This is a genomic window from Pararhizobium sp. IMCC3301 (assembly GCF_030758315.1).
Taxonomy (GTDB): domain Bacteria; phylum Pseudomonadota; class Alphaproteobacteria; order Rhizobiales.
In genome coordinates this window covers 2,075,001-2,132,671 of record NZ_CP132336.1, presented here as the reverse complement: position 1 = coordinate 2,132,671, position 57,671 = coordinate 2,075,001, and the positions used below count along the sequence as shown (strand labels likewise).

Sequence of the window (57,671 nt, the reverse complement as noted above, 5' to 3'; positions counted from 1 at the left end):
ACACCGGGCCTTCGACGATCTGACAGATTTCCTTGGTGACTTCCAGGATATCGCGCCCGGATTTCATGATCAGGGACGGGTTGGTCGTGACCCCATCGAGCAGACCGGTATCGTTCATCTCGGTGATTTCTTTGATATCTGCCGTATCAACAAAAAATTTCATGGCGGATCCTTCCGTATTTCTAGAGGCTGTATCTTGGTATGGCGTTCAATCGCATATTCTGAATTGCAGCGCTATGGAAGATTTGGCGTAGCTACTATTGTTTAGCAATCAACAGCGCAACTTTCATATTTCCTGTGAAATGTTCTGGCTCTACCGGCCCAAATTCTGGTTTTGCAACCTGTCCGGAATTTTGAAGAGAAAATGATCGGACAGCGCGTATTGCGCTCACCATCAAACGCCTGAACTCCCCTGTTCGGGGGATAGCCCGGCAGGCCCGTTCCATTCACTTTGCAACGATGGGTAGGCGTGTTTTTGGCTTGTCCGATCCAATGGGGAATTTGTCATGTCAGTAAGCGTACCCAAATGGCTCCGAGTAGCCGCATTAGTGAGCGGCGTAAGCCTGATTTCCCACGGCGCGTCCGGCCAGGGCATAGATGTATTTGCGGAACCTGGCCGGGCGGGCGGTATTTCAGCCGACGGGACGGTCTTCGTCGGATCGGACAGTACGTTGTCGTATGATCCTCATGGCTTTGTATGGACCGAGGCCACAGGTGTGCAGAATGTCGGCGGAGTGGCGAACACCCTCGGATTCCAGCTTGATGCGGTTGATGTCTCCGATGACGGGGCGGTCATCGTGGGTACGGCAACGCATGGCGTGCTGGGATCACCGAGTACCGGCAACAGAGCCTATCGCTGGACCCAGACAGGTGGATTTCAGGATCTGGGACATCTGGGGAACAATAATTCCATTGCCCATGGCGTCTCCGGGGACGGGAATGTCATCGTTGGCTGGGCTTTCGATACATCGGCGTCCCGGACTGCGGCATTCCGCTGGACTGACGGTGCGGGAATGCAAAGTCTGGCGCGTATGGATGATCGCGAAACAACTGCGACCGCCTGGGGCGCATCTTTTGACGGGTCGGTCGTTGTCGGAACGTCTTCATATCTAGATTCCTTCACGAAAACGCGTGCCTTTGTCTGGCACCAGGATACCAACACCACAAGCCCACTGCCTTATCTGGCCGGCGAAGAGTATTCGGCGGCTTATGACGTGTCGAATGACGGGACGGTGATTGTCGGTACAGCCTCAGACGGTGCCAGCGGACAAACAGGTGTTTTGTGGCGTGGTGGTGAAGTTATCAAACTTGGCAGCTACAATAATGAAGAGCGGCGCTCAGTTGCCTATGGTGTCTCCGGCAATGGTCTGGTTGTGGTTGGCAGCGCAGACAGCCCTGGTGTTCCGGCCGGGTTCCGCTGGACTGAAGCCACTGGAATGCAGACCATTGAGCAATGGCTTCGCGACAGCGGGGCCACCAGCGTCCTCGACGGAACCACTTACAATGCGCGGGCGGCGAATGAGGATGGCAGCGTCATCATTGGTGAAACCTTTCCCTGGTCGGGCAAGGAGTATCTTTTCATTGCACGGGGAACCGGTGAAACTGCCAGCGGGTCAGGTGGCGGCGGAGGTACAGGTGGCGGAGATACGGGCGGCGGAGGTACAGGCGGTGGAGATACGGGCGGTGGAGATACGGGCGGTGGCGGCGGCGGTGGCAGTGGCGGCGGTACTGGCCTGATCATGCTGAATGATTTGCGAAACAGTCTGGCCAATGCCGCTTCGGCCAACAATTCTGTAGTCGGCGGACTGGGGCTGCTGCTCAACGGAGCAGGCAGCCGTCCGCTTGACCGGCGTACGCCGGTGGGGAAATCGATCGTCTGGCTTGGAGGTGATCTGGGACGGACGGACCGCGGCAGAACGGATAGTAATGTGGCGCTTGGCGAAATTGGATACGGCCATAATTTCGGTGTGTTCCAGCTCAACGGGGCGCTGGGTATTACCGGTACGACAGAAGATACGCTGCTGGGCGGAAAAACCGAGGTTCTGAGCACCTATGCCAAATTTGAAGCGCTGCATAAGCTTCATTCGACGGAAAATGGTGGCCTGTGGGCACTGATCGGCGGTACAGGACTTCTGGGTAAGGCGGATATTTCACGAAATTATCTGATCAATGGCGGGCTGGTTGACAGCTCCGATGGCCGCACGGATGTCTATGGGTTCGGTCTCCGGGCGCGCCTGCAGTGGGAAAATCTGCTGCCATACACCTCGCCCTATGCGGAATTATCCCATGTATCGGCATGTCTGGATGGATATACTGAAACAGGCGGAGCGTTTCCGGCGCGGTTCGACAGACGGTGTGAGCGGTCCAATGAATTGCGGGTCGGCGTGGATGGCAAGGTTCCTGTCAGCGAGACAATCAGTTTGACCGGCACTGTTGAAGCTGTGCACCGGCTGGAGGATGAGGGCAGCGCCGTTTCCGGGCAGGTGATCGGTCTTGGAAGCTTTGATTTTGCGTCCGGGTCGCGCAAGCAGAACTGGCTGCGGGCGGGACTTGGCGTTGAAGCGCAGTTCGGGGAAACGACCTTTTCCATTACGGGAAATGTAACGAGCGAAGGCGGCGCGCCGCAGCATTGGATCGCGTCCAAACTGAGTTTGCAATTCTAGACCGCTTCACACTGGCTTGGAAACAATCCAGGGCGGGTTCACGACTTCATTCAAATCCGTCTTGCAGGGCCGCCCGGTCTGGCTCTAAGACAATGATATGGATGCCAGCAAAACCCGCCTGAACAAGCAACCGGATTTTCCGGACAATATCAGCAATACGATTGTCGATGTGCTGGTTCCTGTCGCGATTGACCGGCCTTACAGCTATCTGGTTCCTGATGGCATGGTTCTGCAGCCAGGTGCGCTTGTCGTGGTGCCGCTGGGGCCGCGCGAGGTGACCGGCGTTGTCTGGCCGTCCCAGCGTAACGACGCGGATGTGCCTTCGGCAAAACTGAAACCGGTTCTGGCGCAACATGATGTGCCGCCGCTGCGCGATGATCTGCTGGATTTTATCGCCTGGCTGGCAGGTTACACATTGGCGCCGCTGGGTATGGTGCTGCGCATGGTGCTGCGAGCGCCTGCCGCCCTGGAGCCGGCAAAGCCGCTGCCCGGCTTTCGGCTGGGCCTGGTTGTGCCTGAGCGGCTGACACCGGCACGCAGACGTGTGCTGGACCAGTTGCAGGAAGGCTTTGCCTGGACCAAACGCGGCCTTGCCGAAGCGGCGGGCGTTGGCACCAGCGTCATAGACGGTCTTGAGAAGCTGGGTGCGGTGGATAAAGTGATGCTGCCGCCGCAGCATGCGTTGCTGCCGCCGGATACATCCTACGGTGTTCCGCAATTGAGCGACGCGCAGCAAGGCGCGGCGGACGTACTGGTGGCGGCAGTCGATGCGGGTGGATTTCAACCGATTCTGCTGGAAGGCATTACCGGATCGGGCAAGACGGAAGTCTATTTTGAAGCAGTTGCCAGAGCGCTTGATCTTGGCAAACAGGTGCTGCTGCTGCTGCCGGAAATCTCTCTGACCAGCGGGTTTCTCGACCGGTTTACCGACCGCTTCGGCACGCGCCCGGCTGAATGGCATTCAGATGTGCCGCCCAAACGCCGGGCGCAGGTCTGGCGCGGGGTGGCCGATGGATCGGTGCGGGCCGTCGCCGGCGCGCGGTCCGGGCTGTTTCTGCCATTTCGTGAATTGGGCCTGGCGATTGTCGATGAAGAACATGAACCAGCTTACAAGCAGGAAGAGGGTGCCATCTATCATGCCCGCGACATGGCGGTGGTGCGGGCGCACAGGGCCGGTTTTCCGGTCATTCTGTCTTCGGCGACACCTTCTGTGGAGAGCCTCAACAACGCCCGCACCGGGCGCTACAAACATGTGGAACTGAGCGAGCGTTACGCCGAGGCGGAACTGCCCGCGCTTGCCACCATCGACATGCGCATTGACGGGCCGGAGCGCGGCCACTGGCTGGCCCCGAAGCTGATTGCGGCCCTGGGTGACACACTGGCTGCCGGCCAGCAAAGCCTGCTGTTTTTGAACCGGCGCGGCTATGCGCCTCTGACTCTGTGCCGGAAATGCGGCCACCGCTTTCAATGCGAGAATTGCTCTGCTTGGCTGGTTGAACACCGGTTTCGCGGCACCCTTGCGTGCCACCATTGCGGCCACACCCAGAAGAAGCCGGAGGCCTGCCCGGAATGCCACAGTACGGACAGTCTGGTGCCTTGCGGTCCGGGGGTGGAACGCATTGCCGAAGAAGTCGAACTGCTGTTTCCGCAGGCCCGGACCCTGATGTTGTCATCGGATTTGCAGGGCGGCGTGCGCCGGATGCGGCTGGAACTGGAAGCGGTCACCAGGGGCGATGTGGATATTGTCGTCGGCACCCAGCTTGTTGCCAAAGGCCATCATTTCCCGCTGATGCGGCTGGTCGGGGTTCTCGATGCGGATCTGGCCCTTGGCCAAGGTGACCCGCGGGCGGCCGAGCGCTGCTTTCAGTTGCTGGCGCAGGTGACGGGAAGGGCTGGGCGGGCCGGTGGCAGCAGCGTCGGGCTGATTCAATCCTACCAGCCGGACCATCCGGTGATCGATGCGCTGGTCAAGGGCGAACCGCATTTGTTTTATGAGCGCGAACTGGCTGAACGCAAGGCAGGCGGGCTGCCGCCTTTCGGCAGGCTGGCAGCACTGATCGTTTCCGGTGAAGACAAGGCAGCGACAGCGTCTCACGCGGCGGCGCTGTCCCGGGCGGCACCACGCACTGAGGGTGTGCGGGTGCTGGGACCGGCTGAAGCACCGATGTCTCTGGTTCGCGGCCGGCACCGCTTCAGAATGCTGGCGCGGGCCTCGCGGGGTTTCGATTTATCGCGCTATGTGCGCGAATGGCTCGGCGCGGCTCCCAAGGCGCGCGGCAGCGTGCGCGTTTCAGTGGATATGGATCCGGTGAGTTTTTTCTAGTCTGGCCTGCCTGCAGCTTCGTAACAACAGCGACACAAAAAGGGTTTTCCCGATGTTTTATCTTGCCGGTCTGTCTGCCCTCATTACCGTTGGTTTCGGTCTCACCTGTCTTATAGCGCCGCGCTATTCCCTGAAACTGATCCATCTTCAAACCATAGCCAGCCGCCCGGAAGCGGTGGCAGAAGGGCGCGGAACTCTTGCGGGCTTTTATCTGGGGGTCGGTTTGCTGTGTCTGTTGGCCCCCTCTGCCGGAGCCTATTGGGCGCTGGCGCTGGGCTGGCTGTTCACCGGTTCCGGACGCGGGATTTCGATGGTGCTGGATAATGGCCGGACACGGTTCAATACCGGCTCCATCCTGTTCGAGTTTGGCCTCGGGGTGGCAGCACTGCCCGCGGCTTTGGTATTGTCGTAACCCGCTGAAACTGAATTTTCATCACGAATCCAGCGGCGAGACCGCCGAAAGACACCCACAGCCATATTGCACCGCGCTGAACCATATGATAGGTCAAGCGCGATTTCACCGGCTACGTTTTTGTGAAGATATCTCCGCCTTTTGCCAAGGCGTTGAAAAAACACAGGATTACTTGTCGGAAACCCGTTGCGGCGGGCGGTGAAAAAGATTCTTGATCCTGAGGAGACGGGGCAAAGGTGACCGAGACTGTTTCTCAAGAAAAATCTGCTGCGCGGACAGATACAGTGTTGTCCGGCGTCGCGACGCGTTATGCAACTGCGCTGTTTGATCTTGGTCTGGAGGAAAATTCGCTTGACCGGATTGAGTCCGATCTGAAATCTTTTTCGGACCTGATAGCGGACAGCAAAGACCTGCAACGTCTGGTGAAAAGCCCGGTTTTTTCCGCAGATGAACAACTGGCCGTCCTCAGCAAGATCTTTGAAAAAGCCGGTTTTTCCGGGTCCGCTGCTAATCTCATCAAGGTTGCCGCGAAGAACCGAAGACTGTTTGCTGTTCCCGGAATGATTACCGCTTTCCACCGGCTTGCCGCCAAACATCGCGGCGAAGTGTCCGCCGATGTGGTTGCGGCGCAGAAACTGGACAAAACACAACTTGACGATCTGAAAAAGGCTCTGAAAAAGAGTCTTGGCAAGGACGTCGCTCTCAATGTGCGTGTGGACCCGTCGATTTTGGGAGGGTTGACCGTCAAGGTTGGCTCCAAAATGATCGACACATCTTTGCGCACCAAACTCAACTCCCTTAAAATTGCATTGAAAGAGGTTGGCTGATGGACATTCGGGCCGCGGAAATATCCGCAATCCTCAAGGAGCAGATCAAAAATTTCGGCGCTGAGGCTGAAGTTTCTGAGGTCGGCCAGGTTCTGTCTGTGGGTGATGGTATCGCTCGCGTCTATGGTCTGGACAATGTTCAGGCCGGTGAAATGGTGGAATTTCCCGGTAATATCCGCGGTATGGCGCTGAACCTTGAAACCGATAATGTCGGTGTCGTGATTTTCGGATCCGACCGTGACATTAAAGAAGGCGACACGGTCAAACGGACCGGCGCAATTGTGGACGTGCCGGTTGGCAAGGGCCTGCTGGGCCGCGTGGTCGATCCGCTCGGCAATCCGCTCGACGGCAAGGGTCCGATTGAATCCGACGAACGCCGCCTGGTGGATGTCAAAGCGCCCGGTATTATTCCGCGCAAGTCGGTGCATGAGCCGATGTCGACCGGTCTGAAAGCCATCGATGCGATGATCCCCATTGGCCGTGGTCAGCGCGAATTGGTGATCGGTGACCGTCAGACCGGCAAAACCGCCATTCTGCTGGATACGATCCTTAATCAGAAATCCCTGCATGAAAGCGGTGATGAGAACGAAAAACTGTATTGCGTCTATGTCGCCATCGGCCAGAAACGCTCTACAGTTGCGCAATTTGTGAAAGTGCTGGAAGAGCGCGGCGCGCTTGAATATTCCATCATTGTCGCAGCAACCGCGTCTGATCCGGCACCTTTGCAGTTCCTGGCACCGTTTGCCGGATGTGCGATGGGCGAATATTTCCGCGATAATGGCATGCACGCGCTGATCTGTTATGATGATCTGTCGAAGCAGGCGGTTGCCTATCGTCAGATGTCGCTGCTGTTGCGCCGTCCGCCGGGCCGTGAAGCCTATCCTGGTGACGTGTTCTATCTGCATTCCCGCCTGCTGGAACGTGCGGCGAAGCTGAATGAAGACAATGGCTCCGGTTCGCTGACCGCATTGCCGGTTATTGAAACCCAGGCAAATGACGTGTCGGCCTATATTCCGACCAATGTGATCTCCATCACCGATGGCCAGATCTTCCTGGAAACCGATCTGTTCTATCAGGGTATCCGGCCGGCGGTGAATGTCGGTCTGTCCGTCTCCCGTGTCGGATCTGCTGCCCAGATCAAGGCCATGAAACAGGTTGCCGGCACAATTAAGGGGGAGTTGGCGCAATATCGTGAAATGGCGGCCTTCGCCCAGTTTGGTTCCGATCTTGATGCCTCGACACAGCGGCTTCTTAACCGTGGTGCGCGGCTTGTGGAGTTGCTGAAACAGCCACAGTTCTCGCCGCTGAAAACCGAAGAGCAGGTCGCAGTGATCTATGCCGGCGTGAACGGCTATCTCGACAAGCTGAAGGTTAGCGAAGTGCGGCCGTTTGAAGAGGGATTGCTGTCCCTTCTGCGCAATGAAAATGCTGAATTGCTGAAGGCGATCCGCACCGAAAAAGCGCTGACGGATGACATCAAGACCAAGCTGAAATCAACGATTGACGCTTACGCGAAAAATTTCGCGTAAGTCGGGTTGCGGGGCGAAGCCGTCTTTGATTGGAAGGGCGTTTTCAGGATAAATGCAAAATGCATGATTGATGGCAGTGCCGTCTCATCCAGGAAAAAGTAGACTACCATGCCAAGTTTGAAGGATCTAAAAAACAGGATCGCCTCCGTCAAGGCGACGCAGAAGATCACCAAAGCCATGCAGATGGTTGCGGCGGCGAAACTGCGCCGTGCCCAGAACGCGGCTGAATCTGCGCGCCCCTATGCTGAGCGCATGGATGCGGTCCTGGCGAATATCAGCGCGGCCATGGAAGGCCGGGATGATGCGCCAATGCTGATGAGGGGCACCGGCGACGATCAAACCCATCTGCTGGTGGTCTGCACCGCAGAGCGCGGTCTGTGCGGCGGTTTCAATTCCTCGATTTCCCGGCTTGCCCGAAAACGCATCCGCGAGTTGAATGCCGCCGGCAAGACAGTCAAAATCCTCTGCGTCGGCAAGAAGGGCTATGATGCGCTGAAGCGCGAATTCGCCAGCCAGATCATCAAGGTCGTTGATCTGCGCGAATTCAAAAATATCGGTTATGAAAACGCGCAGACTATCGGCAAGATGATTATCGCGATGTATGAAGCCGGCGAATTCGATATCTGCAGCCTGTTCTTCTCACGTTTTCAGTCGGTGATGTCGCAGATACCGACAGAGCAGCAGATTATTCCGGCGAAGGCCCCTGAGGGCACGCAGGAAGGAACAAGCAGCGCTTCGGTTTACGAATATGAACCAAGCGAAGAAGAAATTCTCGGTGATTTGTTGCCCCGCAACCTGTCGGTCCAGGTGTTCCGTGCATTGCTAGAAAATGCCGCCTCTGAACAAGGTGCGCGCATGAGCGCGATGGACAGCGCAACCCGCAATGCAGGTGAAATGATCGACAAGCTGACGATGACCTATAACCGTCAGCGTCAGGCTCAGATTACCAAAGAATTGATTGAAATTATTTCGGGCGCAGAGGCGCTCTAGAACGCAAGGACAGGACAAAAGTCATGGCTGAAAAAAAAGGTGGAAAAATCACTCAGGTGATCGGCGCGGTGGTGGACGTTCAGTTCGATGGCCATTTGCCGGCGATTCTGAATGGTCTTGAAACCATGAATGGTAAAAATCGCATGGTTCTGGAAGTTGCCCAGCATCTGGGTGAGAACACAGTGCGGACGATTGCCATGAACACTACCGAAGGTCTGGTTCGCGGACAGTCAGTCTCCGATACGGGCAAGGCCATCTCTGTGCCTGTCGGTGTCGGTACACTCGGCCGCATCATGAATGTGATTGGCGAACCGGTGGATGAAGCCGGTCCCATAGAAGGCGAGGCGATGCGTGAAATTCACCAGGACGCACCGCCCTTCACTGAACAATCCACAGAAGCTGAAATTCTGGTCACCGGTATCAAGGTGGTGGATTTGCTTGCGCCTTATGCAAAGGGCGGCAAGATTGGCCTGTTTGGCGGGGCCGGCGTTGGTAAAACCGTTCTTATTCAGGAACTGATCAACAATGTGGCGAAAGCCCACGGTGGTTACTCGGTGTTTGCCGGTGTCGGCGAGCGCACCCGCGAAGGCAATGATCTGTATCATGAGATGATTGAATCCGGCGTGAACCAGCCTGGCGGCGGCGAAGGCTCCAAATGTGCGCTGGTGTTCGGCCAGATGAATGAGCCTCCCGGAGCGCGCGCCCGTGTCGCGCTGAGCGGTCTGACCATCGCTGAGCATTTCCGTGATCAGGGTCAGGACGTTCTGTTCTTCGTCGACAATATTTTCCGCTTTACCCAGGCCGGTTCTGAAGTGTCCGCCCTGCTGGGCCGTATCCCGTCCGCTGTTGGCTATCAGCCAACGCTTGCGACCGATATGGGTATGATGCAGGAACGTATTACGACAACGACAAAGGGCTCCGTCACCTCGGTGCAGGCGATTTATGTGCCTGCGGATGATCTGACTGATCCGGCACCTGCCACATCATTTGCCCACCTTGATGCGACAACGGTTCTGAACCGTGCGATTTCGGAAAAAGGCATCTATCCGGCTGTCGATCCGCTTGATTCCACATCCCGTATGCTCGACCCGATCATCGTTGGCCAGGAGCATTATGATACAGCGCGCCGGGTTCAGGAAATTCTGCAACGCTACAAGGCCCTGCAGGACATTATCGCTATTCTGGGCATGGACGAATTGTCGGAAGAGGACAAGATTGCCGTGACCCGCGCCCGCAAGATCGAGCGCTTCCTGTCTCAGCCGTTTTTCGTTGCTGAAGTGTTTACCGGCTCTCCCGGGAAACTGGTTTCGCTGGAAGATACAATCCGGTCCTTCAAGGGGCTTGTTGAAGGCGATTATGACCATCTGCCGGAAGCTGCCTTCTACATGTGCGGGTCGATTGATGATGCACTGGAAAAAGCCAAGAAAATGGCGACGGAAGCCGCGTAAGCTGCAGGTCCTGGTAATCAAGAAGAGGCAGTGTGATGGCCGAAACCTTTCCGTTTGAACTGGTGTCCCCGGAGCGCCTGATCCTGTCAGAAGATGTGATCCAGGTGCTGATTCCGGCTTCCGAAGGCCAGATGACGGTGATGAAAAATCACGCGCCGGCCATGACAACGGTGAAACCGGGTCTGGTTGTGGTCAAGCGTGCCGATGGCAGCGAAGAAACCATTTTTGTTGAAGGCGGGTTTGCTGACATCAATGATAACGGCCTGAGCCTGCTAGCGGAAATTGCCATGCTGACCAGTGAGCTGGACAGCGAAACGCTGGCTGCGCGCCTGAAACATGCTCAGGATGCTGTCAATGAAGCTGAAGGCGATGCAAAAGATGTGGCGGGCCTGCACCTGTCCGATCTGGAGCATATCAAAAACTCGCTGGCGCTTTGATCGCAAACCGCAACAGCAAGCAATCCAGATATGAACAAGAGCGCGGCCTGCGTCTCAGCCTCTGGCATTACATGATGCGCCCCCGGGCCGAAGGGTCGCTTTCGATTTCTGCTTTGGTCGGGGCGGTCAAAATTGGCTATCCGACCGCTCTTGGAGCCATCGCCTCCGTGACGCTGTCGGCGGCTATCCAAGTGCAGTTCGAGGCAAATCGTTGTGGATCGCCGTTGCCGCCACGGCGGCTTGGCCCATCGCATAGGCGATCTGATCAAGCCCGTCCGTAACGTCTCCGATAGCATAAACTCCATCGATGCTGGTTCGCTGCTTGGCGTCGGTGACGACGCAACCGTCCTCACACAGGCGTGCACCGAGCCTGGACACCAGGTCTGAACGCGCGGTCGTGCCCAAGGCGACGTAGAGTGTGTCAAAATTCCGTGTCACGCCATTTTCAAGCGTTGCGATGACGTGCGAATCCGATAGCGACAGGTATTTCATAGGTGATTCCAGAACGCCGATACCGTCCTTTGCAATCGCCAGAGAGCCGTCGTTCGGAATCAGCGTAACCGTTGTTGAATAGTCGCGGATGAAGCGCGCTTCAGCAAAGCCGTGCGCACCACTGCCGAGGACGGCGATGCGCTTGCCGCGGATTTCAAAGGCGTCGCAGACCGGGCAGTAACGGATCAACCCGTTGCCCAGACCCTGATCGTGGTTGCTGATAGACAGGGGCGGCCGATGATTGACGACACCGGAGGCGAAGATGACGTTGCGCGCGGTTTCGACACGGTGATCGGTTGTGATATGGAACAGGTCATCCTGCTTTTCGACCGCGCCGACTGTCCCGGTTTCGATTCTGGCACCATAGAGTTCCGCATGAGCGCGCATCCGGTCAAGAAGATCACGCCCGGATATGCCGTCTGGGAATGGCGCCAGATTGTGCGTTTTCGGAATCATCCGGGCCCGCCCTTCCTGAGCGTCATAAACCGTAACGCTCCGCAGGAACCTGGCAAGATAAAGCGCAGCGGTCAGTCCCGCAGGGCCGCCACCCACGATGATGCAGTCTTTCATGTCCGGTTTTCCATTCAGGCAGGCTCCCTATACAGGCCAATTCTGACCAAGCCATCGCGTCTATGCAGATCTCCTGAAAATCAGCAGGCAGAGATTCTCGGCAGAACCTGGAGGCATTTTTCGGCTCTTGGTCGGCAACAGCGAAGGTGAAGTAGATCGGCACCATTTACTGCAAAGAGCCCGGACTGCGCCGGGCTTTCTGTTACTGGTTCAGTTTCAGATTGTCGGCAATGCCGCCGAAGATATCGGCAACCTGCTCGTAGACGCTGCGTTTGAACGGTACGATCAGGTCAGGGACCTGCTGCAGATCGACCCAGCGCCAATCGGAAAATTCGGCCTCGAAGGCTCCGCCACCCGGAGCCTGAACATTAATCTCGGACTCATCGCCGGTGAACAGGAAAGCAAACCATTTTTGCCGCTGGCCGCGATATTTCCGCCGCCAGTCCTTTTTGATGATCTGGGGCGTCAGTTCATAGGTGAACCAGTCCGGCGCTTCGGCCAGTAATTCAGTGCTGCGCACGCTGGTTTCCTCAAACAGTTCGCGGTGGGCGGCCGGAAGCGGATCTTCCCCCTTATCGATGCCGCCTTGCGGCATTTGCCAGGCAAAGCTCATGTCGTCCTGTTCGGGCAAAGTCTCTGGCATTCCCGCCCGGCGACCGACCCAGACCTTGCCTGATTTATTGAACAGGGCGATCCCGACATTGGCGCGATAGGGCAGCTGAGTGTCTGTGTTATCCATGGCGCTGGCCACAGGGCTTGTTTTGGCGGCTTTGATTATTCTGTTTCATAGACCCTGCCATTAAAATCCTCTTTGAGTTCCTGCATGATCTCGCCGGGCGAAGGCAGACTGGCGGCGGCATGGAACCTCTCCGGGTCCCAGAGGCCGGCGCGTTTCAGTGCCTTGGCGCATTGAAAATAGATTTCCTGAATGGTGATGATAATGACCGAGCGGGGCGCTTTGCCCCCGACGCTGTGAGCTGTGAGGAGGTCAGGATCTATGCTGATAACAGCCGTTCCGTTGACGCGCAGGGTGGTGTTGGTCCCCGGTATCAGTAACAGCAACGCTATTTGTGGATTCAGCACGATGTTGCGCAGAGAATCCAGTCTGTTATTGCCTGGGCGATCCGGGATCAACAGCGTTTTCCGATCCCGAACGAAGACGGCCTGACCGGCGTCGCCGCGCGGAGAGCAATCCAGCCCTTGTGGTCCGATAGTTGCCAAGGCGACGAAGGGAGCGGCTTCAATCAAGCGCTGATACTGATGGGTGATGTGGTCACGGACCTTGATCAATGCGGCTTCCGGGATGCTGCCATAAAGAGCTTCAAGTTGAGATATCTCGGTTACCAGGGTCATGACGGGGCGGGTTCCGGCTTTAGATGTTGTCGTGGTTCACTGTAAACATGGAACGATCTAACCTGCCACCGTGCATTCGGCAATACAATCGAAGTTGACGCAAGATCCTGCGACACAGCCAGGATCTTGCGAACCAGCATTGCCGGTATCAGATCCCGGGTATGGACAGATTGATCGCCGTGCTGAGTGGAATCAGGGTAATTCCGCGCTGTTGGGTCAGGCGCGCCCATTCGGCCAGAGTTTCCACGGTCGCTGAACGCAGTTCGGCATATCCCACAGCCAGACCATTCCGGCTGGAGAGTTCCTCCAGCTGGATCAGATGTTGTTCAATCGATGCCCGTGTTGGTTCCTTGTCCAGCACTACATCCACTCTCAGAAAAGGCATATGGCCGAATTTATCGGTCGAAACCTCCGCCGCTGAGTCTTTTGCCACACTGCGCACGGAAGTAGCCGGGTCGACAAAGGCCAGACCGCGCCTGTTCAGCTCGGTCATCAGAGCCGTCAATGCCGGTTTATCTGCGGTAAAACGGGCGCCCATCGATGGAATGACCCCGATATAATTCGTCCACCGGGACAGAATCCACTCCAGTTTCGACTGGTTCTCGATCACGCTTGCATCAACCAGAAGCGTGTGCGGGCCAGGATCATTGTCGGGAAAATTGAACGGCTCCATGGGGGCCTCAATCAACAATTCAAAGCCGTTTTCGCGCGCCTGTTTTTTCCATTTTTCACGCTTGCCGGAGTAGCTGGAAAACGCCAGTGCTGTCGTCGGTGGCAGGGCAATGATAGCTTCCTCAGTGGCGCGCTCGGATAATCCGACTCCGCCGATGATCAGAGCGATCTTCGGTCCATCAGGAATGAATTTTGCCGGGCGAGCATAAGCGGAAAAGGCTGTCTGTCCGTCACTGGAGTATCCGTCTTGATCAAGCTGTTTTTGGTGTCCAGTTTCGATCCTGTCTGATGAGGGTGTTGGCCAGTTCGATCAGCTTTCTCATCAGGGCTGTCAGCGCGACTTTCGCGGGTTTTCCGGCCTGGATCATGGCCTGGTACTTTTGCCGGAGGTCCGGGTTGTAGCGAGCGGCGACGAGGGCGGGCATGTAGAGCGCGTCGCGCAGGAATTTTCGCCCGCCCTGGATGAACGCTTTGCCGCGCCATTGGCCGGATTGACGTGTCATCGGGGCGAGACCTGCAAGGCTGGCGGCTTGTTTTCTGCCCAGCGTGCCGATCTCGGGGCATTCGACGAGAATCGCGACGGCTGTAACCTGCCCGAGGCCTGGAATGGAGGAAAGAATGTCCAATGCCCTCACGCGCTTGGGCGATCTGCGCAGAAGCGCCAGCGATGCCTCTTCCACCTCGGCGAGCTGGCGTTTGATCTGATCGAGGCGCGCCTTGGATTGGCGTTTCAAGATGGCCAGGGTCTGCGTCTTCATCCGGTTCAAGAGGCGGGTGCGTTCCTTGACCAGAGCCATGCGGGCAATCTGCAACTGCTTGAGTGCGTGTTGGTTTTTGTCCGCCGGGCGATCTGGCACAAGATCAAGCGCCGACCCCATCACGGCGAGAATGCGCGCATCTACCGCGTCGGTCTTGGCCCGTGTGCCACGCGCCTGGGCAAAGCGTCTTGCCTGTAGCGGGTTCACCTTCACCATTGGCAAGACCCCGGCAAAGCAATGCTCAAGGGCGGCGTGATAGGCGCCGGTCGCCTCATAGACAACCAGGTGAGGCATTTGCGCGCCGATCCAGAGTCGTAGCGCACGCAGACCGGCCGGGGAATTGGTAAAATGCGCCGCCTCGCCGGTGCTCAGGCGATGGGCGTCGAGAGTGGCTTTCGAGATGTCTATTCCGATGGTATCTTTCATTGTCTTCGCGTGTCCTATGCTTGTCGTAGAGGGCTTTGCGCCGCTCTGTATCCGTTCAGGCCTCAGGCGAAGACGACGGCTGATCACACTCTAATACGGTCCTTTTCTGACCAAGCGTTTGACGATCCAGCCGCCGCCACTGCACGCCACAAATGACGGGGCGTGCAGTGGCTCATTCTTCGCAGAATGGCCGGGAAAATCATAAGACAAGCGTTTAGGAATGAGGCCCGCGCCGGAACGGCTGACCAGATTATCGACGGGAAAGACCGACAGGCGCTGCAGGTCAGAACTGGAGGACACGAATTCATTGGTGATCGACGGATTGGCTGCTACCGGGACGTCTTCCTGCTGAGATGCAGGGGCATCTGAGACACCGGCCTGCCGTTGTGCTGTTACTTCGGCCAGAACTGTTGCGCGCGGGGGTGATAGTGTCACAGTGGAGACATCATCGGGATCTGGCGTCATGCTGGGACGGACATTTGCGACACCGACAAGCCCCGCATCGATCAGAATCGTATCTGTTTCGATGAACACACTTGCCTGTGGCCGGCCGCCCAGCGGATCATTCACCAGAAGCACCCAAAGACCCATTGCTGCCAGCAAAATGGCGCTGACAACGGTAAGCCCAATCATGGCCGGACCGGATGACCCGGACTTTTTTTCGGCGGAATCCTGTTGTGGTTCAGCCAATGGAACGGAAAAATCAGTCAAGTGACACTGCTTTCAGCCTGTTACCCCGGTTTTAGAGGCGCAAAACTAGCAGGTACATGGTGAAGAATTGGTTTCTTTCGGGTGTCTGCCCCGCGCAATGTCCGGGCCGGCTCATCCGGAGTGTTCCATGTTTCAATGTAATCATGGAATACTCCGGCAGTTAGCAGCACTTGTTAAAAGCGCAAAGCCCGCCGGAATGAACCGGCGGGCTTTGCGGTCTGTTTGGCTGGCAGGTATCCACCAGCGGCGTCAGATCGGCGCTTTAGTTCGGAATGCCCTGCGAGGGGTCCGGTGGGAAGCTGGCATTGACCTGAATACCTTTCAGCAAATCGTAGGCAAAATTGAGTTGCTTGTCATCTTTCGGGTCAGGCGGCACATAGGCCGAAGATCCGGATTTTTCTTCTTCATCGGCCTGGTTTTCATTCGTAAGGTGGCCAGGCAGTGACGCTTCTCCGCGGGGCTCTTCACGCCCTTTCATATCTTCCGGCAGTTCCTGAATAATGCGAATGTCCGGAACAATACCCTTGGCCTGAATTGACCGGCCCGCAGGGGTGTAATAACGCGCCGTTGTCAGTCTCATTGCGCCCTCAGAGCCCAGCGGGATAATGGTCTGCACCGAACCCTTGCCGAAGGACCGGGTTCCAAGGATGGTCGCGCGGCGGTGATCCTGAAGTGCACCGGCAACAATTTCCGAAGCGGAAGCGGCACCGCCATTGACCAGAACAATGATTGGTTTGCCATCGATCAAATCGCCGCTGCGAGCGGAAAAGCGCTGGCTGTCCTCATTGTTGCGGCCACGGGTGGAGACAATTTCACCGCGTTCCAGAAACGCATCGGAAACGGCAATCGCCTGATCCAGAAGACCACCGGGATTATTGCGTAAATCCAGGACATAGCCTTTCAGCTCATCTTCGGGCAGAGTTTGCTTTATTTCCGCTATGGCATCTTTGAGACCATCATAGGTCTGATCGGTGAACTGGGTCAGCCGGATGTACCCGATCCCGTCTTCCAGACGGAAGCGGACAGAGCGGATTTTGATGATATCGCGTATGATGGTGATATCAAACGGCGCGCCGTCGCCGCGGCGTATCGTGACCGTCAGCGGTTCTTTGACCGCGCCCCGCATCTTTTCAACTGCCTCATTGAGCGTCAGCCCCTGAATCTGCTCTCCATCCAGGTGGGTGATCAGGTCGCCGGGTTGAACCCCGGCTTTGGCAGCCGGTGTATCGTCAATAGGCGTCACGACTTTGACGTAGCCGTCTTCCATCGTGACTTCAATTCCAAGGCCGCCAAATTCACCGCGAGTCTGAACCCGCATATCCTGGAAAGCCTTCGCATTCATGAAGCTTGAATGCGGATCAAGCGAGGTCAGCATACCGTTGATAGCCGATTCGATCAGATCGCTGTCACCCGGTTCTTCAACATAATCGCTGCGTATGCGCTCAAACACATCACCAAACAGGTTGAGCTGGCGATATGTGTCGCGGCTCGCTGCTTCCGCAGGAGCGCCAATAACCGGCAATTGGGTTACGCCTACCATGCCTGCAGCGCCAATCAGGACGCCTGCAACCAGAGTGACAACTGATTTGTTTATCATCATTATGCCCTTCAAATTTCCTTGCCGGATAGTTTACCGCAAAAGTTTATCCATCCAAATCATTTTCGGTGGATAATTTGACTACCCACCAAGGTGACGGATCGATCGAATTTCCGTCTTTTCGAAACTCAACATATAGCGCGACGGGCCTGTCTGTCACCTTACTATCCGTTAGGGATTGTGCGTCAGATGCGGTGGTGGCTGCCACGTTTTCAATTTCCAGACTGACAAGTCTGCGTGACCCCATTGTGGCAATCGGTTCGCCGGACAGAACAAATTGACCTAATTCCACGTTGATTGTCTCCATGCCGGCCAGAACCAGATGATAATCATCACCTGCATTGAGAATAATCAATTGTCCATAGGTGCGGAATGGACCGGCATAGACGACCCAGCCGTCGGCAGGGGATATCACCCGGCTCTCGGCGCGGGATGTCAGGGTGATGCCCTTGCTGTTGACGCCGGTTTCGTCCGGTGCCCCAAAGGCTGTCTGCAAAGCCCCGTTAACCGGCAGGGGCAACAGACCCCTGGCGTCTTCGAACGGAATTGCGGGTGCGATGCGGCCCTGGTCGCCGAGCGCTCGCAACTTGGCCTGCTTGGTGCGTACTGCTGCCCGGTCTGCGGCCTTGCGCTGCGCCGCTTCCGCGGCTTTGACGGAATCCTGTTGCGCTTTCTGCACGGCTGCAATCTGACTTTCCATCGAACCGATCAATTCTTTAAGACTGACCGCCTGTTTTGCCAGTTCAGCCGCCTTCTGTTGCTGGATGGCAAGTTCCGATGTTGATTCGCTGGCTTCCTCGCGTTTCTTGTCGATCAGCAGTGCAAGCCGCGTCTGTTCTTCACTCAGAGACTGATAATCGGTGCGCAACTGGTTGGTGGCTTCCTCAATTTCGGTGCGGACAGCGACCAGTTCGTCCAGATCTTTGGCCAGCGTTTCTGCCTGTTCCCGGACATCGGGCAAAACTGCGCCGATCAGTATGGCGCTGCGGATGGCGCTCATGACATCTTCTGGCCGGACCAGCAGTGCCGGAGGAGGTGAGCGGCCCATGCGTTGCAGCGTGGCGAGAATTTCAGACAGCAGAGCCCTGCGTTTCAGCAGCGACAGGCGGATGACTTCCTCGGTCTGGAGAGAGGCATCGAGCCGGACTTCTGAATTGGAAATGCGGTCCTCCAGCGTTCTGGAGCGCTGCGCGGCCTGAATGAGTTCGGTATTGAGCGTGGCGCGGGTCTGCTCCAGTGTGGTGACATCCGCCGCCAATTCAGCCTCGCGTTCCGCGCTGACCTTCATGGTTTTCTGCAGATTGGCCAGATCCTTGGTGCGCTGCTCCATTTCCAGCCGCAATTTGGCTTCGCGCGGCGTTTCGGCAAAACCCGATCCTGCCGAGACACTCAGGACCGTCAGAACCACACAGCGGATGAGGAAAGAAATCATGAGGCCTGTTTACCGCACACTGGAGCACATTTTATGAATAACGAGCATTGCTGAACCCAATCCCTCGAGCATTTGGTGACAGCGACGCACCCGATGCGCTGCACCGCGAAATGTTGCTTGCCTGGCCTGACGAGGAAATCTGATTCATCAATTACAGCATCATTCATAAAACGTGCCGGTGCTCCAGTCAAAAGCGGCAATTCGCAGTCTGGACCGGTTCAGTCGCGGTGATAGGGATGCCCCGACAGAATTGTGATGGCGCGATAAATCTGTTCGGCCAGCAGGCAGCGCACGATCTGATGCGGCCAGGTCATTTGACCCAACGCGATCTTGTCAGTCGCCGCTGTCAGCAGGGCATCGCCATGTCCATCTGCACCGCCGATAAAAAACCAGGCTTCCGCTACGCCGTCATCGCGCCGGGCCGACAGAAGGTCAGTAAAGCTGCGGCTGCTATGTCCACTTCCGTGCTCGTCAAGGACAAATTTTGCAGCCTCCGGAGGCGCTGCATTCAGCAACAATTCAGCTTCCTGCGCTTTACGTTCAGCCGGCCGAGGCGCGCGCGACTCGTTGAATTCGACGATCCGCAACGGTCCAAGTCCGAGCCCGCGTCCGGCCTTGTCGATGCGCTTTGTATAGCGCGCGCACAAATCCTGTTCCGCGCCGCGTTTCATCCGCCCGATGGCGGCAATCACCAGTTTCACAGGCTCAAGCGTTTGCCGGGACTGTAGCTGGTTTCATATCATCGTCCTGTGCACGCCAGATTTTTTCGATGTTGTAAAACTCCCGCACTTCAGGGCGGAAGATGTGCACAACAACATCACCGGTATCGACCAGCACCCAGTCGCAGGCCGGCAGGCCCTCAACAGATGCACGGCCAAGGCCTGCGGTTTTCAGATCGCGCAGCAGGTGATCGGCAATCGCATTGACATGCCGATGGGAACGCCCGCTGGCGACTACGATGTGATCGAACAGGGGAGATTTACCGGTTATATCGATGGGAAGGGTTTCTTCGGCCTTGGAGTCATCCAGACTGGCAAGGACAATTTTGAGGGCGTCTTCCGAAGTAATTCCGGATTCTGCCGCTGCCTCTGACAGGGACGGTGCTGACGGCACGCTCCCGCGCTTTTTCGGCGCAGTGTCGGAGGACGGAGCCTGTAATGGCATGGTCAGGGTTTTTATCCTTTCTTGTTTCAACAAGCCTGCCGTTGGAATATCTCTGTCATGTCAGGTGCCGGAGAAGTGCTGTCCGGGCCAGCCCAAACAGACCAGCCACATCAAAGCCCCGGCTTTCATGCGAAGAAATTTTCCGATAACGGCCACACGGTCAACGATCATAAAATCTCGTTTGAGTGAACGGCTATTTACCTTTGCGGGTGGCATACACCAGACGCATCTCTAAAATAAGCCCTGAAGGGCTACAGTTTCAAGACTCTTTTACAACAATCATAACAGGTGCTGCAGATCAGCATTTGCGCCGCATAGCAGCACACCGACCCGTTCGCCAGGTTTTGGACAATAGGTTCCATGCATCAAAGCAGCCAGAGCAGTGGCACCACCGGCTTCGGTAACTATCTGAAATTTATTCCATATAGCCTTCTGAGCAGCGATTATGGCAGCATCGGGAACAGTCACGGAAGCCGACAGAAGATCGCGGCAGATCTGATAGGGCAGACAGCCAATTGATTTTGCTCCAAGACTGTCGATGGCGACCGAATTGTTTTCAACATTTACGGGTTTTCCCGCTGCCATGGCCCTGGACAGGCAGGCGGACCCCTCAGGCTCCACCGCAACCACCTGGCACTGATTCCCGCAAGCGGCAAGAATTCCGCTGATCAGACCGCCTCCGCCAACCGCCACCAGCAGAGTATCGAGTGGCCCAGCCTGGTCGAGCCACTCTACGGCAACAGTTCCCTGTCCGGCGATGGTTTCGGCAGCATCATAGGCGTGCACCGCCAGGGCTCCACTTTCCTGCTGATAGGCCTCGCACAGGGCGAGCGCATCTGCATAGTGCGCGCCCGCCACAACAAGTTCCGCTCCGGCATTGCGGATTTTGGCCTGTTTTGCTGCGCTGGAGACCTCCGGCACGAAGATTCTGGCTTTGTGGCCGAGCCGCGCCGCAGCAAAGGCAACGGCAGCGCCGTGATTGCCGCCGGAGGCCGCGGTCACACCGGCTTCGGGAACCGTCCGGCTGAGCAGATTATTGAAGGCGCCACGGGGTTTGAAAGAACCGGTGTGCTGGAACAGTTCCAGTTTCAGGGAAACCGGCGTGTCATGGTTGCAAAAGTCACCATCGCTGAGCATCACCGGGGTGCGCCTTATATAGGGTCTGATGCGCTGATGGGCTTTTTGGATGATGTCAGGGCTGATCATTTGGTTTCGCAATCCGGCTCCGGTTCGAAATTCTGTCAAAGTGGGTGTGGTTTCGGCGTCTGGCTTTTACTGCCAACTGTCTGCCGGTGCGGACCGATTACACGCTTTGACACCATCGCCATCGGTCGCTCCAGCGAAGTCTGCTCGGCGATCAGCGGCAGATCCTCCAGACCGGAACGGGCGGCCCTTGCGGTCAGTTCAAACAGGGCGGAACTGGCGCGTTCCGTGGCCTGTTCCAGATCACCCGTGAGGAGATGATGGCCGAGCAGCAGAGCGGCAAACAGATCGCCGGTGCCATGGGGCGCATGGGGCATGGCAAGATGCTCGAACAGCAGCGCTGACGCCTGCGGTGCTGTCAGCAGATTGCCAATATGATTGGCCATCAGCCCGCAGACGCTGGTCACGGCGATTCGTCCCGGCGCGGCGTTGCCTGCCAGTTGCGCCAGCGCGGCCGGCGCTGTTCGTTCGGTGCCCTGTTGCAATGCAGTTTTGGCGCGTTCCAGCCAGCACAGTTCAAATACGTTGGGGGTGGCGATATCACAAAGCGGCCAGAGTTGATCGCGCATCGCATTTGCCACGGCGTCTGAAATATACAGCTTGTCGCCATCACCAAGCACCGGGTCGCACAGATAGATCAGTTCAGGATGGATCGTCTTCAACCTGTTGATGGCCTCGGCTATGACAGGGATTTGTGCGGCATCGCCAATATATCCGGTGAGAACTGCCGCGATGTCCTGCTGTTCAGCCAGCTTCACCAGATCGTTCAGACATCCGCGCAAAAACTCTGTCGAGGTGACGTCGCGCACCGACGGCTGGCGGCCGGGGTGACGCGGCAGGCTGACGGTGGGCACAAACCATACCGGAAAGCCGAGCCGCTCCAGAGCAAAGCAGGCGAGACGGCCGCCTACTGATCCATCGGCGACAAGGCTTGAAATAACAAGAACCGCCGGTCTGGCGTTTTTCTGAAGAGGCGAGGGCATCAGATCAGGTTTTCCTCCTGCAAGGGTTGTTTTTCGACAATCCGCTCAAAGCCAAGTCGGGACAGATCGAGGGTCTGATAGGCGCCATGGAGAATCAGTTCGGCAACGCCACGTCCCGCAGCCGGGCCCTGCTGCAGGCCGATGCCGGAGAATCCGTTGGCAAAGTAGAAATTGGCCAGACGGGTATGTGGCCCCAGAACCGCAGTTTGATCAAAGCTGTTATAATCATAGTGACCTGCCCAGGCTCGGATCGGTTTGAGGGATTTCAGGGCCGGGATACGCGCCATCAGAGCTGGTTTAATGATGCGTTCGAACAGCTCATGGTCGGGTTCAAAATCGTCGGCATCGCAGCGCTGATCTTCTGCCATATGCGGCGAAACGCCGCATAAATGGAAGGGTTCTTCGGGGCGCAGATAGACACCCGTCGGGTCTACCAGAGCCGGCATTTCGGTCAGGGCAGCGCCGCCATGAACGACAAACACGGTTCGTTTTCTAGGTTCGACCGGCAAACGAATGCGCGCCATTCGCGAGAATGTCCCGGCGTTCGGACCGGTGGCGTTGACCAGATGGCCGCATTTCAAGCGTCGCCCGGCATCCAGCATGACGGACCTGATTTCCGTATCGGAATGGTCGATCTCGGCGACATAACCCTTTATCAGCGTGACATCCCAATCGCGGACGGCGCTGCGCATCGAGCTGTGCAAGCGGTGAGAATCAAACCAGCCCTCATTTGACAGGCCCAAAGCGCCTGCAGCCAGATCGTCTGTTGCCAGCCAGGGAAAATGCTGTTGCAGCAGGGCCGGTGTCAGCAGCGCGATGTCTGCTTTCAGTTTGCGCTGTCTTGCGACATTAGCCGACAAGGCATCTTTGCCCTCCTGTCTGGCGAGAAACAGATAGCCATGTTGCTGAAAGCCAAGATCGACATTTTGTTCCTTGGCAAATTCCTTGAGAAATTTTGCACCATAGAGCGACATCTGGATGTTTTCTTTGAGCGAAAACTGCTGCCAGATTCCGGCAACTGACAGGCTGGTTGAAGCGTGGCTGAAGCTGGGGTCGCGTTCAACAATGGCTATCGTACCGGCAAAGCCGAGAGCTCTTAAATGCCAAGCGGTTGATACACCGACAATACCACTTCCGATAATGATGACATCAAATATATTCTGCACTTGGAACCGCTGGCTTATGCACCTGGCATCTGACCGTGGGTGTAACAGGTTCGAATCGGCCGCGCCATGAAAAGACTGCTGACAGGCAGGCGGTTTCTTGGCAATAAGGTAAAAACGATTTGTTGGATCAACTATGGCCAAACCATCTTCCTATCGCAGTATTCTTTATGTGCCGGCCGTCAATCCACGAGCCCTGGCAAAAGTTCTGGACAGCCCCGATGCACTGGGCGCTGACGCAGTGATTTTTGATCTGGAAGACGCGGTGGCGCCGCTGCGGAAAGCGGAGGCACGCGAGGCGTTGCGCCAGGCCCTGGCGGGACCGCGGCCTGCGACCCGCATTCTGGTGCGCATCAACCCGCTCGACAGTGCATCGGGCGCAGAGGATTTTCTGGCGGTTCTGGCAATGGCGCCAGACGGGATCGTCCTGCCGAAAGTTGACAGTGCTGCTGACATAGAGGCAGCGCTGAGCGCGTTCGAGGCCAGCGATGCATCACCATCAATCCGGCTGTGGGCGATGATTGAAAGCCCGCTCGCGGTGTTGAACTGTGCTGAGATCGCGGCAATGGCGAAGGGTGATGATCCAAGGCTGGAAGCGCTTATGCTGGGCACCAACGATCTGGCCCTGATTACCGGAACGCCGCTGATCGACGGCCGGCAGGCCTATCTGCCATGGATCATGCAATGCCTTGCGGCAGCGCGCGCCCATGGCGTGGCGCTGATTGATGGTGTTTATACCGATCTGCACAACAAAACCGGTTTCAAGGATGAGTGTGAACAGGGCGTGGCATTGGGTCTGGACGGAAAAAGCCTGATCCATCCTGGACAAATTGCAATCTGCAGCGCAGCTTTTACGCCGTCAGAGGCCGAGATCCACGAAGCTGAAGCGATCTGCAGAGCGTTTGCCGAGCCGCAGAACTCCGGCAAGGCGGTGTTGACAGTGAACAATAAAATGGTCGAATTTCTCCATCTTAAAGCGGCAAGGCGAACGCTGATGAAGGCAGGCCTGCTGCCCTGAACAGACGAATTGCGCAATTTAGATACAGGATTTGGCATGAGGCTTTACAGATATATCACCGGAGCGGACGATTCGGCTTTTTGCAAGTGCGTTTCGAAGGCTCTGAGCGGCGGCTGGAATCTGCATGGAAGTCCGACACTGGCGCACAATCCTGAAACCGGCACAATGATGTGCGGACAGGCTGTGGTGAAGGAAGTCGAGGGAATCTATTCAGAAAACATCACGTTGTCCGAGCATTGACACAACTGTAAATTGAAATTCTGGCCGTGCCGGAGGCTGCGAAGCCGGCCAGGTTCGGCGGGCCGATGAGAATTGATCGCACAAACCTGATATGATGTCGGGATGCGCGTTCGGCCACCAGCAGGAAGAACTGTGCCTGGGGCGAAAGGTTACTTTGACGTGGCTCTGGAAGTTTTCTAAGAACAGGGTTCTTAAAGGCAACACCGGCGCGGATTTGAAGCCCGTCCTGTCCGGCAACTGCCCTGCCTGTTGGCTTTGCAAGAAAATGAAGGCGTAAATTATGTCCGAGACGACACCCAGTTCCCATCCGCGCACGGGCGCGGACAGGCCGCTTTCCCCGCATCTGCAGATTTACACACCGCTGTTCACCATGATTATGTCAATCGTGCACCGGATTACCGGCGTGGGTCTGTATTTCGGCATGGTGTTGTTGGCTTTGTGGCTTATGGCGGCGGCCAGCGGAGAATCCTATTTCGACAGGGTTGGAGGGTTTTTCGGGTCCTGGGTCGGACAGATACTCCTGTTCGGGCTTACCTGGGCAATGCTGCACCACATGCTTGGCGGGCTGCGCCATTTTATCTGGGATACCGCGCATGGTCTGGGAAAATTTGAGCGCGAGACCCTGGCCAAAGCCACTCTGGCAGGGTCAGTGATTCTGACACCTGTGGTGTGGATCATCGGTTACATGGTTCGATAGGAGCAGATCAACATGTCCATGCTTACACCTTTGAAAAGGGTTCGCTATCTGGGGTCAGCCAAAAGCGGCACCAGCCATTTTTGGCAACAAAGACTGACCGCGGTTTTCAACGTGCCACTCGTCATCGGGTTCATCGTGATGGTGATCATGCTGTCAGGCAGTTCTCATTCAGAATTTGTCGCCACTGCCGGATCGCCTCTGGGTGCGGCGATACTTATTGGTGCGATCCTGTCTGTGACCTGGCATATGCGGTTGGGTATGCAGGTGGTGATTGAAGATTATATTCAAGCAGAGGGCATGAAAATAGCGCTCTTACTGGGGAACACTTTTTTTTCGGCGGCAATCGCCTTGATATCGGTGTTCTCAATCCTGAAATTGAGTTTTGGAGGGTAGTTCGTGGTAACTGCTGCAAATGGCAAGGCCTATGAAGTCATCGAACATACCTTCGATGTAGTCGTGGTTGGCGCTGGCGGCTCCGGGCTGCGCGCCACATTGGGTATGGCCGAACAGGGATTGCGAACGGCTTGTGTGACCAAGGTGTTTCCGACCCGCTCGCATACGGTTGCGGCGCAGGGCGGCATTGCAGCCAGCCTCAGCAATATGGGGCCGGATTCCTGGCAGTGGCATATGTATGACACGGTGAAAGGGTCTGACTGGCTCGGCGATCATGACGCGATTGAATATATGGTCCGCGAAGCGCCCAAAGCTGTCTATGAGCTGGAACATTACGGCGTGCCGTTTTCGCGCACGGAAGAGGGCGAAATCTATCAGCGCCCGTTCGGCGGCCACACCACGGAATATGGCGAAGGCCCGCCAGTTCAGCGCACCTGCGCGGCGGCGGACCGGACCGGCCATGCCATTCTTCACACGCTTTACGGCCAGTCACTGAAACACAACGCGGAATTCTTCATCGAATATCTGGCAATTGACCTGATCATGTCGGATGAGGGCACCTGCCAGGGCATTCTGGCGTGGAAGCTGGATGATGGAACGCTGCATGCCTTCAACTCCAAAATGGTGGTGCTGGCAACGGGTGGTTACGGACGGACCTATTTCTCGGCGACCTCCGCCCATACCTGTACCGGCGATGGTAATGCCATGGTGGCCCGCGCCGGATTGCCGTTGCAGGATATGGAATTTGTTCAGTTTCATCCGACCGGTATCTATGGGGCCGGATGTCTGATTACGGAAGGCGCACGCGGCGAAGGCGGTTATCTGACCAATTCAGAGGGCGAGCGTTTCATGGAGCGCTATGCGCCGACCTACAAGGATCTTGCCTCGCGCGATGTGGTGTCGCGCTGTATGACGATGGAAATCCGCGAGGGCCGTGGTGTTGGCACTGACAAAGATCACATTCATCTGCATCTGGACCACCTGCCGCCAGCAACTCTGGCTGAACGGCTGCCTGGCATTTCTGAATCCGCGCGTATTTTCGCCGGGGTGGATCTGACCAAGGAACCGATCCCGGTGCTGCCTACGGTGCATTATAATATGGGCGGGATTCCAACGAATTACTGGGGCGAGGTGATGACCCTGAAGGACGGCAACCCGGATAGCCAGGTTGCCGGTCTGATGGCTGTGGGCGAAGCTGCCTGCGCCTCGGTTCATGGTGCCAATCGCCTTGGCTCCAATTCGCTGATCGATCTTGTTGTGTTCGGACGTGCCGCTTCAATCCGGGCTGGCGAAATTGTTGATCCGAAAGCGGGCAATGGCAAGCTCAATCAGGCCTCTGTCGACAAGGCCATTCAACGGTTTGACAAACTGCGTTTTGCCGATGGCAGCAGCAGAACTGCGGATCTGCGCCTGAAGATGCAAAAGGCGATGCAGGAAGATGCCGCGGTTTTCCGCACCGCCGAAACTTTGCAGAGCGGTTGTGAACGCATTTCGGACATCTGGAGTGCACGGGACGATATCAGTGTGACCGACCGGTCGATGATCTGGAATACGGATCTTGTCGAAACCATTGAATACGAGAATTTGATGGTGAACGCGATTGCCACGGTGTTTTCTGCAGAAGCGCGGACCGAAAGCCGCGGTGCCCATGCCCGCGAGGACTTTCCTGACCGCGATGACACGAACTGGCGCAAGCATACGCTGTCCTGGATTTCCGAGGATGGCAAGGTGACACTGGATTCCCGGCCGGTTCATGTCGATCCATTGTCCGATGAAATATCACAGGAAAAGATCGCCCCGAAAAAGCGCGTCTATTAATTTCGTTTCAGCAGAGAGAGCCTTTCAACCATGGTTCAACTGACACTGCCTAAAAATTCCCAGATCAAACAGGGTAAAACCTGGGAGAAGCCGCAAGGCAGCAATCTGCGCGAATTCCGGATTTACCGATGGAACCCGGATGGTGACGGCAATCCGCAGGTCGACACCTATCATGTCGATATGAATGATTGTGGGCCGATGGTTCTGGATGCGCTGATCTGGATCAAGAGCAAGATCGATCCGACCCTGACTTTCCGGCGCTCGTGCCGCGAAGGGATCTGCGGTTCCTGTGCGATGAATATTGATGGCACCAATACGCTGGCCTGCACCAAAGGCATGGATGAGATCAATGGCGATGTGAAAATCTATCCGCTGCCGCATCTGCCGGTGGTCAAGGATCTGGTGCCGGATCTGACACATTTCTACGCCCAGCACCGCTCGATTGAACCCTGGTTGCAGACCACGACTCCAACGCCGGAAAAAGAATGGAAGCAGAGCAAGGGCGACCGGGAAAAGCTGGACGGGCTGTATGAGTGCATTCTGTGCGCCTGCTGTTCCACTTCGTGCCCGAGTTACTGGTGGAATGGCGACCGCTATCTTGGCCCTGCCGTTCTGCTGCAGTCCTATCGCTGGTTGATTGACAGCCGCGATGAGGCAACCGGCGCGCGGCTGGACGATCTGGAAGATCCCTTCAGACTGTATCGCTGTCACACCATTTTGAATTGCGCGCAGGCTTGCCCGAAGGGTCTCAACCCGGCCAAGGCAATTGCTGAAATCAAGAAGCTGATGGTCGAGAGGCGCGTGTAAGACTTTGGATCGGCTATGATCGGGATGCCTTTGATCCGTCCCCTGTCTCCCAGAGATGCGCTGACATGGAGCTGGCTGCTGGTGTGGTCACTGGTGGCATTCATCTGGGCGTTTGCAGAAGCCGTATGGTTTTTCATCATGGTGGATGTGCTGATCAGCCTTGCTGTGATGCGGTTCGGTGTGTTGCGGGCGATGGTTCCCACTCTGGCGGCTTTGATCGGTGCCCTGCTCGGCGGTATTGTACTGTATGAATGGGCACGGGTGAATCCGGAAACCGTCCGGACATTTATCCTGACTGTTCCCGGAATCTCCGAAGAACTGCTGCGGACCGTCTCGGTCGATATGGCTGATGAGCCGTTGAGCGCGCTGTTTTTCGGCGGTTTCACCGGTGTCCCGTTCAAGATTTTCGCCGCCACTGCCTATGAGGCCAGCATTGCACCGCTGCAGGCGTTTCTGCAACCGGCAGCGATTGCGCGGCTGTCTCGTTTTATCGCAATTGTGGCCGTGTCCGGCGCGCTGCGGTATTTATTGTATACCCGCCTGCGCCGCGTCGGGTTGATGCGGCTGGCCCTGTTCATCTGGGTGGTGTTCTACGCCTGGTTTGGGTACGTCTTCTGGAATATTGTCTGATGCATTGGACAGCCGGATGGTACCATTCGGCGCGCGTCAGGACGATGCGCTGCCGCGAAATACCGCATTCTTATCGTCTGCCAGTGTTGATACAGTATGAAACTGTAATTCGGCTGCCAGTTCGGAGGCATCGCCGGTCAGAAGTTCGTGGCTGATCGGTTGGCCAACAGTCAATCCGAAACAGGTGCCCGATTTGTTGAGAAGCTCATAGAATACGGTCATGTCTCTCAACTCGTTCGACAATCGGCTAAAGAGGTAGAACAGCCCGGAATTGCGGCTGCTGACATGGACTGGAATGATCGGAACTTTGTATCGCTTCGCCAGGGTCACAAGCGTCGCCTGCCAGGGGCGCTCATTCAACTGGTTCTGCGCCCAATAGGCGATGCGTCCTGAGGGGAACATCACCACGGCTTTGCCGTCTTCGAAGGCTTCCGCCGTACGGACCAGGGTTTCCTTGGTTTTTTCACGGCTTTTGTGTTCTTCGCGCCATTCTACAGGGATCAGCACTTCGTCAAAGCGCGGGTTGACCCGCGCCGCATCGCGGTTTGTAAAAATCGCAATGTCGGACCGAACGGCCTCGACCAGCGCGTGAACCGCGACACCATCTGCAATTCCGGTGGGATGATTGGCGGCCAGAATGAAGGGACCGGTCCGGGGAATGCGGTCAAGGCCGGACAGATCCAGCTCGAGATTCAGCATCTTTGTGACAAGTGCCATTGCATCAGCGCCAGATTTGTCGGCCACACAATCAGCCATCGCGACAGCGCGCTTATAGCCCAGCAATCGGTAAAGTAACGGGCGGATCAGCGGCCAGGACAAGTGCGAGGCAAGCCCGATGGCGCGCTCGGCTATCAGCACATCGACAATATGGTCATGCCGTTCTACCGCAGCGCGCGAATAGGCCAGACGCGCTTCAGACACCTGTTGTTCAGATGAGGTTTGAGCGTAAAGAGCCATGGCGACCCCCTGTCCTTGTTACAGTCCATAGTCCGGCCTGCATTTGGCTACGACCCTTTCCCCAGCTTTCGATTCCGCTGTGAAAATGCCTGACAGCCATTCAATTCATGCTGCAGGTTGCTGTTCCGCTAGCTATCAAAGATTTATGACAATCGTTCGACGTGTTCAAGGCTTTAACAAAACAACTGAGCTGGCCGAATGTTCAGCTTCGTGCCGCCAGCAAATGGCGCGACAAAGACAAAACCTGCCGAAAGCCCCCGAATCTGCCACAATTCCAACACGAGCCATACTTAAGGCCTTTACCTGTTGTTTGCATTGGCCATTGATTTTTTCAGCCATGGCGTCAATAAAACATTCAGCATATCAGGTCTAAAGACGGGGCTGGTTCACCGACTCCGAAAAATATCTACGAGTTTGGGTCACAGAGGAAGTATAATGTCCGGACAGAATTTGGAAGCTGCGACTGTCAAATCCGCCAGGTGCTCCGCTAATACCGGAAACAAACGGGCCTTGTTTACCGGCCCGGGATTCGTGAAGAGTGCCGCTGTGCGAAGCGGTCTTGTCGTTCTGGCAGCCACCTTTCTGCTTGCGGCCTGTCAGACGCGCCTGCCCAATCCGTTTTCAGGGGCGTCAAAGGGACGGGTTCAAACCGGTGAACTTCCGCCGCTTGCCTCCTCTGATAGCATGAACTCGGGACAGGCATTCGATCCAAATGCGCAGGCGCCGATGATGGCCCAGCCGAGTCCTGAACCGTTCGATGCCGGAGAAGCGACCAACTCTGCGTCCGCGCAACTGCAGACGCCGACAGCCGATCATACGGTTCAGTCTGCCGCACCGTTGACACAGCCGGTACAACCAGCAGCCTCCAGCGTGCAGTTGAGCCGGGCAGATATGCTGGGCGCGTGGCAGTTGGCAGCCGCATCGGATAATTGCCAATTGTTCATGACGCTGACGACGTGGACCGGCGGTTATCGAGCGACCACAAAAGGCTGCTCCTCGACGGAATTATCAAATATCACGGCGTGGGATCTGGAAAATAATCGGGTTGTCCTGGTCGGCGCGACCGGGACACAGGTCGCCTCTCTGGTGTCGGCAGGCGGAAACCGCTTTTCCGGCCAGACTAATAGCGGCGCTCAGGTGTCCGTCAGCCGTTAACCTGTAACAGCAGTTTCCGGCCCGCTCATGTCGCAAGCCATTCAAACGCGTTATCAGCGGCTTGTCGAAGCCGGAAGCATTGAGCGTGATCCGGCGCAGATACTGCTGATTGAACGATTTACAGCGTTGAACGAGGCGCTGAAGAAACAGGAACTGGCTTCTAAGAAAAGCGCGCTGGGTTGGCTGTTTGCCAAATCGGCACCGAAAACTTCGCCCCCCGGGCTTTACATCTGGGGCGGGGTCGGTCGTGGCAAGACAATGCTGATGGACCTGTTTTTCGAAGAATCTCCGCTGCGGCAGAAAAAGCGATTTCATTTTCATGCGTTTATGGCGGATGTGCATGAGCGGATCCACGAACAGCGCCGCCGCATCAAGCAGGATAAGACAAGGAACGGGGATCCGATTCCGCCAGTCGCGGATGCCATATCGGAAAATATGAAACTGCTGTGTTTCGATGAATTTTATGTGGTGGATATTGCCGACGCGATGATTCTGGGCCGGCTGTTCGACCGATTTTTCGAAAACGGAGTGACGCTGGTTGCCACGTCAAATGTGGAACCGGACGCGCTGTATCCTGATGGTCTGAACAGAGAGCTGTTTCTGCCTTTCATCAAATTGCTGAAGCGCCATGTTGATGTGGTCGAACTGGTTGCGCGGACAGATTTCCGCCTTGAAAAACTAAGCCGGGCACAGACCTATTTCACTCCGCTTGACGCTGCGGCCCGCGCCGGACTGGACCGGGCATGGGCAGAGCTAACCGGCAGCAAGGCAGCGGGCGAGCCAGCAAAAATTGAAATGAAGGGGCGGCATGTCGTGATCCCGCACACCGCACAGGGCGTGGCGCGCGCATCGTTTGACGAATTGTGCAACAAGCCGCTCAGTGCGGCAGACTATCTGGCCATTGCGCAGCGCTACCACACCGTCATTCTGGATGACATTCCCCGCCTGTCCCGGGAATCGGCCAATCCGGCAAGACGATTCATCAATCTGATCGATGCTCTGTATAATTACCGGGTCAAGCTGCTGGCATCTGCAGCGGCTGCGCCGGACCGGCTGTACAGCGCAAATTCGGGCAATGAATTATTCGCCTTTGACCGTACCGTGTCGCGTTTGATTGAAATGCAATCGGCAGATTATCTGGCCGAGCCTCATGGACTGGTAGCGGATTCTGCAGCCGCCTGAGATGATTTCATGTTGACGTATACGTCAACCGAGCGTGTGCAACGGCTGCTGAAAGCCAGCCAGTCATTAAGCGCCAAAATTGGCGGCAATTGGCGGTTGCACGACTTGTTCTTTGGTGAGAGTTGGGTTAGGCAAAGCCCGACGCAGAATTGCTAACTCTCTGATCGCGCAATCGATTATCTCTATCTTACGTAAAGGGAAGATTCAAATGGCACGCAATAAAATCGCACTTATCGGCTCCGGACAAATCGGTGGAACACTGGCGCATCTCATCGGCTTGAAAGAGCTGGGCGATGTGGTGATGTTCGACATCGCCCAGGGTACGCCCGAGGGCAAGGCTCTGGACATTGCGCAATCCTCTCCGGTGGACGGATTTGACTCGCATCTGTCTGGAACCCAGTCCTATGCGGATATTGCCGGTGCAGATGTGGTTATTGTAACGGCAGGTGTGCCGCGCAAGCCGGGAATGAGCCGGGATGACCTGCTGGAAATCAATCTCAAAGTGATGGAGCAGGTCGGTGCGGGCATCAAGAAATACGCGCCCAAAGCCTTTGTTATCTGCATCACCAACCCGCTTGATGCGATGGTCTGGGCATTGCAGAAATTCTCCGGACTGCCGAAGAATAAAGTGGTGGGAATGGCCGGTGTTCTGGATTCCTCTCGCTTCCGCTACTTCCTCGCTGAAGCCATGAATGTCTCTGTGGAGGATGTCACAGCCTTTGTGCTGGGCGGGCATGGTGATTCGATGGTGCCACTGACACGCTATACGACAGTTGCCGGCATTCCGCTGCCCGATCTGGTGAAGATGGGCTGGCTGGAGAAAAAGCAACTGAACGAGATTGTGCAGCGGACACGCGATGGCGGTGCCGAGATTGTGGCGCTGCTGAAAACCGGCTCGGCATTTTACGCTCCCGCAGCATCAGCGATTTCCATGGCGGAAAGTTACCTCAAAGACAAGAAACGCGTGCTGCCATGTGCGGCGGCGCTGAATGGGGAATACGGTGTCAAGAATATGTATGTCGGTGTTCCGGCAGTCATCGGTGCGGACGGTATCGAGCGCATTGTCGAAATCGATCTGAACAAGTCCGAACAGGGGGAATTCGACAAGTCGGTTGCCTCGGTCAAGGGGCTTGTTGAAGCCTGCAAGAAGATTGCGCCCGCTCTGAAATAGTTGCTGGTTCCGAGCATAATGAAGGAAGAGTAATCCATGAATATCCATGAATATCAGGCCAAGGCGCTGTTGAAAGAATATGGTGCACCGATTTCCGGTGGCGTGCCGATTTTTTCTGCGGATGAAGCAGAAGCAGCTGCCAGACAACTGGGCGGCCCGCTCTGGGTGGTTAAGTCACAGATTCACGCCGGTGGTCGAGGCAAGGGCAAGTTCAAGGAACTCGGCCCCGATGCGAAAGGTGGTGTGCGTCTGGCCTTTTCGCTGGAGGATGTGGTGGCCAATGCCAGGGAAATGCTGGGTAATACGCTGGTGACGAAACAGACCGGTCCTGCCGGCAAGCTGGTCAACAGGCTGTATATCGAAGATGGTGCCGACATTGAGCGGGAATTATATCTGTCACTTCTGGTGAATCGCGAGACCGGCAAGATTTCCTTTGTTGCGTCTACGGAAGGCGGAATGGATATTGAAGCCGTTGCCGAGGATACGCCGGAAAAAATTCATACGATAGATGTGGATTTTGACGAAGGCGTGAGCGCCGCAGTGGCCGACAGAATCTGCGATGCGCTGAAACTTGACAGTGCAGCCCGTAAAGATGGCCATTCGCTGTTTCCAATTCTCTATACCGCCTTTGTCGAGAAGGATATGAGCCTTCTGGAGATCAACCCGCTGATCGTCATGAAAGATGGCCGGCTGCGGGTGCTGGATGCGAAAATGTCGTTCGATGGCAATGCGCTGTTCCGCCACGATGATGTGATGGCTCTGCGCGACACCAGCGAAGAGGACGAAAAGGAAATCGAAGCCTCGAAATATGATCTGGCCTATGTCGCGCTGGAAGGCGATATTGGCTGCATGGTCAATGGTGCGGGTCTGGCGATGGCAACCATGGACATCATCAAACTCTATGGCTCTGAGCCTGCCAACTTCCTTGACGTTGGTGGCGGCGCGACCACGGAGAAGGTCACCGCCGCTTTCAAGATCATCACTGCCGATCCCAATGTGAAGGGTATCCTGGTGAATATCTTCGGCGGCATCATGCGCTGCGACGTGATTGCTGAAGGTGTTGTCACTGCGGTCAAGGATGTCGGTCTGCAGGTCCCCCTGGTGGTGCGGCTGGAAGGCACCAATGTGCAGCGCGGCAAGCAGATCATCAATCAATCCGGCCTCAATGTCATTGCGGCAGACGATCTGGATGATGCAGCACAGAAGATCGTCAAAGCAGTGAAGGAGGGCGCGTAAATGTCCATTCTGGTCGACAAGAATACCAAGATCATCGTTCAGGGCATGACCGGCAAGACCGGCACCTTCCACACCGAACAGGCTCTGGCCTATCACGGCACCCAGATGGTTGGTGGCGTTCATCCCAAAAAGGGTGGTCAGCGCTGGACCGCCGGCGAGGGCGCTGGACCTGCCGCCGGTAAAGAGCTGCCGATTTTTGCGACTGTCGCTGAAGCCAAACAGGCAACCGGCGCTGATGCATCGGTGATTTATGTGCCGCCAGCAGGCGCGGCAGCGGCCATCATTGAGGCCATTGATGCCGATATTCCGTTCATCACCTGTATTACAGAAGGCATACCGGTGATTGATATGGTGAAGGTCAAGGCACGGCTGGCAGGTTCCAATTCGCGGCTGCTGGGGCCGAACTGCCCCGGCGTCATGACCCCTGACGAATGCAAGATCGGCATCATGCCGGGCAACATCTTCAAGAAAGGCAATGTCGGGATCGTCTCGCGGTCCGGAACACTGACTTATGAAGCTGTGTTCCAGACCACCAATGAGGGCCTTGGCCAGACCACCGCAGTGGGAATTGGCGGCGATCCGGTGAAGGGTACGGAATTCATTGATATCCTGGAGATGTTCCTTGCCGATGATGAAACTCGATCAATTATCATGATCGGCGAAATTGGCGGATCGGCTGAAGAAGACGCGGCGCGGTTCCTGGCTGATGAAGCCAAAAAGGGACGGTCAAAACCGACAGTCGGATTTATTGCCGGGCGGACTGCGCCTCCGGGTCGCACCATGGGCCACGCAGGCGCTGTGATTTCCGGCGGCAAGGGCGGCGCTGAAGACAAGATCGCGGCGCTGGAAGAGGCCGGCATCCGTGTCTCGCCATCGCCTGCCAAACTTGGCAAAACGCTGGTTGAATTGCTTAACGGATGATCCTTGCATGAGGCCTGGTCACACAATCTTGGGTCGCCGTGCTGTTGACGGTGCGGCGGCAAAAGAACACAGTGGAATTTACGATTAAAGAGGAAAAGGCACGGAGGCGAAAGCTTTCCGCGAAATGTGAAAATGGCTCGTGAAGAGGCGAACGAAATTTTTGCCGGAACGTCATTTCTGTATGGTGGCAACGCCACATATATTGATGAAATGTATGCCCGCTATCAGGCTGATCCCGGTTCGGTTGACGCGCAGTGGAACGAGTTTTTCGCCAAGCTGAATGATGCGCCTCAGGACATTGAAGCCAACGCCCGCGGCGCTTCATGGAAACGGGCCGACTGGCCGGTCAGGGCCAATGGAGAATGGGTCTCGGCGCTCGACAGCGACTGGGGTGAAGTGCCGCCGGAAACGGTGACGAAAGCTGTCGGCGGGAAAATCTCCGAACGGGCGAGCAAAAATGGGGTCGATCTGTCCGATGCCCAAGTCCACAGCGCAACCCGGGATTCAGTGCGCGCGATCATGATGATCCGGGCTTACCGGATGCGCGGCCACCTGCATGCCGATCTGGATCCGCTGGGCCTTGCCGAGGAAAAGGATCATGAGGAGCTGCATCCCTCCTCTTACGGTTTCAGTGAAGCGGATTATGACCGCAAGATTTTCCTCGATCATGTGCTCGGGCTGGAATTCGCCACGATTCCCGAAATGCTGCAAATTCTGCGCCGAACCTATTGTTCGACCATGGCTGTGGAATTCATGCATATTTCCGATCCTGAGGAAAAGGGCTGGATTCAGGCGCGTATCGAAGGTCCGGACAAGCAGGTATCGTTTACGCCTGAAGGCAAGAAGGCGATCTTCAACAAACTTGTCGAAGCCGAGGGCTTTGAGAAATTCATTGACGTTAAATATACCGGTACAAAACGCTTTGGTCTGGATGGTGGAGAATCGCTTGTTCCGGCGCTGGAACAGATCATCAAGCGCGGCGGCCAGCTGGGCGTCAAAGAAATTGTGCTGGGCATGGCCCATCGCGGCCGGTTGAATGTGCTGGCCCAGGTGATGGCTAAGCCGCACCGGGCTATTTTTCATGAATTCAAGGGTGGCTCCTTCACCCCCGAAGATGTCGAGGGCTCGGGCGATGTAAAATATCATCTGGGCGCATCTTCCGACCGGGAATTCGATGACAATAATGTGCATCTGTCGCTGACCGCCAACCCCTCGCATCTGGAAATCGTCGATCCTGTGGTGCTGGGCAAGTCGCGCGCCAAGCAGGATACCGTGTATGATGGTGACCGGTCTGCCGTGCTGCCTTTGCTGCTGCATGGCGATGCGGCCTTTGCCGGTCAGGGTGTGATTGCGGAATGTTTCGGATTGTCCGGGTTGAAAGGCCACCGCACCGGTGGCTCGGTGCATTTTATCATCAACAATCAGATCGGCTTTACCACCGATCCGCGGCTGTCGCGGTCTTCGCCCTATCCTTCCGATGTGGCGAAGATGATCGAAGCGCCTATTTTCCACGTCAATGGCGATGATCCGGAAGCGGTTGTCTATGCCGCCAAGGTTGCCATCGAGTTCCGCCAGAAATTCGGCAAGCCGGTGGTCATCGACATGTTCTGTTACCGCCGGTTTGGCCACAATGAGGGCGATGAGCCGGCGTTTACGCAGCCCATCATGTACAAGAAAATTCGCAGCCATCCGACGACGCTGGAAATCTACGGCGAGAAACTGCTGGCCGAAGGGCTTTTGTCGCAGAGTGATCTTGATGCGCAAAAGGCGGCGTGGCGCGCCCATCTGGATGAAGAATTTGAAATCGGCAATTCCTTCAAGCCGAACAAGGCGGATTGGCTCGATGGCGCATGGTCGGGCCTGAGCAGGCCTGACGTTGCAGATGAAAAACGCCTCGGTGAAACTGGCTATGATCTTGAAAATTTAAGAGAAATCGGCAAACGTCTGGCCGATACTCCAGAGGATTTCAACATTCATAAAACCATCAAGCGGTTTATGAACAACCGTGCGAAGATGATGGAAAATGGCGATGGAATCGATTGGGCGATGGCCGAAGCCCTGGCCTTTGGCACGCTTGTCGAGGAGGGCCACAGGGTCCGACTGTCGGGTCAGGATTGTGAGCGGGGAACCTTCTCCCAGCGTCATTCCGTGCTGTATGATCAGGAAACCGAGGAGCGCTACATCCCGCTCAATCACGTCTCTGAAGGTCAGGCGAAATTTGATATCATCAATTCGATGCTGTCAGAAGAAGCGGTGCTGGCTTACGAATATGGTTATTCGCTGGCCGAGCCGAATGGTCTGACCCTGTGGGAAGCCCAGTTCGGCGATTTCGTCAATGGTGCTCAGGTGGTGATCGACCAGTTCCTGTCGGCGGGCGAGCGCAAATGGCTGCGCATGTGCGGGTTGGTGATGTTGCTGCCGCATGGCTATGAAGGCCAGGGTCCGGAGCATTCCTCGGCCCGCCCGGAACGTTTTCTGCAGGCTTGTGCGGAAGACAATATGCAGGTCGCAAATTGTACGACGCCGGCAAATTATTACCATATTCTGCGGCGCCAGTTAAAGCGCAATTTCCGCAAGCCGCTGATCCTGATGACACCGAAATCCCTGCTGCGTCACAAACGGGCGCAATCCACGCTGGAGGAAATGGGGCCGCAGTCGGCGTTTCACCGGCTGCTCTGGGACGATGCTGAATATCTGCCGGACGAGAAAATCAAGCTTGCGCCCGACGACAAGATTCGCCGCGTCGTGATGTGTACCGGCAAGGTCTATTACGATCTGTATGAAGAACGCGAGGAGCGCGGCACAGATGATGTCTATCTGCTGCGGCTGGAGCAACTTTATCCGTTTCCTGCCAAAGCGCTGGTGACTGAATTGTCACGCTTCAGGGAGGCTGAGATGGTGTGGTGTCAGGAAGAGCCGAAAAATCAGGGTGCCTGGAGCTTCGCGGAAAGCTATATCGAATGGGTTCTGAACCATATTGGTGCCGCCTCGCTACGCCCTATCTATGTCGGACGCGCGGCCTCGGCGGCGACGGCAACAGGGCTTATGTCAAAGCATCTGGCACAACGGGCTGAATTCCTCGATCAGGCCCTGTCCTGATCATCAAACACATTTTGCAAATGAGAGAGCTTCAATATGGCAACTGAAATCCGGGTCCCGACACTGGGCGAATCCGTCACCGAAGCCACAATCGGACAGTGGTACAAGAAAGTTGGCGACGCGGTGAATGCCGATGAGCCCCTGGTGGAACTGGAAACCGACAAAGTCACTGTCGAAGTGCCAGCTCCCAGTGCCGGCGTGTTGAGCGAGATCATCGCGCAGGAAGGCGAAACAGTTGAAGTGGGAGCCTTGCTTGCGGCACTTGATGCGGGCGCCTCTGCTGCTGCGCCTGCCAAAGCAGCCCCGGAGCCGGAAAAGACCACTGAAACAAAGGCGGATAAAAAACCGGAGGTGCCCGCAAAGGATGCGCCATCATCGGACATGCCGCCAGCGCCTTCTGCCGCCAAGAAAATGGCGGAAAACGATCTGTCGGCCGATGAGGTCGAAGGCACCGGCAAGCGCGGCCAGATTCTGAAAGAGGATGTGATGGCGTCGCTCGACAAGGGAATTGCCGATGCGATGAAAGTGTCTGAGCCGACTGCGGAATCAAAACCAGCTCCGGCAGCCGAGAAACCACGCCCTGCAAGCCCTCAGGATGATGGGTCCCGCGAAGAACGCGTGCGCATGACAAAATTGCGTCAGACCGTGGCGCGGCGTCTGAAGGATGCGCAGAATACAGCGGCCATGCTGACCACATTCAATGAAGTCGACATGACCAATGTGATGGAGTTGCGCAAAGATTACAAAGAGCTGTTTGAACAGAAACATGGCGTCAAGCTGGGCTTTATGGGGTTTTTCGCCAAGGCGGTCATTCAGGCGCTGAAAGATGTGCCTGCGGTCAATGCCGAGATCGACGGAACCGACATCATCTACAAGAACTACTATCATATCGGCGTCGCGGTCGGCACCGAAAAGGGCCTGGTGGTTCCGGTGGTCCGCGAAGCGGATACGCTGTCAATTGCCGAGGTTGAAAAGACGATTGGCGCGTTGGGCAAGAAGGCCCGGGACGGGCAATTGTCGATTGCGGATATGCAGGGCGGCACATTCACAATTTCAAATGGCGGCGTCTACGGCTCCCTGATGTCGACGCCAATCCTGAATGCGCCGCAATCCGGTATTCTCGGCATGCACAAAATTCAGGAACGGCCGATGGTGGTCGGCGGCAAGATCAAGATTCGCCCGATGATGTATCTGGCACTGTCTTACGATCATCGCATTGTCGACGGCAAGGAAGCTGTAACGTTCCTGGTGCGCGTCAAAGAGGCGATTGAAGATCCGCAACGGCTGGTGCTGGACCTTTAGGACGGCGGTCCGGAACCGATGTCCGGTCTCCTTCTGGTCACAGGCGGCAGTCGCGGCATTGGTGCCGCGGTTGCGGTTGCGGCGGCAAAGGCAGGTTTTGATGTCTGCCTGACTTACCGGGCTGACCACGAAGCGGCAGCCGCTGTTGTCAAAGCAGTTGAGGCTGCGTCACGGCGTGGCTTTGCCATTCAGGCCGATGCCGCGGTCGAAGAGGATACCCTGAAGGTTTTCTCACAGATCGATCAGTCGGGTCTGAGATTGACGGCGCTGATCAACAATGCCGGCATTGTCGATACGGCCTCCCCTCTGGCGGATATGTCGGGCCAGCGGCTGCAGCGGATGATGCAGGTTAATGTCATCGGCCCGATGATCTATGCCAGAGAGGCCGTGCGGCGGATGTCAACCGATGCTGGCGGGGCCGGCGGATGCATCGTCAATCTGTCCTCGCTGGCGGCCAAACTGGGTGGCTCGCATCAATATGTCGATTATGCTGCTTCCAAAGGGGCAATTGATACGCTGACTGTTGGCCTTGCGGTTGAAGTGGCGGCACAAGGTATCCGGGTCAATGCGGTGCGACCGGGGATCATCGATACCGGTATTCATGCCAGCGGCGGCCAGCCGGATCGGGTGGCGCAAATGCGTGGTGCTGTGCCGATGCAGCGCGAGGGAACGGCACAGGAAGTTGCCGCGACGATTTTATTTCTGATTTCGGAACAGGCATCCTATGTGACGGGTGCAATTCTGGATGTGTCTGGTGGGCGCTAGCCCAAACTACAAGGATCAAAACATGGCTGACCAATATGACCTCGTCGTAATCGGAACCGGGCCGGGGGGCTATGTCTGTGCCATCAAGGCGGCTCAACTGGGGCTGAAGACAGCGGTCGTTGAAAAACGCGCTACTTTTGGCGGTACTTGCCTGAACATTGGCTGCATTCCTTCCAAGGCGATGCTCTATGCCTCGGAAGTTCTGGACGATACAGATCACAAGCTGAAAACCCTGGGCATTGACGTCGGCACGGCCAAGCTGAACCTGCCGCAGATGATGGTTCACAAGGATGAGACCGTAAAATCAAATGTCGATGGTGTGGCATTTCTGTTCAAGAAAAACAAAATCGACACCTTTCACGGGGCTGGCCGGATTGCTGCTGCCGGTGAAATTGAAGTGACGGCGGATAACGGCGATGTTCAGACCGTGGCCGCGAAGAATATCGTGATTGCCACAGGGTCCGATGTTGCAGGCATACCCGGCGTCGATATCGAGTTTGATGAAAAAATCATTGTCTCGTCGACCGGTGCGCTGGAACTGGAAAAAGTACCGGAGCATATGGTCGTCGTCGGCGGTGGCGTGATCGGATTGGAACTGGGTTCGGTGTGGAGCCGGCTTGGCGCGAAAGTCACAGTGATTGAATTCATGGACAAAATTCTCGGCGGGATGGACGGCGAGGTTTCAAAACAGTTTCAGCGGATGCTCGGCAAGCAGGGCCTGGAGATAAAGCTTTCCTCGAAAGTCACCGGGGTTGAATCCACCGACACCGGCGCGAAAGTTACCTATGAGCCGGTGGCTGGTGGAAAATCTGTGGCAGTTGATGCGGATGTGGTTCTGGTGGCCACTGGCCGACGCCCCTATACCGACGCGCTTGGGCTGGAAGGCATCGGCGTCAAGCTGGACAAGGCCGGCCGCGTCGAGATCGATGACCATTTCAAGACTAATGTTGATGGCATTTACGCCATTGGCGATGTGGTTGCCGGGCCGATGCTGGCTCACAAGGCGGAAGATGAAGGCATGGCCGTGGCTGAAATTCTGGCCGGTCAGGCTGGCCATGTGAATTACGACGTTATTCCAAGCGTGGTTTACACGGCACCTGAAGTGGCTTCAGTCGGCAAGACTGAAGAGGAACTGAAAGCTGCCGGGATTGACTACAAGGCGGGAAAATTCCCCTTCAGCGCCAATGGCCGTGCCCGCGCGATGCTGGCTACGGACGGATTTGTGAAAATACTGGCGGACAAGACGACCGACCGGGTTCTGGGTGTTCACATTCTCGGCCACAGTGCCGGGGATATGATCCATGAAGCAGCAGTACTGATGGAATTTGGCGGCTCATCTGAAGATCTTGGCCGCATCTGCCATGCGCATCCGACCTTGTCGGAAGCTGTCCGCGAGGCCGCGCTGGCAACCTTTGGCAAGCCGATTCACATGTAATCGGCATTGCTGTCGGCCGACAGGGTGCACTGGAAAGGCTGCGATTTGCCAGTACCTGTGCCTGTGTTATGAGCCGGGGATGGAACATTATCCGATCTCCGGCTCTAACTATATTTCCGAAGCTGATTTTACCGAGCAGTTTGTCCGTTCGTCCGGTCCGGGCGGTCAGAACGTCAATAAAGTTTCGACCGCTGTTTTGTTGCGGTTCGATCTGACACACTGCGAAACGCTGTCCCCCTATATCAAATCCCGTGCAGCGCAGCTTGCCGGCAGCCGCCTTACCAAGAGCGGCGAAATTCTGATTCAGGCGGAGCGCTTCCGCACCCAGGAGCAGAATCGAGAGGATGCGCGGGCGCGACTTCTGGAGTTGCTGAAACAAGCCAGTCAGCGGCCCAAATTTCGCAAACCGACGCGTCCGACGCTGGCATCGAAGAAACGTCGGCTGGAACACAAAGCCAGACGCGGATCGGTCAAACAGGCGCGGAAAAAGCCGAATTTCGATTGAGGGCTTGTCTTCCCCTACCGAATCCGGCCATCTGATCCCAAATTACCTGCAGGATTGTTATTATGGCCTTTTCTATCGTCACCTGGAATATCAATTCGGTGCGGCTGCGCATGCCCATTGTGCAGCAATTGCTGCAGCTCTGGCAGCCCGACATTCTCTGCCTTCAGGAAACCAAATGCCCGAATGATCAGTTCCCCAGCGCGGCTTTCAAAAAGCTGGGTTATGACCACATCGCGGCGCATGGGCAAAAGGGTTACCATGGCGTGGCAACGATTTCCCGGTATCCGTTTGAGGCAGACGCGGACTGGCTGGAATTCTGCGAAATGGGCGATACGCGCCACATGTCGACGCGCCATGCTATTCCGGGCATCGCCGACCCGGTGCTGCTGCATAATTTCTATGTTCCGGCAGGCGGTGATGAACCGGACATCGTCAAAAATCCGAAATTTGATCACAAGCTGAAATTTCTCGATGAAATGACCGGTCATTTCGGCGAGCGATTCAAAGACGAATTGAACATTGTGGTGGGGGATCTGAATATTGCGCCCAGCGAGCATGATGTCTGGTCGCACAAGCAGCTTTTGAAGGTTGTCAGTCATACGCCGGTTGAAGTGGAACGGCTTGCAGACGTGTTCAATTCGGGCGGCTTTGTTGATCTGGTGCGCCAGCACTTTCCCGAACCGGAGCGGCTTTATTCATGGTGGAGCTATCGCTCCAAAGACTGGGAAACCTCCAACAGGGGCCGCCGGCTGGATCACATCTGGTCTCATCCCGAAGTGGCAAAACATCTGTCTTCGATCGATATTCTGAGCGAGGCACGGGGCTGGCGGAAGCCGTCGGATCATGTGCCCATCAGGGCGGTATTCGGGTAGGTAAGAACCGATCCAGGCAGGCGGCTTATTTTGCCACGGGTTTTGGCCGCTCGCCGAGCAGGTATCTTGGGCCGACACCATTGGCACCCGCCTGATCGTCGGGATTGTACAGGGCGCATTTGCGCAGCGACAGGCAGCCGCAGCCGATACAGCCATCCAGATTGTCGCGCAGCCGTTCCAGAGTTTCGATCCGGCTGTCGAGATGCATGCGGATGCTGCGGCTGATCCGCCGCCAGTCGGCCTTGTTGGGCGTCCGCCCATGTGGCAGCGTGTCCAGAAGCGTTCTGATCTGCTCGATGGAAAACCCGAATTGCTGAGTGATCTGGACAAAGGACAGACGCCTGATATCGGAACGCAGAAAGCGCCTTTGCCCGCCTGAATTGCGCTCTGATTCGATCAGATTCTGCGTTTCGTAATAACGGATTGCCGACACGGACAGCCCTGTGCGATCTGCCAGTTGGCCAATTGAAAGCCGATCAGTGGGTTTCATGATATGAAAATTCCCCTATAAATCAACAAGGTTGCAGACCTATAGGGTAAAACATAAAAAGCTTGACCTCAAGTGAACTTGAGGAATTAGAGTGCTTCAGATGATATTTACCTGGAGAGATTGATGAATATGAATGCCCCTGAAATCGCAACGCTGGAACATGTCAATGTTACTGTCAGTGACCCTTTTAAAACCGCACAGATGCTGTGCGATCTGTTCGACTGGACAATCCGCTGGCATGGCGAGGCGATCCATGGCGGAACAACCGTACATGTTGGCTCCGAGGATACCTATCTTGCGGTCTATTCGCTGGGTGAAATGAAACAGGGCAGGGATGACAGTTATTCAACACGCGGCGGACTGAATCATATCGGCATTGTGGTAGCCGATCTGGGTGCGGTGGAGGAAAAGGTTCTGGCAATGGGCTTCAAGACCCATTCCCATGCTGATTATGAGCCCGGCCGGCGGTTTTACTTTCGCGATGCCGACCTGATCGAATTTGAAGTGGTAAGCTATGTTGCATGAGTTGCGGCAGGACCTTGGCAAAAGCGCTTTTCAAACCAAAGCGGTGTCATCCGACATGGCTGGCTGTTACACTGACCGTCCAACCGGATAAATTCGCAGGTCGGGACGATTTCGCTTTTTACGGCCGTCGCATCACAGTTCGCCACACCGCAACACGCATTGATTGAGGATCACAGACAGATGGGTCATTTTACTGGCAAGACTGCACTGATTACCGGCGCCTCGGGCAATCTTGGCGAGGAAACCGCCCGGCGCATGGCCGCAGACGGTGCCTCTCTGGTGTTGCTGGGCAGAAACAGCGCGGCGCTTGAGGCATTGAGTGAAATGCTGCCCGGCTCGCATATGGTGGCGGCACTGGATCTGCTGGACCGGGACGCCGTTGCCGCTGCGGTCGCGCAGGCGGAAAGCCGGTTTGCAGCTGTCGATTGTCTGATTGCACTTGCCGGCGGATTTGATATGGGCAAGCGGGTGGATGAAGCGCCGCTGCAGGCCTGGCAAAGGATGCAGGAGCTTAATCTGGGGACATTCCTATCCGCGTTGGCTGCGGTGACGCCGGGCATGAAACAGCGCGGCACCGGAAAAATTATTGCCGTTGGCGCCTCCGCCGCGCTGAAAGGCGGGGCTGGCATGGGGCCTTATGTGGCAGCCAAGTCCGCCGTCATGCGCGCCACCGAAAGCGCCTCTGCGGAATTGAAGCAAAACAATATCAATGTGAATGCCGTTCTGCCCAGTGTTCTGGACACGCCGGAAAACCGGAAAGCGATGCCGAAGGCAGATCCGGAGAAATGGGTCAGGCTTGACAAGCTGGCAGCGGTCATAGTGTTTTTGGCGTCACCGGACAGTGATGCCATTCATGGCGCTCTGATCCCGGTGACCGGAAAGTCATGAAAAGCTCTATGCGCTCGGCCGTTCCGCCAGCATCATGTAATTGACATCGGTATCGCCAGACAATTGCCATTGATCGTGCAGCAGATTGTAGAACACGCCCTGTGTTTCCAGAATGGTCAGGCCCTGGCTGCTCAAAGGCGCTTTGATTTCTTCCGGCCGCACCAGTTTTTCGTATTGATGCGTGCCCTTTGGCAGCCATCTGAGAACATGTTCTGCACCGATGATGGCCAGGCCCCAGGCTTTCAGGGTGCGGTTGATGGTGGCGACAAACATCAAACCGCCAGGGCGCAGCATTTTAGCGCATTGGGACAGAAACAGCGGTACGTCGGCGACGTGCTCCACCACTTCCATGTTGAGAATCACATCAAAAGTCTCGCCTTGCGCCGCCAACGCTTCGGCGCTGGATGCGCGATAATCGATGGCAAGACCGCTTTGACCGGCATGCAGCGTGGCGACATTGATATTGGTGGCCGAGGGGTCGACACCAACCACATCCGCGCCCAGACGCGCCATCGGCTCGCATAATAATCCGCCGCCACAGCCGATATCGAGAACGCGCAAATTGTTGAAGGTATCGATTGCGCTGATATCGCGGCCAAAATGGCTTGATACCTTATCCTTGATATAGGCAAGGCGGACCGGATTGAATTTATGCAGCGGCTTGAATTTTCCACTGGGGTCCCACCATTCCGTGGCCATTTTCGAAAACCGCTCCACTTCTGCAGCGTCGATGGTGGTTTTGCCGGTGTCAGTCTTGTCAACCATGTGCAACTTCATCTCATCAGCAATTTCTGTCTGTCACTGACAAACGTGGTCGGCGGGGCGCGCATGTCAAGCAAAACTGCCACGATAAGCGGTCAAATGCTGTTACTGTGTGGTTGCGTCCTGTTCACCCAGCGTTTATGAAGGCCGCGCCCAAAGACCGAAAGAAGACTGGTCTGCCGCCCGGCAACAACTGCATCAAAGAGTTCTGAAATAATGGCCCGACTTGTGATGAAATTCGGCGGTACCTCAGTTGCCGATCTCGACCGTATCAGGAATGTGGCGCGCCATGTTCAGCGCGAGATCAATGCGGGCCACCAGGTTGCTGTCGTCGTATCCGCCATGTCCGGCACAACCAATGAACTGGTCGGCTGGTGCCGTGAAGCCAGTGCGTTTCATGATGCGCGTGAATATGATGCGGTCGTGGCGGCCGGGGAACAGGTCACTGCTGGACTGCTGGCGATCATATTGCAGAACCTAGAAATTGATGCACGGTCCTGGCTCGGATGGCAGATCCCGATCCTGACCGATGGCGCCCACGGCGTGGCCCGGATTACCGGTATTGATGGCGCGCGTCTGATCGAACGCCTTGAGATCAACCAGGTGGCGGTGATTGCGGGTTTTCAGGGGATTGGCCCGGACAACCGGATTTCCACACTGGGACGTGGCGGCTCGGATACCAGTGCTGTTGCCATTGCTGCGGCGATCAACGCGGACCGCTGCGATATCTATACCGATGTGGACGGGGTCTACACAACCGATCCGCGCATGGTGCCGGGGGCCAGACGGATGGCGCGGGTTGCCTTTGAGGAAATGCTTGAGATGGCTTCTCTGGGAGCAAAAGTGCTACAGGTGCGTTCGGTGGAACTGGCGATGGTGCATAATGTGCCGATGGTTGTGCGGTCCAGTTTCGATGATCCGGAGGCGATCGATTCCAGTCCCGGCGCAACGCCGCCGGGAACCCTGATTTGTGATGAAGAGGCATTTATGGAACAGCAATTGGTAACCGGCATTGCCTACAGCAAAGATGAGGCGAAAATTACATTGCGACGCGTGGCAGACCGGCCGGGTGTGGCGGCTGCAATTTTTCTTCCGCTGTCGCAAGGCAATGTCAATGTCGACATGATCGTCCAGAATATTTCTGAAGACGGCAAAACCACTGACATCACCTTCACCGTACCGCAGGGCGACTTCGCCCGTGCCCGGAAAGTCATCGATGATCAGCGCGAAAGCGGGGAAATCAGCTGCGAATTGGTGTCCGGCTCTGAGGATGTCGTCAAAGTCTCGGTGATCGGCATCGGCATGCGCTCGCACGCAGGCGTCGCGGCACAGGCGTTCAATGCTCTGGCGGAAAAAGGCATCAATATTCAGCTTATCACCACATCCGAAATCAAGATTTCGATTCTGATCGATGCGGCCTATACTGAACTTGCGGTACGGTCCTTGCATAGTCTTTACGGCCTCGACAAAAAGCAGGACTGATCACAACGGAACCGGTCGGGGCCTGTATGAGTTGTGAGTGAAAAAGGATGACGTGGATGTCCGGAGCAAATGCGGGGCCGCGCTTGTTGCTCCGCAGCCTGCGGGCGACAATGGCGGAACCCATCGGGGCGCAGGAACGGCTCGATAAAGTCGCAAGCCTGATCGCTTCCAATATGGTGGCAGAAGTCTGCTCGATCTATGCATTGCGCGCAGACCGGGCTTTGGAACTGTATGCCACCGAAGGCCTCAACCGGGATGCGGTGCATCAGACGACGCTGCGTATTGGCGAGGGGCTTGTCGGTCTGATCGCCTCCGATGCGCGGCCTCTGAACTTGCCGGAAGCCCGTAATCATCCGCAATTCGCCTACCGGCCCGAAACCGGCGAGGATCTGTACCATTCGTTTCTGGGCGTGCCTATATTACGGGCAGGGCGCCTGGTTGGTGTGCTTGTGGTGCAGAATGCGACACAGCGCAGCTACGCGGAAGATGAGGTGGAAGCGCTGCAGACGACGGCGATGGTCATTGCTGAAGTGCTGGCCTCTGCTGAATTGGGCGGCCTGTCGGGAGCCGGCGGCGATCTTGATATCCGCCAGGCCTGCCATTTTTCCGGTACGAGCCTGTCGGAAGGCATCGGGCTTGGCACGGTTGTGCTGCACGAGCCCCGGGTGATCGTGACAGAACTGATTGCGGAAGATATCGCCACCGAACTGCGGCGGCTTGATGCAGCCATTGCAAGCCTGCGGCTGTCGGTGGATGACATGCTGGCGCGCGGCGACATGGCGGCCGGAGGCGCGCATCGCGAGGTGCTGGAAGCCTATCGGATGTTTGCCAATGATCAGGGCTGGGCCAGGCGAATCAAGGAAGCGGTACAGTCCGGTCTGACTGCGGAAGCGGCTGTTGAGCGTGTCCACAACCAGACACGGGCACGCATGAAGCGGCAGGCCAACGAGCCCTATATGCTCGACCGGCTGCATGATTTTGAGGATCTGGCGAACCGGCTGTTGCGCGTCCTTATGGGCCGACCGCAATCCGACATGTCCGCCGAACTGCCGGAAAATGCCATTCTGATCGCCCGCACCATGGGGGCTGCGGAACTGCTGGATTATAACCGCTCCAACCTGCGTGGCCTGGTGCTGGAGGAAAGCGCGCCGACCAGCCATGTCAGCATTGTTGCCCGCGCTCTGGGACTGCCCAGCGTTGGCCGTGCGATCGATGTGGTGGCACTGGCGGAGGCCGGAGATGACATTATCATCGATGGCGATGCTGGCGAGGTACATCTGCGTCCGACGCCGGAAATCGTGCATTCCTATGGCGAGAAGGTGCGCTTTCGGGCCCGGCGAATGGAGCGGTTTCGGGCAAACCGCAATCTGCCCAGCATCAGCAAGGATGGCGTGCATGTCGACCTGCTGATGAATGCCGGACTGCTGGTCGATATGGACCATCTGGAAGAGGCCGGGGCAGCGGGAATCGGGCTGTTCCGCACCGAGCTGCAATTCATGGTGGCCTCGTCATTTCCAAAAATGGCTGAACAGCAGGCGCTCTATGAGCAGGTGCTCGACCACGCCAAAGGAAAACCAGTCACTTTCCGCTCGATTGATGTGGGCGGCGACAAGGTGCTGCCATATCTGCGCATGGATGTGGAGGAAAATCCGGCAATGGGATGGCGGGCGATTCGGCTGGGGCTTGACCGGCCAGGGCTGATGCGCGCTCAGATCAGGGCCTTGCTGCTGGCTGCCAGAGACAATGAGTTGCGGCTCATGTTTCCGATGATCACCGAAATCTCCGAACTGCGAAAAGCCCGGCTTGCTGTCGAGCGGGAAATCGACCATGTCAGGCGGCATTACGATGTGCCGCCGCCGAAATTGCAACTCGGTGCCATGCTTGAGGTTCCAGCGCTGCTGTATCAGCTTGACGAGCTGTTCGATGTGGCCGATTTTGTGTCGGTCGGGTCGAATGATCTATTGCAATTCATGACGGCCAGTGATCGCGGTAACAGCCGTGTTGCCGAACGGTTTGATTCAATTGGCTGCCCCTATTTCCGGGCGCTGAAACAAGCTTGCGATGCCGCCGGAAGAGCCGGCAAATCGATCTCCCTGTGTGGTGATCTGGCCGGGCGGCCATTGGCGGCAATGGGTCTGATCGGCATTGGTTTCCGGCAGATTTCCATGTCCCCTGCGCAGATCGGCCCGGTCAAGGAAATGCTGCGGGCATTGCCGGTTGAAACGCTGCAACTGAAATTCACGGAATGGCTGACAGACGGGCCGGAAAATCCCGGCCTGCGGGGTTTGCTGGAAGACTTTGCGAAAACCCATCAGGTACCGTATTAGAGCATTCATTGTATCTGTGAAACGATCTGACGGCCGCCCCCGGTTCACCGCCCAAGAATAAGTGATTTCATGTCTGCTGCCACATTGCCTCAGGAAAAGCTCAATGCGCTGGTCAATCGCCTCAGCGTGATTGAAGCCGAAATGGTGCATAATCCTGACCCCGAAAAATATGTCGCCCTGTCGCAGGAATATGCCGAACTTGATCCGGTTGTGGCCCAGATCCGGGCGCTGAAAGCGGCAGAAGCCGAACATGCCGATCTGGAGGAAATGCTGGGTGATCCTGAGATGGACGCGGATATGCGCGCCATGGCCCAGGAGGAAGAGCGCTCGCTTGGCGAATTGCTCGAGGCCCTCAGCCATCAGGTGCGCCTGCTGCTGCTGCCCAAGGATGCGGCGGACCAAAAAAATGCCATGCTGGAAATACGCGCCGGCACCGGCGGCGATGAAGCGGCACTGTTTGCCGGAACCCTTTATCGCATGTATGAGCGCTATGCAGCCAACCATGGCTGGGCGGTGGAGTTGATTTCAGCCAGTGAAGGCGATGTCGGCGGATTCAAAGAAATCATCGCCAAGATTTCCGGCAAGGGCGTGTTTGCCAGACTGAAGTTTGAATCCGGGGTTCACCGGGTCCAGCGCGTGCCGGAAACAGAATCCGGAGGCCGCATTCATACATCCGCTGCCACCGTTGCCGTGCTGCCCGAGGCTCAGGAAGTTGACATTGAAATCCGCAGTGAGGATTTGCGCATTGATACGATGCGGGCTTCAGGTGCCGGTGGTCAGCACGTCAATACAACCGATTCGGCGGTGCGCATAACCCACATCCCAAGTGGTGTGGTGGTGGTTCAGGCGGAAAAATCGCAACACCAGAACCGGGCCAGAGGGATGGAAGTGCTGCGGGCGCGACTGTATGACATGGAGCGCCAGAAACTGGCAGAGGAACGCGCTGAAAACCGCAAGGGCCAAGTTGGCTCCGGTGACCGGTCGGAGCGTATCCGCACCTATAATTTCCCTCAGGGAAGGGTGACTGATCACAGGATCAATCTGACGCTTTACAAGCTCGATAAGGTGATTGAGGGTGAATCGCTCGATGATATTATCGATGCTCTGATTACAGAAGATCAGGCTGAGCTTCTGGCCAGTCTTGGTAACGAGAGCTGATGCCAACACCGGACCGGCCTGGTGCCGTCCTGCACGGCGACACGATTGCCGTTGCAAGACAGAAAATGCGGCGGCTGATAGAGCATGGCTTCAAAGCCAGACAGCGGCACGAAGATGGCGGGCTTGATGCGCGCCTGCTGCTGGCGCATCACTTGCAACTGTCCCGATCCGAGCTGATCGCCGCAGCCGACCGCCCTGTCACAGCAGTCCAGGCAACGGCGCTGATGGCTCTGGCGGTCGAGCGGGGAACAGGGGTTCCAGTAGCGCGGCTGGTCGGTGAGACGGAATTCTGGAGCCTGCCGTTTTATCTGTCGGCGGAGACGCTGGTGCCGCGCCAGGACAGTGAATTGCTGGTGGAAGCCGCGCTTTCGCGGATCGGTGATCAGGTGAGCCATATACTTGATATTGGAACTGGAAGCGGCTGCCTGGCTCTGGCCATCCTGTCGGAGCGGCCGGCAGCGTCAGCCCTGGGGACTGATATCAGCAGCGACGCGCTGAAAACGGCGCGGCGAAATGCCGACCGATTGCATCTGACGGATCGGTTTTCGACCCGGCTGAGTGATGTTTTCGACGGGCTGCAGGATAGCGATCCATTTGATCTGATCCTCAGCAATCCACCCTATATTGCCAGTGCAGTAATTGACGGTTTGGACAGTGAAGTGCGCGATCATGATCCCAGAGGGGCACTTGATGGCGGCGTTGACGGTCTTGAGTTCTACCGCAGGCTGGCAACGCAATCGGCGGCATTTCTGAGGCCTGAGGGGTATTTGATAGTCGAAATCGGGTTCGATCAGGCTGTGAACGTGGCAGCGTTGTTGCATCAGGCAGGCTACAGGTCAGAGGTATTGAGGGACCTGGCAGGCCATCCGCGTGTCCTGATCGGGCAGAAAATCGTGCGAAAGCACTAAAAAAATCACTTTTGGGATAATTTTTACAGGTTAAGCCTTGAAAAATCCCTGAATCGGTGGCTTAGTCCGGGGTGTTACGAAGCGAACAATGAATGCTCGCTTTGAATACAATCCAGACGACAGTCTTTGGTTTTTCTATCACCCAATTAATTGGGGCAAAGAAGAATCCGTGCTGATCCCGGTGATTATGGGATTTTCACTCAGGTGGGTTTTGCGAAACAATTTCTCGTTTCTGTTTTTACCATCGCCTTTGTGGCACTCCGGAAACCTGGAAGTCTGACCTGAGGCAGGAACAAAGCCTATTTGAACCTCACTGACCGGCTGCTGACGGAATCATGCATCTTGCTGATTCTTTGCCCTTTCAGGGCATCGGCCACAGGAAATCGGTCTGATGAATTTTGGCTCTCGATATCGCACCGCCTGAAGCGCTGCGGGTGAATTATTAACTTGGAGGATAGCTCTGGTATGAACCGGGTTTCTAACAGAGACGCGTCTTCGCGGAACAATCAGAACCGTCAGCGCAATCGCGGGCGGAACAACAATAACAGCAGCAGCAGCAGCAACAATAATAACCGGCGTGGTCCCAACCCGCTGCAGCGCAGCTATGAAAGCAATGGTCCGGATGTAAAAATCCGCGGCAATGCCATGCAGGTTGCTGAGAAATATCTCACCCTGGCACGCGATGCCCAAGTGGCGGGGGACCGGATTCTGGCTGAAAACTATATGCAGCATGCAGAGCATTATTCCAGAATCATCGCTGCGGCACAGGCAGCCAGTCAGCAGAATCAGCAACAGGCAGCGCAGCAGGCCCAGGACAACCAGTCGGAAGCTTCAGACACTGACCAGACCAATGATTCAGGATCTCAGCCCGGTCAGAATAGTTCTGAAGAGAATTCGTCGAAGGCAAGACCGGACCCGGAGAAAGCAGCTTCTTCCGGACAAGAGAGCAGCAGCGGCGCTTCGGAACAGGCAGCGCTTGACCCGGCAGAAGAAAAGCCTTCCGCGCCACGCCGTGGCCGTCGTCCGAAGGTTGTCAGTGGCGAAAAGAGCGACGAAGATGTGGCTGAAAAGCCTGTCCGCAAACCGCGCGCCCGCCGCCCCAAGGCAAATGACGAACTGGAACTGGTGCCACAGCCTGACGCTGTCGAATAGGCCTGATCGCCACTGTCTTTCTCTGAATTAATGATGAAACGCGTCCCGGAAGTCCGGGGCGCGTTTTTGTTTGAAAGAATGGTTGCTGCCTCTTTTGTGGCGAAATGGCAACACTATATATGAACTGCACCTGGCCAAATCCGGTGCACGGGCGCTGCTCTGGCGGGCTCGTCTCTTTTGAATCTGCATCATATGCCTGCGGGTGTGATGTGTTCCTGGAGTGTCAGTATGAATATCGATTCCTATTCCGATCGACTGCGCGGTTTTGTGCAATCTGCACAGGGCAATGCCTTGGCGGCTGATCATCAGCAATTCGCGCCCGAGCACCTTCTGAAAGTCCTGCTTGATGACACTGAAGGCCTTGCGGCCAGTCTGATCAAGTCTTCCGAAGGTGATGTCGCCCGGGTGAAAATGGCCAATGATGCGGCTCTGGCAGCTTTGCCGAAAGTGACCGGCGGCTCCGGACAGCTCTACATTGCACCGGCGCTTGCCAAGGTTTTCAAGCAGGCTGAAGACAATGCCAGCAAGGCCAGCGATTCCTTCGTGACCGTCGAGCGCGTGCTTCAGGCACTGGCGATGGTCAAGGCTGCAACAACGTCAAAGAGCTTGTCTGAGGGAGCTGTTTCCGCGCAGGCCCTGGGCCAGGCGATTGACGCATTGCGGCAGGGCCGCACGGCGGATTCGGCGAATTCGGAAGGCAATTTTGACGCACTCAAGAAATACTCCCGCGATCTGACCGCAGACGCTCGTGAAGGCCGTCTCGATCCGGTGATCGGCCGCGATGACGAGATCCGCAGGGCAATTCAGGTGCTGTCGCGGCGCACCAAGAACAATCCGGTTCTGATCGGTGAGCCCGGCGTCGGCAAGACCGCGATTGCGGAAGGTCTGGCGTTGCGCATTGTCAATGGCGATGTGCCGGAATCACTGAAGGACAAATCCCTTCTGGCGCTGGATATGGGGTCGCTGATCGCAGGTGCGAAATACCGCGGCGAATTCGAGGAGCGCCTCAAATCGGTGCTCAATGAAGTCGAGCATGCAGCGGGTAAAATCATTCTCTTTATTGATGAGATGCACACGCTGGTCGGGGCCGGAAAGGCCGATGGCGCAATGGATGCATCAAACCTGCTGAAGCCGGCCCTGGCGCGTGGTGAACTGCATTGTGTGGGCGCAACAACGCTCGATGAATACCGCAAGCATGTGGAAAAAGACGCAGCTCTTGCGCGCCGCTTCCAGCCCGTCATGGTGGGTGAGCCAACGGTTGCCGATACAATCTCGATCCTGCGCGGCATCAAGGAAAAATACGAATTGCACCACGGTGTGCGAATCTCGGATGCGGCCCTGGTGTCTGCTGCCAATCTGTCGAACCGCTATATCTCGGACCGGTTCCTGCCCGACAAGGCGATTGATCTGATGGACGAAGCCTCGGCACGTCTACGCATGCAGATCGACAGCAAGCCCGAGGCGCTTGACGAGTTGGACCGCAAGATCATCCAGCTGAAGATCGAACGCGAGGCGCTGCTGAAGGAGACGGATCAGGCGTCAAAGGACCGGCTTGAAAAGCTGCAGAAGGATCTGGCCAATCTGGAGGAGGACTCCGCCACCCTGTCGAGCAAGTGGAATGCGGAAAAAGACAAGCTGTCATCCGCGCAAAAGCTGAAGGAGGAACTGGACGAAGCTCGTTCTGCCCTTGAAAAAGCTCAGCGGGAAGGCAATCTGGCCCGGGCCGGAGAGCTCGCCTATGGTGTTATTCCCAATCTGGAAAGCACCCTGCGCGATCAGGAAGACAACAATGATTCGGTTCAGGAAGGCTTCCTTGAAGAAGCCGTCATGCCAAATCATATCGCGCATATCGTGTCGCGCTGGACCGGTATACCGCTGGAAAAAATGCTCGGCAGCGAACGTGAAAAATTACTGTCGATGGAAGATGATCTTGCGGCCCGAGTGGTGGGCCAGGGCAGAGCCGTAAAGGCAGTGTCAACGGCCGTACGGCGCGCGCGTGCCGGTTTGCAGGATCCAAACCGGCCAACGGGGTCGTTCATGTTCCTTGGGCCAACCGGTGTCGGCAAGACGGAACTGACCAAGGCACTGGCGGAATTTCTGTTTGACGATGAAACCGCGATGACGCGTCTCGACATGTCGGAATATATGGAGAAGCACTCCGTTGCCCGGCTGATCGGCGCACCACCTGGTTATGTCGGCTATGATGAAGGCGGGGCTTTGACCGAAAGCCTGCGGCGACGACCCTATCAGGTAGTGTTGTTCGATGAGATCGAAAAAGCCCATCCGGACGTCTTCAATGTGCTGTTGCAGGTGCTTGATGATGGCCGGCTGACTGACAGTCAGGGCCGCACGGTTGATTTTCGCAACGCCATTATCATCATGACATCCAATCTGGGGTCAGAGTTCCTGCTGGCTGATCTGGGCAAAACGATTTCGAAAGAAACGGAAGCCCAGGTGATGACAGCCGTGCGTGGTCATTTCCGGCCGGAATTTCTCAACAGGATCGATGACATCGTGCTGTTTGACCGTCTGCGCCAGGAAGATATGGGTGCCATTGTCGAGATTCAAATCCGCCGGCTTGACGCACTGCTGGAAGATCGCAAGATCGAACTGGTGCTGGATGACGGGGCAAAGCAATGGCTGGCGGACAAAGGATTTGAGCCGGCCTATGGTGCCCGGCCGCTGAAGCGGGTGATCCAGAAATATCTTCAGGATCCGCTGTCAGAGAAAATCCTGGGGGGTGAGGTCGTTGATGGATCCCGCGTCAAAGTCCAGGATGGCACCGACCGGTTGTTGCTCACAGTGCAATAAGCAGACATGCGAAACCCCGCCGGAAGGCGGGGTTTTTGCTGCCACGGCAACCTGTACAGAAGGCGTTCTAATTTACTGCTGCTGCGACGATTGCTTCTTCGTCCAGTGCGATCAGGGAGGCGATGCGCTGACGTTCTTCATCGAATTTTGTCAGCATTTCACCCGTCAGCACGCGGCCTCTGGGCAATTTGATCTTCATCGGATTGACCGGGCGCTTGTTGACCAGCACTTCATAATGAAGGTGGGGCCCGGTGGACAGACCGGTGGAGCCGACATAGCCAATCAACTGTCCCTGCCGGACCCGCGTTCCCGGCTTGATGCCGGCGGCAATCTTGTTCATATGCGAATAGCTGGTTTCGTAACGGTTGGCGTGCTGGATGCGGACATGCCGGCCCAGCCCACCCCTCCATTGCGCAATCTTCACTGTGCCATCGCCAGCCGCATAGATCGGAGTGCCGGTGCTGGCCGCCCAATCGACACCGGAATGCATTTTGAAAACCCGGGTAATCGGATGTTTGCGCATTCCGAACGCCGAACGGAAAACCCCTTTGGGCATGGGTTTGCGCATCAGAAATTTTTTGGCGCTGCGTCCCGATTCATCATAATAATCAACATAGCCGTCATCAGGTGTCCGGAACCGGTAGAACTGCTTGGTGTTGCCCGCAATTGTGACCTCTGCAAACAGAACATTACCCGGCTCATCACTGCCGGGCTCCGGGGTGGAATGAAGCACAGCTACGGAATCGCTGGGCGTTATGCGTTTCTGGAAATCCAGATCGTAGCTGAAGATGCGAATCAGATCACCTACAAGTTCGCGCGGCATCTGCAGTGACAGGCCGGTCTGGTAAAGACTGTCATAAAGCGTCGGTAGATTGCTCGGGACCGGAGTTGCATCAGCGATTTCACCCAGATCGGCTTCCAGATAGGGTTCCGCTGCTTTAACAAACTGCCCCTGGTCATTAAGTGCAACGCTGCCAAGATGCTCGTTGTTCTCATAGATCGATACCCGCACCGGTCGCAGTCTGTTGCTGCCATCCTCTGCGGTTGTCATGGCGATGCGGATTTTCTGACCGTGTTTTACCTGGGCAATGCCATGGGCCGAGATCAGCGCCTCTACCGCACTGTTGATTTCAGGTTCATTGGCGTTCTGTTTAGCAAGGATTGCAGAAAGCGAGTCGCCCTCAACAACATCAATGATGTGCTCTTCGTAAGAAAAATTGTCGCCGGTATCTTCATACTTCTCGATGAAGGAGACATTTTCCGGGACGATCGTGATGCTGAACGGATTGGCTGCTTCTGCGGCCGTGAGATCGTCAGACATAGAATCGACATCCGGCAGGCCAATGCCATCGGAGTTGGCAGCCACATTCATGACAGTGGCATCCTGGCCATTGAGGAACCGGCCCACTTCATTAATATCGGACATTGTTTCGGCGTCAGTCATCTGCACCGACATGTCGACCGCGCCCATGGCCAGCGGAAACGTGCGAACCTGAATAGAAATCTCACCATCAACCTGCGCGGTTGTAATGGTTGGCAATGCGCCCTGGCGGGCGTCTGGCTGGTCGTCAGTGTAAACCGCCAGAGGATTGAAGTTCGGTACATCACTGATCAGATCCGTTGTCTCCAGGGCAAGAGGCGCCTTGATGCGGACAAATGGCTTGACGCGAATAAAGTCGCGGTTGCCTTCCCGGTTGACGGTCGAAACCTGAATAACGCGGCGTGCGGGCTTTTCCTTGACCTCCGGGCGAAAACGGTTGCCCTTGCCATTTGGTCCCAGAATTGAGGCAGATTGCGGGATTGCGCCACCAC

Annotated in this window: 52 protein-coding genes (2 of these 52 cut by a window edge); 34 read left to right on the top strand and 18 right to left on the bottom strand. The window is 56.4% G+C overall.

Translation table 11 applies throughout. From position 1 onward, the window contains the following. Positions 1 to 163, bottom strand: partial view of a fructose-6-phosphate aldolase gene (gene fsa, locus RAL88_RS10310; RefSeq protein ID WP_306269311.1) — the start only. 491 nt of this gene lie to the left of the window's left edge; only the first 163 of its 654 coding nucleotides appear in the window; its start codon is at positions 161 to 163; its stop codon lies off the left edge, out of view. 343 nt (positions 164 to 506) lie between these two features. On the opposite strand from fsa, the gene RAL88_RS10305 reads away from it, so the two are divergent. The 8 genes from RAL88_RS10305 (at position 507) to RAL88_RS10270 (ending at position 10,629) form a co-directional block, all read left to right on the top strand. Continuing rightward, positions 507 to 2,663 (top strand): autotransporter domain-containing protein, encoded by a 2,157-nt coding sequence (locus tag RAL88_RS10305; RefSeq protein WP_306269309.1) that lies wholly within the window; start codon positions 507 to 509, stop codon positions 2,661 to 2,663. Between the two features lie 97 nt (positions 2,664 to 2,760). After that, a complete protein-coding gene (locus tag RAL88_RS10300; protein ID WP_306269307.1) occupies positions 2,761 to 4,986 on the top strand; it encodes a primosomal protein N' in 2,226 nt (741 codons plus the stop codon). Positions 4,987 to 5,038: 52 nt separating this feature from the next. Continuing rightward, positions 5,039 to 5,398, top strand: a complete 360-nt coding sequence (locus RAL88_RS10295) for a DUF4345 family protein (RefSeq protein ID WP_306269305.1) — start codon at positions 5,039 to 5,041, stop codon at positions 5,396 to 5,398. Positions 5,399 to 5,634: 236 nt separating this feature from the next. After that, on the top strand, positions 5,635 to 6,225 hold the full coding sequence (locus RAL88_RS10290) for a F0F1 ATP synthase subunit delta (RefSeq protein WP_306269303.1): 591 nt from the start codon (positions 5,635 to 5,637) through the stop codon (positions 6,223 to 6,225). Then, on the top strand, positions 6,225 to 7,754 hold the full coding sequence (gene atpA, locus RAL88_RS10285) for a F0F1 ATP synthase subunit alpha (RefSeq protein WP_306269301.1): 1,530 nt from the start codon (positions 6,225 to 6,227) through the stop codon (positions 7,752 to 7,754). Before RAL88_RS10290 ends, atpA begins: the two co-directional genes overlap by 1 nt. Before the next feature lie 108 nt (positions 7,755 to 7,862). Continuing rightward, the gene (locus tag RAL88_RS10280) at positions 7,863 to 8,744 is read left to right on the top strand and encodes a F0F1 ATP synthase subunit gamma (protein ID WP_306269299.1); all 882 of its coding nucleotides are present in this window, start codon (positions 7,863 to 7,865) and stop codon (positions 8,742 to 8,744) included. A 23-nt stretch (positions 8,745 to 8,767) separates the two neighbouring features. After that, the gene (gene atpD, locus RAL88_RS10275; RefSeq protein WP_306269297.1) at positions 8,768 to 10,192 is read left to right on the top strand and encodes a F0F1 ATP synthase subunit beta; all 1,425 of its coding nucleotides are present in this window, start codon (positions 8,768 to 8,770) and stop codon (positions 10,190 to 10,192) included. 35 nt (positions 10,193 to 10,227) lie between these two features. Continuing rightward, a complete protein-coding gene (locus RAL88_RS10270) occupies positions 10,228 to 10,629 on the top strand; it encodes a F0F1 ATP synthase subunit epsilon (protein ID WP_306269295.1) in 402 nt (133 codons plus the stop codon). A gap of 183 nt (positions 10,630 to 10,812) precedes the next feature. Here the strand turns inward: RAL88_RS10270 and RAL88_RS10265 are convergent, their stop codons facing one another. The 13 genes from RAL88_RS10265 to RAL88_RS10205 all read right to left on the bottom strand — a co-directional run bounded on the left by RAL88_RS10265 (position 10,813) and on the right by RAL88_RS10205 (position 23,156). Continuing rightward, a complete protein-coding gene (locus RAL88_RS10265; protein WP_306269293.1) occupies positions 10,813 to 11,691 on the bottom strand; it encodes an NAD(P)/FAD-dependent oxidoreductase in 879 nt (292 codons plus the stop codon). Positions 11,692 to 11,893: 202 nt separating this feature from the next. Continuing rightward, a complete protein-coding gene (locus tag RAL88_RS10260) occupies positions 11,894 to 12,430 on the bottom strand; it encodes an RNA pyrophosphohydrolase (RefSeq protein ID WP_306269291.1) in 537 nt (178 codons plus the stop codon). Between the two features lie 35 nt (positions 12,431 to 12,465). Beyond that, positions 12,466 to 13,044, bottom strand: coding sequence for an MSMEG_1061 family FMN-dependent PPOX-type flavoprotein (locus RAL88_RS10255; protein ID WP_306269289.1), 579 nt, complete (start codon positions 13,042 to 13,044; stop codon positions 12,466 to 12,468). A 148-nt stretch (positions 13,045 to 13,192) separates the two neighbouring features. Continuing rightward, positions 13,193 to 13,873 carry a divergent polysaccharide deacetylase family protein gene (locus tag RAL88_RS10250; protein WP_306269639.1) on the bottom strand — a complete coding sequence of 227 codons (681 nt, stop codon included), beginning with the start codon at positions 13,871 to 13,873 and terminating at the stop codon, positions 13,193 to 13,195. A gap of 94 nt (positions 13,874 to 13,967) precedes the next feature. Beyond that, on the bottom strand, positions 13,968 to 14,900 hold the full coding sequence (locus RAL88_RS10245) for an IS110 family transposase (RefSeq protein ID WP_306269287.1): 933 nt from the start codon (positions 14,898 to 14,900) through the stop codon (positions 13,968 to 13,970). A gap of 90 nt (positions 14,901 to 14,990) precedes the next feature. Continuing rightward, a complete protein-coding gene (locus RAL88_RS10240) occupies positions 14,991 to 15,611 on the bottom strand; it encodes a hypothetical protein (protein WP_306269286.1) in 621 nt (206 codons plus the stop codon). A 262-nt stretch (positions 15,612 to 15,873) separates the two neighbouring features. Then, on the bottom strand, positions 15,874 to 17,208 hold the full coding sequence (locus tag RAL88_RS10235) for a S41 family peptidase (protein WP_306269285.1): 1,335 nt from the start codon (positions 17,206 to 17,208) through the stop codon (positions 15,874 to 15,876). A gap of 46 nt (positions 17,209 to 17,254) precedes the next feature. Continuing rightward, the gene (locus RAL88_RS10230; RefSeq protein ID WP_306269284.1) at positions 17,255 to 18,640 is read right to left on the bottom strand and encodes a murein hydrolase activator EnvC; all 1,386 of its coding nucleotides are present in this window, start codon (positions 18,638 to 18,640) and stop codon (positions 17,255 to 17,257) included. Between the two features lie 218 nt (positions 18,641 to 18,858). Then, positions 18,859 to 19,341, bottom strand: a complete 483-nt coding sequence (rlmH, locus tag RAL88_RS10225) for a 23S rRNA (pseudouridine(1915)-N(3))-methyltransferase RlmH (RefSeq protein ID WP_306269282.1) — start codon at positions 19,339 to 19,341, stop codon at positions 18,859 to 18,861. A 4-nt stretch (positions 19,342 to 19,345) separates the two neighbouring features. Then, positions 19,346 to 19,804, bottom strand: a complete 459-nt coding sequence (rsfS, locus tag RAL88_RS10220; RefSeq protein WP_306269281.1) for a ribosome silencing factor — start codon at positions 19,802 to 19,804, stop codon at positions 19,346 to 19,348. 279 nt (positions 19,805 to 20,083) lie between these two features. After that, the gene (locus RAL88_RS10215) at positions 20,084 to 21,010 is read right to left on the bottom strand and encodes a threonine/serine dehydratase (protein ID WP_306269280.1); all 927 of its coding nucleotides are present in this window, start codon (positions 21,008 to 21,010) and stop codon (positions 20,084 to 20,086) included. A gap of 35 nt (positions 21,011 to 21,045) precedes the next feature. Continuing rightward, complete coding sequence (locus tag RAL88_RS10210) at positions 21,046 to 21,990, bottom strand: bifunctional hydroxymethylpyrimidine kinase/phosphomethylpyrimidine kinase (RefSeq protein WP_306269278.1); 945 nt, start codon at positions 21,988 to 21,990, stop codon at positions 21,046 to 21,048. After that, positions 21,990 to 23,156, bottom strand: coding sequence for an FAD-binding oxidoreductase (locus RAL88_RS10205; protein ID WP_306269276.1), 1,167 nt, complete (start codon positions 23,154 to 23,156; stop codon positions 21,990 to 21,992). The genes RAL88_RS10210 and RAL88_RS10205 overlap by 1 nt, the downstream gene beginning before the upstream one ends. Before the next feature lie 133 nt (positions 23,157 to 23,289). Here RAL88_RS10205 and RAL88_RS10200 point away from each other — a divergent pair, with 133 nt between their 5' ends. The 7 genes from RAL88_RS10200 (at position 23,290) to RAL88_RS10170 (ending at position 28,756) form a co-directional block, all read left to right on the top strand. Next, on the top strand, positions 23,290 to 24,171 hold the full coding sequence (locus RAL88_RS10200; protein ID WP_306269274.1) for a CoA ester lyase: 882 nt from the start codon (positions 23,290 to 23,292) through the stop codon (positions 24,169 to 24,171). Between the two features lie 36 nt (positions 24,172 to 24,207). Beyond that, the gene (locus RAL88_RS10195; RefSeq protein ID WP_306269273.1) at positions 24,208 to 24,411 is read left to right on the top strand and encodes a DUF1737 domain-containing protein; all 204 of its coding nucleotides are present in this window, start codon (positions 24,208 to 24,210) and stop codon (positions 24,409 to 24,411) included. Positions 24,412 to 24,691: 280 nt separating this feature from the next. Then, positions 24,692 to 25,108, top strand: coding sequence for a succinate dehydrogenase, cytochrome b556 subunit (gene sdhC, locus RAL88_RS10190; RefSeq protein ID WP_306269271.1), 417 nt, complete (start codon positions 24,692 to 24,694; stop codon positions 25,106 to 25,108). A 12-nt stretch (positions 25,109 to 25,120) separates the two neighbouring features. Beyond that, on the top strand, positions 25,121 to 25,501 hold the full coding sequence (gene sdhD, locus RAL88_RS10185; RefSeq protein WP_306269270.1) for a succinate dehydrogenase, hydrophobic membrane anchor protein: 381 nt from the start codon (positions 25,121 to 25,123) through the stop codon (positions 25,499 to 25,501). A gap of 3 nt (positions 25,502 to 25,504) precedes the next feature. Continuing rightward, positions 25,505 to 27,319, top strand: a complete 1,815-nt coding sequence (gene sdhA / locus RAL88_RS10180; RefSeq protein WP_306269268.1) for a succinate dehydrogenase flavoprotein subunit — start codon at positions 25,505 to 25,507, stop codon at positions 27,317 to 27,319. A gap of 30 nt (positions 27,320 to 27,349) precedes the next feature. Next, entirely contained in the window at positions 27,350 to 28,126 is a 777-nt protein-coding gene (locus RAL88_RS10175) for a succinate dehydrogenase iron-sulfur subunit (RefSeq protein WP_306269266.1), read from the top strand. Positions 28,127 to 28,141: 15 nt separating this feature from the next. Beyond that, a complete protein-coding gene (locus tag RAL88_RS10170) occupies positions 28,142 to 28,756 on the top strand; it encodes a hypothetical protein (RefSeq protein ID WP_306269264.1) in 615 nt (204 codons plus the stop codon). A 36-nt stretch (positions 28,757 to 28,792) separates the two neighbouring features. Here RAL88_RS10170 and RAL88_RS10165 read toward each other — a convergent pair whose 3' ends face one another. Further along, entirely contained in the window at positions 28,793 to 29,713 is a 921-nt protein-coding gene (locus RAL88_RS10165) for a 1-acyl-sn-glycerol-3-phosphate acyltransferase (protein WP_306269263.1), read from the bottom strand. A 435-nt stretch (positions 29,714 to 30,148) separates the two neighbouring features. Here RAL88_RS10165 and RAL88_RS10160 point away from each other — a divergent pair, with 435 nt between their 5' ends. From RAL88_RS10160 to RAL88_RS10110, 11 genes are all read left to right on the top strand, one after another. Further along, complete coding sequence (locus tag RAL88_RS10160) at positions 30,149 to 30,868, top strand: protease inhibitor Inh/omp19 family protein (protein WP_306269261.1); 720 nt, start codon at positions 30,149 to 30,151, stop codon at positions 30,866 to 30,868. 27 nt (positions 30,869 to 30,895) lie between these two features. After that, positions 30,896 to 32,050, top strand: a complete 1,155-nt coding sequence (zapE, locus tag RAL88_RS10155) for a cell division protein ZapE (protein WP_306269259.1) — start codon at positions 30,896 to 30,898, stop codon at positions 32,048 to 32,050. 208 nt (positions 32,051 to 32,258) lie between these two features. Next, positions 32,259 to 33,221: a malate dehydrogenase gene (gene mdh / locus RAL88_RS10150; protein ID WP_306269256.1), complete on the top strand. Its 963-nt coding sequence runs from the start codon at positions 32,259 to 32,261 to the stop codon at positions 33,219 to 33,221. Between the two features lie 36 nt (positions 33,222 to 33,257). Beyond that, entirely contained in the window at positions 33,258 to 34,457 is a 1,200-nt protein-coding gene (gene sucC, locus RAL88_RS10145; RefSeq protein ID WP_306269255.1) for an ADP-forming succinate--CoA ligase subunit beta, read from the top strand. Next, positions 34,458 to 35,378, top strand: coding sequence for a succinate--CoA ligase subunit alpha (sucD, locus tag RAL88_RS10140; RefSeq protein ID WP_306269253.1), 921 nt, complete (start codon positions 34,458 to 34,460; stop codon positions 35,376 to 35,378). Between the two features lie 132 nt (positions 35,379 to 35,510). Then, complete coding sequence (locus RAL88_RS10135) at positions 35,511 to 38,477, top strand: 2-oxoglutarate dehydrogenase E1 component (RefSeq protein ID WP_306269251.1); 2,967 nt, start codon at positions 35,511 to 35,513, stop codon at positions 38,475 to 38,477. A gap of 36 nt (positions 38,478 to 38,513) precedes the next feature. Further along, positions 38,514 to 39,779, top strand: a complete 1,266-nt coding sequence (gene odhB, locus RAL88_RS10130) for a 2-oxoglutarate dehydrogenase complex dihydrolipoyllysine-residue succinyltransferase (protein ID WP_306269249.1) — start codon at positions 38,514 to 38,516, stop codon at positions 39,777 to 39,779. Between the two features lie 18 nt (positions 39,780 to 39,797). Continuing rightward, the gene (locus tag RAL88_RS10125) at positions 39,798 to 40,544 is read left to right on the top strand and encodes an SDR family oxidoreductase (RefSeq protein ID WP_306269248.1); all 747 of its coding nucleotides are present in this window, start codon (positions 39,798 to 39,800) and stop codon (positions 40,542 to 40,544) included. A 22-nt stretch (positions 40,545 to 40,566) separates the two neighbouring features. Beyond that, positions 40,567 to 41,979 carry a dihydrolipoyl dehydrogenase gene (gene lpdA / locus RAL88_RS10120; protein WP_306269246.1) on the top strand — a complete coding sequence of 471 codons (1,413 nt, stop codon included), beginning with the start codon at positions 40,567 to 40,569 and terminating at the stop codon, positions 41,977 to 41,979. A 79-nt stretch (positions 41,980 to 42,058) separates the two neighbouring features. Further along, entirely contained in the window at positions 42,059 to 42,484 is a 426-nt protein-coding gene (arfB, locus tag RAL88_RS10115) for an alternative ribosome rescue aminoacyl-tRNA hydrolase ArfB (protein WP_306269245.1), read from the top strand. Between the two features lie 62 nt (positions 42,485 to 42,546). Beyond that, the gene (locus RAL88_RS10110) at positions 42,547 to 43,356 is read left to right on the top strand and encodes an exodeoxyribonuclease III (protein WP_306269244.1); all 810 of its coding nucleotides are present in this window, start codon (positions 42,547 to 42,549) and stop codon (positions 43,354 to 43,356) included. A gap of 25 nt (positions 43,357 to 43,381) precedes the next feature. Here the strand turns inward: RAL88_RS10110 and soxR are convergent, their stop codons facing one another. Continuing rightward, complete coding sequence (soxR, locus tag RAL88_RS10105; protein WP_306269241.1) at positions 43,382 to 43,846, bottom strand: redox-sensitive transcriptional activator SoxR; 465 nt, start codon at positions 43,844 to 43,846, stop codon at positions 43,382 to 43,384. A gap of 123 nt (positions 43,847 to 43,969) precedes the next feature. On the opposite strand from soxR, the gene RAL88_RS10100 reads away from it, so the two are divergent. After that, on the top strand, positions 43,970 to 44,371 hold the full coding sequence (locus tag RAL88_RS10100; protein ID WP_306269240.1) for a VOC family protein: 402 nt from the start codon (positions 43,970 to 43,972) through the stop codon (positions 44,369 to 44,371). Between the two features lie 180 nt (positions 44,372 to 44,551). Next, positions 44,552 to 45,259 carry an SDR family NAD(P)-dependent oxidoreductase gene (locus RAL88_RS10095; RefSeq protein WP_306269237.1) on the top strand — a complete coding sequence of 236 codons (708 nt, stop codon included), beginning with the start codon at positions 44,552 to 44,554 and terminating at the stop codon, positions 45,257 to 45,259. Between the two features lie 6 nt (positions 45,260 to 45,265). Here RAL88_RS10095 and ubiG read toward each other — a convergent pair whose 3' ends face one another. Further along, positions 45,266 to 46,024 carry a bifunctional 2-polyprenyl-6-hydroxyphenol methylase/3-demethylubiquinol 3-O-methyltransferase UbiG gene (gene ubiG, locus RAL88_RS10090; protein ID WP_306269235.1) on the bottom strand — a complete coding sequence of 253 codons (759 nt, stop codon included), beginning with the start codon at positions 46,022 to 46,024 and terminating at the stop codon, positions 45,266 to 45,268. 213 nt (positions 46,025 to 46,237) lie between these two features. Here ubiG and RAL88_RS10085 point away from each other — a divergent pair, with 213 nt between their 5' ends. The 6 genes from RAL88_RS10085 to clpB all read left to right on the top strand — a co-directional run bounded on the left by RAL88_RS10085 (position 46,238) and on the right by clpB (position 55,859). Next, positions 46,238 to 47,503: an aspartate kinase gene (locus RAL88_RS10085; protein ID WP_306269234.1), complete on the top strand. Its 1,266-nt coding sequence runs from the start codon at positions 46,238 to 46,240 to the stop codon at positions 47,501 to 47,503. A gap of 56 nt (positions 47,504 to 47,559) precedes the next feature. Beyond that, a complete protein-coding gene (gene ptsP, locus RAL88_RS10080; protein WP_306269232.1) occupies positions 47,560 to 49,830 on the top strand; it encodes a phosphoenolpyruvate--protein phosphotransferase in 2,271 nt (756 codons plus the stop codon). A 69-nt stretch (positions 49,831 to 49,899) separates the two neighbouring features. Then, on the top strand, positions 49,900 to 50,988 hold the full coding sequence (prfA, locus tag RAL88_RS10075) for a peptide chain release factor 1 (protein WP_306269230.1): 1,089 nt from the start codon (positions 49,900 to 49,902) through the stop codon (positions 50,986 to 50,988). Then, complete coding sequence (gene prmC / locus RAL88_RS10070) at positions 50,988 to 51,896, top strand: peptide chain release factor N(5)-glutamine methyltransferase (RefSeq protein WP_306269228.1); 909 nt, start codon at positions 50,988 to 50,990, stop codon at positions 51,894 to 51,896. The genes prfA and prmC overlap by 1 nt, the downstream gene beginning before the upstream one ends. A 465-nt stretch (positions 51,897 to 52,361) precedes the next feature. Further along, complete coding sequence (locus tag RAL88_RS10065; RefSeq protein WP_306269226.1) at positions 52,362 to 53,048, top strand: DUF4167 domain-containing protein; 687 nt, start codon at positions 52,362 to 52,364, stop codon at positions 53,046 to 53,048. A gap of 228 nt (positions 53,049 to 53,276) precedes the next feature. Next, entirely contained in the window at positions 53,277 to 55,859 is a 2,583-nt protein-coding gene (clpB, locus tag RAL88_RS10060) for an ATP-dependent chaperone ClpB (RefSeq protein ID WP_306269224.1), read from the top strand. A 67-nt stretch (positions 55,860 to 55,926) separates the two neighbouring features. On the opposite strand, the gene RAL88_RS10055 is transcribed toward clpB, so the two are convergent. Further along, on the bottom strand, positions 55,927 to 57,671 hold the 3' portion of the coding sequence (locus tag RAL88_RS10055) for a M23 family metallopeptidase (protein ID WP_306269222.1). 184 nt of this gene lie beyond the right edge of the window; only the last 1,745 of its 1,929 coding nucleotides appear in the window; its start codon lies beyond the right edge, outside the window — the gene reads right to left on this strand; the stop codon is at positions 55,927 to 55,929.

What these genes read in the sequence shown, in the direction of transcription:
- RAL88_RS10305 (WP_306269309.1), top strand. Translation starts at nt 507, where the DNA reads ATGTCAGTAAGCGTACCCAAATGGCTCCGAGTAGCCGCATTAGTGAGC.
- RAL88_RS10300 (WP_306269307.1), top strand. Translation starts at nt 2,761, where the DNA reads ATGGATGCCAGCAAAACCCGCCTGAACAAGCAACCGGATTTTCCGGAC.
- RAL88_RS10295 (WP_306269305.1), top strand. Translation starts at nt 5,039, where the DNA reads ATGTTTTATCTTGCCGGTCTGTCTGCCCTCATTACCGTTGGTTTCGGT.
- atpA (WP_306269301.1), top strand. Translation starts at nt 6,225, where the DNA reads ATGGACATTCGGGCCGCGGAAATATCCGCAATCCTCAAGGAGCAGATC.
- RAL88_RS10280 (WP_306269299.1), top strand. Translation starts at nt 7,863, where the DNA reads ATGCCAAGTTTGAAGGATCTAAAAAACAGGATCGCCTCCGTCAAGGCG.
- atpD (WP_306269297.1), top strand. Translation starts at nt 8,768, where the DNA reads ATGGCTGAAAAAAAAGGTGGAAAAATCACTCAGGTGATCGGCGCGGTG.
- RAL88_RS10270 (WP_306269295.1), top strand. Translation starts at nt 10,228, where the DNA reads ATGGCCGAAACCTTTCCGTTTGAACTGGTGTCCCCGGAGCGCCTGATC.
- RAL88_RS10265 (WP_306269293.1), bottom strand. Translation starts at nt 11,691, where the DNA reads ATGAAAGACTGCATCATCGTGGGTGGCGGCCCTGCGGGACTGACCGCT.
- RAL88_RS10260 (WP_306269291.1), bottom strand. Translation starts at nt 12,430, where the DNA reads ATGGATAACACAGACACTCAGCTGCCCTATCGCGCCAATGTCGGGATC.
- RAL88_RS10255 (WP_306269289.1), bottom strand. Translation starts at nt 13,044, where the DNA reads ATGACCCTGGTAACCGAGATATCTCAACTTGAAGCTCTTTATGGCAGC.
- RAL88_RS10245 (WP_306269287.1), bottom strand. Translation starts at nt 14,900, where the DNA reads ATGAAAGATACCATCGGAATAGACATCTCGAAAGCCACTCTCGACGCC.
- RAL88_RS10235 (WP_306269285.1), bottom strand. Translation starts at nt 17,208, where the DNA reads ATGATAAACAAATCAGTTGTCACTCTGGTTGCAGGCGTCCTGATTGGC.
- RAL88_RS10230 (WP_306269284.1), bottom strand. Translation starts at nt 18,640, where the DNA reads ATGATTTCTTTCCTCATCCGCTGTGTGGTTCTGACGGTCCTGAGTGTC.
- rsfS (WP_306269281.1), bottom strand. Translation starts at nt 19,804, where the DNA reads ATGCCATTACAGGCTCCGTCCTCCGACACTGCGCCGAAAAAGCGCGGG.
- RAL88_RS10215 (WP_306269280.1), bottom strand. Translation starts at nt 21,010, where the DNA reads ATGATCAGCCCTGACATCATCCAAAAAGCCCATCAGCGCATCAGACCC.
- RAL88_RS10210 (WP_306269278.1), bottom strand. Translation starts at nt 21,990, where the DNA reads ATGCCCTCGCCTCTTCAGAAAAACGCCAGACCGGCGGTTCTTGTTATT.
- RAL88_RS10200 (WP_306269274.1), top strand. Translation starts at nt 23,290, where the DNA reads ATGGCCAAACCATCTTCCTATCGCAGTATTCTTTATGTGCCGGCCGTC.
- RAL88_RS10195 (WP_306269273.1), top strand. Translation starts at nt 24,208, where the DNA reads ATGAGGCTTTACAGATATATCACCGGAGCGGACGATTCGGCTTTTTGC.
- sdhC (WP_306269271.1), top strand. Translation starts at nt 24,692, where the DNA reads ATGTCCGAGACGACACCCAGTTCCCATCCGCGCACGGGCGCGGACAGG.
- sdhD (WP_306269270.1), top strand. Translation starts at nt 25,121, where the DNA reads ATGTCCATGCTTACACCTTTGAAAAGGGTTCGCTATCTGGGGTCAGCC.
- RAL88_RS10175 (WP_306269266.1), top strand. Translation starts at nt 27,350, where the DNA reads ATGGTTCAACTGACACTGCCTAAAAATTCCCAGATCAAACAGGGTAAA.
- RAL88_RS10170 (WP_306269264.1), top strand. Translation starts at nt 28,142, where the DNA reads ATGATCGGGATGCCTTTGATCCGTCCCCTGTCTCCCAGAGATGCGCTG.
- RAL88_RS10165 (WP_306269263.1), bottom strand. Translation starts at nt 29,713, where the DNA reads ATGGCTCTTTACGCTCAAACCTCATCTGAACAACAGGTGTCTGAAGCG.
- RAL88_RS10160 (WP_306269261.1), top strand. Translation starts at nt 30,149, where the DNA reads ATGTCCGGACAGAATTTGGAAGCTGCGACTGTCAAATCCGCCAGGTGC.
- zapE (WP_306269259.1), top strand. Translation starts at nt 30,896, where the DNA reads ATGTCGCAAGCCATTCAAACGCGTTATCAGCGGCTTGTCGAAGCCGGA.
- mdh (WP_306269256.1), top strand. Translation starts at nt 32,259, where the DNA reads ATGGCACGCAATAAAATCGCACTTATCGGCTCCGGACAAATCGGTGGA.
- sucC (WP_306269255.1), top strand. Translation starts at nt 33,258, where the DNA reads ATGAATATCCATGAATATCAGGCCAAGGCGCTGTTGAAAGAATATGGT.
- sucD (WP_306269253.1), top strand. Translation starts at nt 34,458, where the DNA reads ATGTCCATTCTGGTCGACAAGAATACCAAGATCATCGTTCAGGGCATG.
- RAL88_RS10135 (WP_306269251.1), top strand. Translation starts at nt 35,511, where the DNA reads ATGGCTCGTGAAGAGGCGAACGAAATTTTTGCCGGAACGTCATTTCTG.
- odhB (WP_306269249.1), top strand. Translation starts at nt 38,514, where the DNA reads ATGGCAACTGAAATCCGGGTCCCGACACTGGGCGAATCCGTCACCGAA.
- RAL88_RS10125 (WP_306269248.1), top strand. Translation starts at nt 39,798, where the DNA reads ATGTCCGGTCTCCTTCTGGTCACAGGCGGCAGTCGCGGCATTGGTGCC.
- lpdA (WP_306269246.1), top strand. Translation starts at nt 40,567, where the DNA reads ATGGCTGACCAATATGACCTCGTCGTAATCGGAACCGGGCCGGGGGGC.
- arfB (WP_306269245.1), top strand. Translation starts at nt 42,059, where the DNA reads ATGGAACATTATCCGATCTCCGGCTCTAACTATATTTCCGAAGCTGAT.
- RAL88_RS10110 (WP_306269244.1), top strand. Translation starts at nt 42,547, where the DNA reads ATGGCCTTTTCTATCGTCACCTGGAATATCAATTCGGTGCGGCTGCGC.
- soxR (WP_306269241.1), bottom strand. Translation starts at nt 43,846, where the DNA reads ATGAAACCCACTGATCGGCTTTCAATTGGCCAACTGGCAGATCGCACA.
- RAL88_RS10100 (WP_306269240.1), top strand. Translation starts at nt 43,970, where the DNA reads ATGAATATGAATGCCCCTGAAATCGCAACGCTGGAACATGTCAATGTT.
- RAL88_RS10095 (WP_306269237.1), top strand. Translation starts at nt 44,552, where the DNA reads ATGGGTCATTTTACTGGCAAGACTGCACTGATTACCGGCGCCTCGGGC.
- ubiG (WP_306269235.1), bottom strand. Translation starts at nt 46,024, where the DNA reads ATGGTTGACAAGACTGACACCGGCAAAACCACCATCGACGCTGCAGAA.
- RAL88_RS10085 (WP_306269234.1), top strand. Translation starts at nt 46,238, where the DNA reads ATGGCCCGACTTGTGATGAAATTCGGCGGTACCTCAGTTGCCGATCTC.
- ptsP (WP_306269232.1), top strand. Translation starts at nt 47,560, where the DNA reads ATGTCCGGAGCAAATGCGGGGCCGCGCTTGTTGCTCCGCAGCCTGCGG.
- prfA (WP_306269230.1), top strand. Translation starts at nt 49,900, where the DNA reads ATGTCTGCTGCCACATTGCCTCAGGAAAAGCTCAATGCGCTGGTCAAT.
- prmC (WP_306269228.1), top strand. Translation starts at nt 50,988, where the DNA reads ATGCCAACACCGGACCGGCCTGGTGCCGTCCTGCACGGCGACACGATT.
- RAL88_RS10065 (WP_306269226.1), top strand. Translation starts at nt 52,362, where the DNA reads ATGAACCGGGTTTCTAACAGAGACGCGTCTTCGCGGAACAATCAGAAC.
- clpB (WP_306269224.1), top strand. Translation starts at nt 53,277, where the DNA reads ATGAATATCGATTCCTATTCCGATCGACTGCGCGGTTTTGTGCAATCT.